Below are 57,671 nucleotides of genomic sequence, written 5' to 3'. Positions count from 1 at the left end.
GCCGGGACGCTCGGCAACGCCTGCGACATCGGCATCTTCGACCAGCGCGGCACGGACGTCGGCGGCGACGGCTTCCGCGGCTGGTCGGGCGGCGCGCGCACCGACTTCTCGATCAGCGCGGAGCAGGCCACCCCGGGGTACCTGCCCGGGCCGGTCGGGGCGGGGACCTGGCACGTGGCGCTCGGCCCCTACACCGTCGCGCCGCAGGGCCTCGACTACTCGGTGACCGTCACCCTCACCTTCGGCGACCGCGGCACCACCCCGCCCCCGGACTATCCGCCGGAGCAGGTGCGCGGCCGCGGCCGCGGCTGGTACCGCGGCGACTGCCACCTGCACACGGTGCACTCCGACGGCAAGCGGACCCTGGAGCAACTGGCCGCGCTGGCCCGGGCGGCCAAGCTGGACTTCATCAACTCCAGCGACCACAACACGACTTCGGCGCACCCGCTGCTCGGCCCGCTGGCCGGCGACGACCTGCTCATCCTCACCGGCGAGGAGGTCACCACCCGCAACGGCCACTACCTCGCGATCGGGCTGGACGGCGGCGAGTGGATCGACTGGCGCTACCGGGCCCGCGACGACGCGTTCGACCGCTTCGCCCGGCAGATCCGCCGCGCCGGCGGCATCGTGGTGCCCGCCCACCCGTACGGCAACAGCCTCGCCAGCCAGTGGAAGTTCGGCTACGACAACGTCGACGCCATCGAGGTCTGGAACGGCCCCTGGACCCCCGACGACGAGGCGTCCCTGCTCACCTGGGACAACCTGCTCACGAGCGCGGCCCGCCGCGGCGACGGCCACTGGCTGCCCGCGATGGGCAACTCCGACGCCCACCGCGACCCCGACGTCGTCGGCCTGCCGCAGACGGTGGTGCTCGCCGACGGCCTGGACCGCCACGCGCTCCAGACCGGCATCCGGGCCGGGAACTCATGGATCGCCGAGAACGCCGACGTCCGGCTCTCCTTCTCCGCCGCCGGCCCGCGCGGCGAGCACGCGGGCATCGGCGAGCGGCTGCCGGTCGCCCTGGACGCCGACGTGACCGTCCGCCTGGAGGTCGGGGGCGTGCCCGCGGACTGCGTGGTGCGGCTGCTGACCGACGAGGGCCAGGTCGTCGGCCAGGCGCTGCCCGCCTCCGGTGCCGTGGAGTGGACCACCACCGCGTCGCTCGCCTGCTACGTGCGCGCGGAGGTACGGCACCCGGCCGCGGACGGCGGTGCCTCCGGCCTGCCCGGCCCGGCCGTCGCGCTCACCAACCCGATCTGGCTCGGCCGCTCCTAGCGCGGGCGGGCCCCGCCCTCGGGTGCCGTGCCGCCCAGCCCCCATCACCGTGGGAAAGGCGAAGCGGTACCGGCACCACGGGGGCGGACCCGCGCCCGGCGCACCGCCACGCCGCCGTGGCCGTGCCTCCTCGACCCACCGTCCATCTGCCGCCCGCACCCGGGCACTTCACCGGCAGGCACCGCGCGCACCACACCCCGACCGCCCGTACCAGGACGCGGCCCATTCCCGCCGCGCCCGCGCCCGGCCACCCGCTCCGCACCTCTCAGGTACGGCCGCGCACCCCATGCCCGACCGCTACGCCGTGATGCGGATCGGCAGCAGGATGCGCCATACCGCGTCCTCCACGCCGTGCACCGCCGCGATCCAGCCCACGTTCTCCTCGTCGGTGCCGAGCCGGACCGCCTGGGCCAACTCGTCGGTCACCCCCGTGAGATCGCCGTGCGACATCGCCGGCTCCAGCCGGCCGCCGACCGCGCCGTCGTCGTGGTACCGGTGGTAGGCGGGCGCGCCGCGCAGCACACCCACCGGTCGCCAGTTCTGCGCCAGCCGCCACACCGGCTCGCCGGAGACGCGGACGCCGTCCGCCTCGACGACCTCGGTGCGCGTCCGGTCGACCGCGAGCGGCGTCCAGGTGTCACTGCCGGTGAGCACGACCGCCGGGTCGCAGTGCCGCACCGCACGGGTCACCGACCCCGCCGCCGCGTTCGAGGACAGCACGAGCGGGACCGCGGCCATCCCTGCGTAGAGGCAGCCGAGGAACGCGCCCGCGAGGTCGGGACCGTGCGGGTAGACGAGCATGACCCGGCTGCCCGGCTGCAGCACGCTGCCCAGCCGCGCGGCGACCGCCCGGGCCCGGCGGTCCAGCTCGGCGAAGCTGCACCCGGCGGTTCCGGTGGTCGGCGCGGCGTCGCCGTACGGCAGGACGGGAATGCCCTGCGGACGGTGCTCGGCCCGCTGACGCAGCAGGGGTCCGGGCAGGCGCCCGCCGTCACCCGGGGTCGGGTGGGAACCACCGCCGCGCCCCCGCCGAGGGCGGCTGTGCTTCCCGCCGCGGCGGGTCACCGTATCCGTCCCGGTGGGTGCGGGCGGTACGGGTCCCGTCCCCGGGGCCACAAGTGTCCGGTGCAGTGTCGGCCAGGAGACCACCGCGCCGGATACTTGTGATGTTTCCCGGCGAAATCCTCCCGAAACCGAAGAATCTTCCGAATCGTTTCTGCTCGGTACCCACACGGCTTGCCCGTCACCCGCCCATTCGCAGGACACACACGCGTGTGAACGTTCCCCACACAGCACAACCTCCGCGCACGCACAGAAAGAACCTCGGAATCGGCCCAACATTCGGCACTAGGCCGGATCGGGACCATGCACGGGGTGACCCGGGCCGCCCGACACGGCAAACTGGCACGGACGGGGCCGAACTCTCGGCTCCTCGTGTCATGCGGAGAACTGTTCCGTCCAGCGATGAACGATAGATATACGCGCGAAGAGCCGGGTTCGGGAAAGGGCCCGGCTCCTGGGCGATCCAGGGGGCAGACGATGGAAAGCAGCACGGAGCCGAGCGACCTGCGGTACGCGGTCCTGGGCCCGGTGCGTGCCTGGCGCGGCGACGAGTCGATCGTCACCGGCGCACCTCAACAGCGGGCCGTGCTGGCCATGCTGCTGATGCGCGGCGGCCGCACCGCCACGGCGTCCGAACTGCTCGACGCTGTCTGGGGCGAGACCCCGCCGAACACCGCGCTCGCGGCATTGCGTTCGTACGCCTTCCGGTTGCGCAAGGTACTCGGCACCAAGGCGCTGGTCACCGACTCCGGCGGCTACTCCCTCCGCTTCGAGCCCGACTCCCTGGACTACGCCGTCGCGGAACGGCTCGCCGCCGACGCGGAGAAGGTGCGGGCGACCGACCCCGAGCAGGCCCGGCAGCTGCTGAACTCGGCCCTGGACCTGTGGAACGGCGAACCGCTGGCCGGCCTGCCCGGGCCCTACGCCGAGGCGCAGCGGTCCCGGCTGACCGAGTGGCGGGTCGGGTTGATCGAGGCGTGCCTCCAACTCGACCTCGAAGTGGGCGCCCACACCGAGGCGGTCTCCGAACTCACCGCCGTCTCCGCCGAGTACCCGCTGCGCGAGCGGCTGCGCGCGTTGCTGATGCTCGCCCTGTACCGCAGCGGTCGGCAGGCCGAGGCACTCGGCGTCTACGCCGACACCCGCCGCCTGCTCGCCGAAGAGCTGGGCATCGACCCGTCCGCCGAACTCAACGACCTCCACCAGCGCATCCTGGAGGCCGATCCGGAGCTGGCGGTTCCGGCCGCCGCGGCCACCGGGGCCCCAGAGATCGTCCGCCCCGCACAACTCCCCGCGAGCGTGCCCGACTTCACCGGGCGAGGTGCCGCCGTCGAGGAGCTGGGCCGGCAACTCGCCCTGGCCACCGAGCAGGGCGACGAGGGCGGGGTGATGGCGGTCTCCGCGGTCGCCGGGATCGGCGGCGTCGGCAAGACCACGCTCGCCGTGCATGTCGCCCACGCCGTGCGGGATGCCTTCCCCGACGGGCAGTTGTACGTCGATCTGCAGGGTACCGAGCAGCGACCGGCCGATCCCGAGGCCGTGCTGGGCGCGTTCCTGCGGGCGTTGGGCGTGCCGAGTCCCGCCATCCCCGACTCGCTCGCCGAACGCGCCGCGCTCTACCGCTCGACCCTCGACGGCCGCCGCGTGCTCGCCCTCCTCGACAACGCCTACGACGCGGCGCAGATAAGGCAGTTGCTGCCCGGCACGCCCGGCTGCGCCGCCCTGGTCACCAGCCGGATGCGGATGGTCGACCTGGAGGGCGCGCACCTGGTCGACCTCGACGTGATGTCCCCCGAGGAGGCGTTGCAGCTCTTCAGCCGGATCGTGGGCGAGGAGCGGGTGGCCGGCGAGCGGCAGGCCGCGCTCTCCGTGGTGGGCGCCTGCGGCTTCCTGCCGCTGGCCATCCGCATCGCCGCCTCCCGGCTGGCCGCCCGCCGCACCTGGACCGTGTCCGTCCTGGCCCGCAAGCTGGCCGACCAGCGCCGCCGGCTGGACGAGCTCCGGGCCGGCGACCTCGCCGTCAAGGCCACCTTCGCCCTCGGCTACGGCCACCTGTCGCCCCAACAGGCCCGCGCCTTCCGGCTGCTGTCCCTGCTGGACGGCCCCGACATCTCGCTGGAGGCCGCCGCCGCGGTCCTGGACCTCGACCCTTACACGGCTGAGGAGTTGCTGGAGACGCTGGTCGACATAAGCCTCATCGAGTCGGCCGCGCCCGCCCGTTACCGCTTCCACGACCTGCTGCGGCTGTATGCCCGCGAGTGCGCCGAGCGCGACGAGACCCGGCAGGAGCGCTGCGCCGCGGTGTCCCGGCTGCTGGACTTCTACCTGGCCTCGGCGGCGACCGTCTACGCCCTGGAGAACCCCGGCGACCGGGTGCTCGACCACCTCGCCGGCACCTCCCGCCCCGGCCTGGACTTCGACTCCCGCGACGCCGCCCTGGAGTGGCTGTTCGCCGAGGCCCAGGGCCTGCTCGCGGCTGTCGAGCAGGCCGCCGGCGACGACTGCGACGACATGATGCGCCGCGCCGTCGACCTGCTGGTGGCCACCTGGGACCTGATGGAGTCCGGCGTGCACGCCTGGCAGTACGAACAGGCCGCCCGCGCCCTGGTCAACGCCTCGCACCACCGCTCGGACCCGCTGGTCGAAGGACGCGCCCGCGTCCTGGTCGCCCAACTGCTGCGAATGACAGGCAGGTTCGCGGAGGCGGACGACGAGGCCCGGCGGGCCATGATCGTCGGCATGTCCGTGGAGGACCCGCTGACGTGCAGCTACGCGCCGAACCTGCGCGGCCTGGTGGCGTACAAGAACCGCCGCTACGAGGACTGCGTCGCCCACCACACCGCCGCGCTGGAAGCCTTCCGCGCCGACGGCAACAACTACGGTGAGGCCGCCGCGCTCAGCAACATGTCCTGGGCGCAGCTCAGCCTCGGCGACACGGACGCGGCCGTGGCCAACTGCGAGCAGGCACTGGCCATCAACCGGGAGCTGGGCGCAGGTTTCCGGCTCGGCAACTCGCTGTACGCGATGAGCAACGCGCTGACCGCGACCGGCCGGCTGGACGAGGCCCTGGAGTACCTCACCGAGGCGCTGCAGATCTTCCGGGACGCCCGGCAGCAGTTCTGGGAGGGCATGACGCAGTACCGGCTCGCCGAGGTGCACCTGGCCGCCGATCGCTGGCGCCTTTCCGCCTCGCACGCCGAGCAGGCGCTGGTCATCCTCCGCACCATGGGCGGCGAGTGGCGTACGGCCAACGCGCTCATGGTCCTCGGACGCGCACTTGCAGCCATGAACCAGCCGGTCCGGGCACACGCGTGCTGGCACGACGCGCTGGTCATCTACACCGCGCTCGGCTCCCCCGAGATGCAGGAGGTCCGTCGGCTGCTCGACGACGGCCCGTCCTCGTCGGTCGGCGTGCGATCTGCGATCTAGCCACCCGAAGCCGGGTCAGGAACCGTTTATCGGTTGATTATCGTCACCTGTCACGATTCCATCGCTGAACATGAGCTGCCCACCCGGCGATGTACGGGGGTTGTTGCCGGGTGGGCTTCGCATCCAGCACGTCCCCACGCACATCGATGCACAGGAGCACTTCATGAGCACTGAGAACGCGCCGGCCGAGCCCACCGAGGCGGCTGCCGCGGCGCCGAAGGGCAAGACGGTCAAGCCGAACAACCAGTACCAGGACATCATCGCCGAGGGCGTGAGCGAGGCCTCCGACACCGCGGAGGAGACCGCCGCCAAGCCGATCAAGCCGGACAACCAGTACCAGGACTGACCCGGACCGGACCAGGACCGACCAAGGACTGACCAGGACTGACCCAAGGCTTCGAGCGCGCACCACGTTTGGGGACGTGGCGGGCCTCGAAGATCCCGGCTCTCAGGGGGAGCCGGGTGACAGGGGGAACGGGGGAACAACGGGGGGTGGGGAGTGTCCGGGCGGTCCCGTGGGGGCGGGCGCCAGGACGGTCCACACAGGAGGCACGGGGGAGTCAAGGAAGCCCGGGGGGCACGGCGAGCCGACTCAGGGGGTCGGCCCTCCGTCCGGGCGACCGGTCGGCCGCAGCGCGGAGGGGGCGCTGCGGCCGACTTTTTGCGTGCGGTCATGGGAACCTCTGTGGAACGGGGGTGCCGTGCGGCGCGGGCCGCGACGATCGCGGTTCCGCAGGGTCACGGCGCCTGCCCGGCCCGATGGCCGTACGGGGGTCGCCGGGCCGGGCGGTGCTTCGCGCCGAGGCGGCAGGGCGGCGGCGAGACGGATGGGCATGGGCGGACAAGGGCGAGCTGGACGGGCGCGGGCCGATGCACCGGAGTCAGGCTCCGGAACCCGCCCACCGAGGCGCGCGGATACCCGAAAGTGCTGGTCGCAGGACTGCTCACCCCGTCGATCACCTTCGCCTGGCAGCGCCGCGGCCCCGGGCGTAGCGTCGGCACCGTGGGGGCCGAGTGAGCGACACGAGGTGGTGGCACCCCGATGGTCCGCAACATCATGGGGTCACTGCTCGCGCTCGCCGGAGCGGCGGCCGCCGTCTGGAGCCCCTTCCGTGCCTGGTACGACGGCCGCCACGGCTCGAACATCCGGGTCGACGACCTCTTCACGGGTGTCGGCGTCACCGATCATGACGCGGCCCTGCTCGGCTCCCTCTTCCTGCCGATGGGGTTCGCCGCGCTGCTCACCCTGCTGGGCGTGCTCGCGCGGTCCTGGCAGGCGGTGGCCCTGGCCGGCTTCCTGGTGCTCGGCATCACGGTGCTGTGGATGGTCCGGCAGGCGCAGTTCTCCCACTCGCTGACCGCGGGGGGCGACGGGCTGGGCACGGGTGTGGGTCTGGCGTTCGCGGGCGGCCTGCTGCTCTTCGCGGGGGCGTTCCTGCTGTCGGGGCTGCGCCGCCCGCACTACGGCCAACCCGAACTCCCGCCGCCGGACGACGTCCCGCACGCGCCGCCGGAGATTCACGAGTTGCCGGAACGCCCGTCGGCGCCCCCGTCGGCGCCGGACCCGTACACGAAGCCGCTCTCGCCCGACCGCCCGCCGAAGCAGTGAGACGGCTCGACCTGACCGCCCGGGAGTGCGGCCCGGAGGGGGTTCGCCGCAGTCGGTTCAGGCCCGGCGCGCGGTCGAACCGGTGCCCTTCGCGGCATCCAGGGCGTACACGCAGCGATCCTTCGAGCACGCGTAGACCACACCTTCGGCGGCCACGGGTGACCCGGTGATCTCGCCGCCGGTCTCCAGTCGCCAGCGCAACTGGCCGCCCTGCGCGTCCACCGTGTACAGGCAGTGGTCCTTCGAACCGAAGTGCACGCGGCCGTCCGCCACCGCGGGCGACCCGACGATCTCGCCCTGCGCGGTGAAGCGCCAGCGCGGCGTCCCGCTCACCGCGTCCAGCGTGTACAGCGCGCCGCCCGCCCCGAGGTGCACCCCTCCCGCGGCCACCACCACCGGCTCCAGCGACTGCCGCGGCTCGGTGGCGACCCGCCACCGGTCATGGCCGTCCGCCGGATCGAGCGCGTACACGGTACCGAGGTGGTCGGTGACGTAGATCCCGCCGCCGGTGGGCCCGGGGCCGGGGACGTGTGCGGGCGGCGCGAACATCACGGCGGGCGCCTCGAAGTGCCACCGCTCCGCGCCGGTACGGGCGTCGAGGGCCAGCACCCGGGTACCGGCGGTCAGATGCACCACGCCGTCGGCCAGCACCGGCCGGGTGACCACCGAACCGGCCGCTCCGGGCTCCCCCACCGGGTACGACCACAACTCCGCGCCGTTGAGGGCGTCCACCGCGTGCAGCAGGCCGCCCCCCTGGTAGAACACCATCCGGCCCTCGACGCTCGGGCCGGCGTCCGGCGACTCGAACTCGGTCTGCACACCTGAGCGCTCCCAGCGCAGCGTCCCGCGCTCGGCGTCCCACGCCTGCACGATGCCGCCCCGGGTGCCCGTGACGACGGTGCCGGCGTCGGCCTGCACCGCGTACACCCAGCCGTCGATCGCGGTGCGCCACCGGTCCCCGCCGTCGGCCGCCCCGAGCGCGAACAGGCTGGGCCCGTCCGACGCATGGATACGGCCGCCTGCCACCGCCATCGTCCAGGCCACGTCCCGCGTCTTGAACTGCCTGCGCCCGCTGGCCACATCGAGCGCGTGCACCTCGAAGGACGTGACGTAGAGCAGGCCGCCGTCCACCACGGGGGTGCCCCACACGTCGTTGGACATCCGGAACCGCCACGGACGCCACTCCCCCGGCGGCCCCGGTGGGCCCGGCGGGCGGGGCATCGCCGCGGGTACGGACGGCGGGGCGGCCTGCGGGGCCCGGTGGGCGCCATGGCGGGTCCGCACCCACTCGGTGCCGGGCACCGGTGCGGCCACCGCCTTGAGCTCCGCCGCGTGCGCCACCCGCAGCCCCGGCCCGATCGGCGCGGACCCGGCCAGCTGTACGGACGCGGCCGCGTGCTGGTGCGGGCCGCCGGGGGGCGGCTGCTGGGGGCGGGGCGGCGACACGGGCTGCGGCGGCACCGGGCCGGAGGACTGCGCCGCGGAAGGCGACGGGGCGGGAACCTGCGGGGCTGAGGGCTGCTGCGGCGCGGGAACCTGGGGACCCGAGGGCTGCGGCGCGGGCGGGCGGGCGGTCCGGCCGCCGTTCGGCGGGACCCCGGGCCGGCGGTGCCGCTCCTCGATCAGGGCGACCGCCCCGGGCGGCAGCCAGGCCGAGGCGGTACCGGTGTCGTCGCCGCCGGAGGAGAAAAGGTGCGGGGCGAGCTGCGCCTGCAGGTCGGCGGGGGTGGGGCGCTCCTCGGCCTTCATCCGCATGCACGACTCGATCAGCGGGCGCAGCTCGTCGGGCAGCCCGGCCAGGTCGGGGCCCTCCCGCAGCAGCATGAAGACGGTCTCGACGGGGTTGGCGCCGTGGAACGGCGCGTGCCCGGTGGCGGCGAAGACCAGGGTGGAGCCGAGCGAGAAGATGTCGCTGGCGCCGCGCACGCTGCGGGAGTCGCGGGCCTGCTCGGGCGACATGTACGCGGGGGTGCCGACGGCCACGTTGGTCATCGTCAGCCGGGTGTTGGACACCCCGGAGGCGATACCAAAGTCGATCACCCGGGGCCCGTCCTCGACCACCAGTACGTTCGACGGCTTCATGTCCCGGTGCACCAGGCCCGCGGCATGGATCGACTGCAACGCCTCGGCGATGCCCGCCGCGAGCCAGCGCACTCCCTGGGCGGGCAGCGGGCCGGACTCGTTGACGATCTCTTCCAGGGACGGGGCGGGGACGTAGGCGGTGGCGAGCCAGGGGACCGCGGCACGCGGGTCGGCGTCAACGACGGCCGCGGTGTAGAAGCCCGACACCGCACGGGCGGCCTCCACCTCGCGGGTGAAGCGGACCCGGAAGAGTTGGTCCTCGGCCAGCTCTGCCCGTACGGTCTTGATCGCGACCCGTCGGCCGGAGGCCGAGCGGGCGAGATAGACCAGCCCCATGCCGCCGGCTCCGAGCCGCCCCAGCACCTCGAAAGGGCCGATCCGTCTCGGGTCATGCTGCGTCAGCTGCTCCACCACTGCCCTGCCACCTCCCCGTGCCCGCGTTGTTCGCGGCCGTTCCCCGTGCTGCGCGGCCCCGTCCGGCCGGTCGCTGGCTCCCGTGCCAGGGTACGGGTCCGATTCTTCCTGGGATGAGCGCCGGTTGCGAACCCGGGGCCGCCACGACACGCCCCGAAAGCGAACTCGTTATCATCCGCTCTCCGGCGCGCGAGGGCCAATCGCCGCGCCGAAGCGGGCGTCAGGAGGGGGTGAACCGGGCCTACTGCCCGGGTGTCGGCTCCGTCCGGCTCCGGAGGTCGATCACGGAGAACCGCGCCCCCTGGTCGTCGGTGACGACGGCGGTGCGGCCGTACGGCGAAGCGGCGGGCTCCACCAGCACCTGGCCGCCGAGCCGGCGGACGGTGGCGGCCGCGTCGTCGCAGTCCTCGACGCCGAAGTAGACCTGGTAGGCGGTGGGGGTGTCGTCGGGGGCGCCGCCGTGCTTCATCCGGCCCAGCGCGGGGTTCTCGGCCCCGGGCACCGACCACACCGCGTAGTCGAAGTGAACGCCGTCCCCGACCTGCTGGGAGTCGTAGCCGAACACCTCCTGGTAGAAGGTGTCGACGACCTCGGTGTCCCGCGTGTGGTTCTCCGCCCAGGCGAACGCACCCGGCTCGTTGACCAGGTCGAAGCCAGGGTGGCTGCCGGGCTGCCAGAGCCCGACGTACGAGCCGCCAGGGTCGATGATCGCGGTCATCACGCCGACGTCACCGACCGGGTCGGGGCCGAAGACCACCTGCCCGCCGGCCGTCCTGACCTTCGCGACGGTCCGGCCCGCGTCGGAGGCACGGAGGAACACCCCCCAGGCGGTCGCCATCGACGGGTTCACCTTCGGCAGCAGGGCCGCGACTCTTGCTCCGTCGCGCCGCGCCATCGTGTAGTGGCCGAACTCCTCCCCCTGGTCCTCGAAGGTCCAGCCGAGCAACTCACCGTAGAAGCGCCGGCCCGCTTCGAGGTCGGGCAACGTCACATCGGCCCAACATGGGGCCCCCTCACCGAATTCCGGCATGACTCCGTCCTCCCTATACGTTCGCGATGCTTCGCGGAGTGCCTTCGACACGCCGTCCCCGCCACCGTAACCAGTGATCTTCCCCACGGCACGAGCCTGAATTCGAACATATGGTCAATTCTTCGAGCCGGGCGCGCCGCGGGCCCGAATCACCCATTCGACACATTCCACCCGCACACCCGTGGGGCCCCTGAGACGGGGGAAAACACCGTTGAACTGGCGGTTCGCCAAGTGGAAGGAGGGCGTCCCCGTTTGCACGCCGCCAAATCGCGCGCCGATCACCCGCCGGTAAACTGACGGCATGACAGGACAAGTTCGCACCGTCGACGGCCGTGTTGCGGGCCGCCGCGGGCAGGCCACGCGGCAGAAGCTGCTGGACTGCCTCGGCGAGATGCTCAGCACGTCGCCGTACCGGGATGTCAAGGTGATTGACGTCGCCCGGATGGCGGGCACCTCCCCCGCAACGTTCTATCAGTACTTCCCCGACGTCGAGGGCGCCGTCCTTGAACTCGCCGACGAGATGGCGAAGGAGGCGGCGAGCCTGACCGAACTGGTCGCGGGTCGCTCGTGGGTCGGCAAGTCCGGCGCACTCGCCGCGGACCAACTCGTCGACGGCTTCCTGTCCTTCTGGCGCAGGAACGACGCCATCCTCCGCGTGATCGATCTCGGCGCCGCCGAGGGCGACAAGCGCTTCAACCGGATCCGCACCCGGATCCTCAACTCGGTGACGAGCTCGCTCACCGACTCCATCAAGGACCTGCAGAGCAAGGGCAAGGTCGACAAGCAGGTCAGCGCGCCGGCCGTGGCCGGCTCGCTGGTGGCCATGCTGGCCGCGGTCGCGGCACACCAGAAAGGTTTCACCGGGACCGGCGTCAAGCAGGCCGACCTGAAGCCGAACCTGGCGCTGCTCGTCCACCTCGGAGTCACCGGAAGGAAACCGCCGAAGTAGCGACGGCGCCCGACATCGGCCGTCCGCTTGGAAGTTCCGTCCCCGCGCGCCAGTCCTGCCGCAACAGCACGCCCCGACGCGGGCGCCACAAGGTCTCGGGGGAGACCGCCGGCGCCCGCGTCGTCGCGTTCCGGGACGGGGACAAGGAGCGCGCGGTGAACGGCCGTCGGCGCGGGGACGTCGCCGCGGGACACCGGTCGGCAATCGGCCCGCGAACGGCCGGCGCGCGACGGGCGAGCGGCAGGGACCGGGCAACTCAACGGCCCCTGCGGGGCGTCCGGTACGGGGGACTACGCTCGCACCCGCCGGGGCGGATACCTTCCGGTAGCACCGGCCGTGTTCGTATCAGACGCTTTTGGCTCCAGGAGTGCCTCCATGGTCGACCCCACGACCGCCACCGACCGGGTCCGCGCGACCGCCGCCGCACTCGACGCCGTTGTCATCGGTGCCGGCCCCGGCGGGTTGGCCGCCGCAGCGGCACTGCGGCAGCAGGGACTTCGAGCGCTCGTGGTGGAACGCGACGAGCAGTTGGGGGCGTCGTGGCGCGGCCACTACGACCGGTTGCACCTGCACACCACACGACGGCTGTCGGCGCTGCCCGGACTGCCGATCCCGCGCCGCTACGGCCGGTGGGTCGGCCGGGACGACGTGGTGCGCTACCTCGAGGAGTACGCCGACCACCACGAGCTCGAGATCACCACCGGGATCGAGGTGCGACGCGTCGAACGGAGCGGCGCGGGCTGGGAACTGCCCGCGACCGGCGGCCGGGTGCTGACCGCTCCGGCGATCGTGGTGGCGACCGGCCACAACCACAGTCCCCACATACCCGACTGGCCGGGGCGGGAGACCTTCCCCGGCGATCTTCTGCACGCCGCCCACTACCGCAACGCCGCCCCCTACACGGGGCGGGACGTCCTCGTGGTCGGTGTCGGCAACACCGGTGCGGAGATCGCCGTGGATCTCGCCGAGGGGGGCGCCGCCCGGGTCCGTCTCGCGGTGCGCACGCCCCCGCACATCCTGCGCCGTTCCACGCTGGGCTGGCCCGCGCAGGCCAGCGGGATCGTCTGCCGCCGGCTGCCGACCCGGCTGGTGGACCGCATCGCGCCGTACGTAGAACGGGCCGCTGTGCCGGACCTTTCCGAATTCGGGCTGCCGCGGCCCGGGACGGGGCTGTACTCGCGCGTGCTGGACGGCGCGATCCCGGTGCAGGACGTCGGCCTGGTCGCCGCGGTGCGCTCGCGGCGGGTCGAACCCGTCGCGGCCGTGGCCGGGTTCGACGGGGAGAAGGTGCGCCTCGCCGACGGCGAGGAGATCCGCCCTGAGGTGGTGATCGCCGCGACCGGCTACCGGCGCGGCCTCGAACCGCTCGTGGGCCACCTCGGGGTGCTCGACGGCCGCGGGCGCCCGGTGGTGCACGGCGCGAGAACACCGCCGGAGACGCCCGGCCTGTACTTCACCGGTTTCACCAATCCGATCAGCGGGATGTTCCGCGAGATGGCGATCGACGCGCGCCGGATCGCCCGCGCGGCGGCCCGCACCGCCGCCCGCGCGCGGTAGAGCGAACGCCGTTCCGCACGGTTCGGCCGGGCCGGGCGCCCGCCGCCTTCCGCCCGCCCTCGCTCAGCCCCGCCCTGCCGAGTTCCGGCCTGCCCCACCCGAGCCCGCACGGTCTGGCCCCGTCCAGCCCGGCCCCGCTCACTCGGGAGAGTGAACCCCACCCGAACCGGAACTCGCACGGACATTCGGGACGTTCATCCGGTAACTGCCATCACGGGCGCGGCGACCGGCCGGTGGCGGACGACCAGGGACATCAGCGCGGCCACCGCGCACAACGCACCGGAGGTGTACCAGACGACGTCGTAGGAACCGAGCGCGTCACGCGCCACCCCGCCGAGGTAGGCGACCAGGGCCGCACCGATCTGGTGGGCCGCGAGCACCCAGCCGAAGACGATCGCGCTGTTCTCGCCGTAGTGCTCACGGCACAGCGCGATGGTCGGCGGCACCGTCGCCACCCAGTCGAGGCCGTAGAAGACGATGAACAGCAGCATCGAGGGATGGATGCTGTCGGAGAACAGCATCGGGAGGAACATGAGCGAGAGTCCGCGCAATCCGTAGTAGATCGCGAGCAGCCGCCTCGGCGACAGGCGGTCGGTGAACCATCCGGAGGCCACCGTGCCCGCGATGTCGAACACCCCGATGACGGCGAGCAGGGACGCCGCGGTCGTCACCGGGAGCCCGTGGTCGTGCGCGGCGGGCACGAAGTGGGTCTTCACCAGACCGTTGGTCGACGCACCGCAGATCGCGAAGCTGCCGGCCAGCAGCCAGAAGGTACCGCCGCGTGCCGCCTGGCGAAGAGCCCGCAGCGCACGCCCGGCCGCCCCGGTGACGGGCGGGGGCTTGGGCACGAACTCCGTCGCCCCGAAGGGGGCCACCCCGACGTCCGCGGGGTGGTCGCGCAGCAGCAGCCAGACGAAGGGCACGACTGCGAGCGCCGCGAACGAGACCGTCACGGCGGCCGGGCGCCAGCCGTGGTGCTCGGTGATCCACGACAGGAGTGGGAGGAAGACCAACTGACCCGCCGCGCCGCCGGCGGTGAGGATGCCGGTGACCAGTCCCCGGCGGGCGACGAACCAGCGGTTGGCGACGGTCGCGGCGAACGCGAGCGCCATCGAACCGCTGCCCAGACCCACCAGCACGCCCCAGCACAGCACCAGTTGCCAGACCTGGGTCATGAAGACGGTGAGTCCGGCGCCGAGCGCGATCGTCAGCAGCGCGCAGGCGACCACCCGCCGGATGCCGAACCGGTCCATCAGCGCCGCGGCGAACGGTGCCGTCAGCCCGTACAGCGCCAGGTTGATGGAGACGGCGAATCCGATCATGGCGCGCGACCAGCCGAACTCGCTGTGCAGCGGGTCGATCAGGAGCCCGGGAAGGGAGGCGAAGGCAGCGGAACCGATGATCGTCACGAACGTGACGGCGGCGACCGCCCAGGCGCGGTGCGGCCGCAGGCGCGAGCCGGCGGGGACGGCGGCCTGGCCGTTGACGACGGGGGCGGCGGGCACCGCGGGGTGGTCGCCGGGCGCGGAGGTGCGGGATGTCTGCGTCACGTTGTTCAGTCTCCGAGGAGAGTTCCCTGGCGACGAGTGGCCCGAGGGCCATGGTATGAAAGAATCGGGCCATGGCGGACGGCGAGGGTTCCCCGCGGGCCCAGGAACGGGCACGGGCTCAAGAGCGGGCGCAGGGTCGGGTGTTCGGCGGCGGTGGCCGGCACCGGGTGGCGGTGTTCGCGCTGGACGGGGTGATCCCGTTCGAACTCGGCATCCCGTTGCGGATCTTCGGGGGCGCGCGGGCCCACGAGCGGGCGGAGGACGCCCCGACGCTGTACGAGGTGGTGACGTGCAGCCTGCGCCCGGGCCAGGTGCGGACGGACGCGGACTTCCCGATCGTGGTCGGGCACGGCGTGGAGGCGCTGGCCGAGGCCGACACGGTGGTGGTGCCCGCGTCGCACGAGATGGGCGCGGTGTACGAGGAGGGGCGGCTGAGCCCGGAGTTGGCGGCGGCGTTCGGCGCGATCCGGCCGGGTACGCGGGTGGTGTCGATCTGCACGGGGTCGTTCCTGCTGGCGGCGGCCGGCTTGCTGGACGGACGGCCCGCGACCACGCACTGGAGCAGCGCCGACCACTTCCAACGGCTCTTCCCGCGGGTGAGGGTGGACCCGGGCGTGCTGTACGTGGATGACGGCGACGTGCTGACCTCGGCGGGGGTGGCGGCCGGCATCGACGTGTGCCTGCACCTCGTACGCCGGGACTTCGGCACGGCGGTGGCGAACGGCGTGGCGCGGCGGACCGTGGTCCCGCCGCATCGGGAGGGCGGTCAGGCGCAGTTCATCCGGCGGCCGCTTCCGGAGCCGCAGCTGGCGGGCACCGTGCAGGCCAGGACATGGGCGTTGGAGCGGCTGGAGCAGCCGGTGACGCTGCGGCAACTCGCCGAGCGGGAGGCGATGAGCGTGCGGACGTTCACGCGGCGGTTCCGGGAGGAGGTGGGGATGAGTCCGGGCCGTTGGCTGACCCAGCAGCGGATCGAACGCGCGCGGCAGCTCCTGGAGTCGACCGATCTCGGGGTGGACCAGATCGCGCGGCAGGCGGGGTTCGGCACGGGTGCGTCGCTGCGGCAGCACATCCAGAGCGCGTTGGGTGTCTCGCCATCGGTGTACCGGCGGACGTTCCAGACCGCGGGACAGGGGTGAGCGACGGGACGCACCGCCAGCAGTCGGGTGCGGAGCGGTGGTGCGCTCAGGGCAGGGCGATGGTGGCGGCGGCGCGGTCGACCTCGCACCAGATCTGCTTGCCCGCGCCCTCCGGGTGCCAGCCCCAGCGGTCGGCGAGGCCGTCGACCAGTTCCAGGCCGCGGCCGCCGGTCTCGTCGCGGTCCGCGTGCCGCGGTGCGGGCGGCAGGACGCTGGTGTCGGCGACCTCCACGCGGACCGGGGCGGCGGGCGCGGCCGGGAAGAGCATGCGCAGCACTGCCGGACAGCCGGTGTGCACCACGGCGTTGGTGACGAGTTCGGAGATCAGCAGCAGCAGCGTCTCTGCGACCGGCTCGTCGGCTCCTATCCCGGAGCCCACCAGCCGTGAACGCGCCCAACTGCGCGCCCTACCGACCTCCGCGGGGTCGACACCGACCTCGAGCTGCATCTGAAGCATCTGCACTGCTCACACCACCCGAACCGGCTGACCCGACGCCGCATGTCCGCCCGCTGTCACCGTATGTGACATGGGCGTCACACAGCTTGGACGACCGACAGGTACTCCAGCAAGCGCTTCGGGCATATTCCCTCGCAACCCGGCGGGCGTACCGCATACTGTGCGCCGCACCCGGCCGGAGGCCGCGCAGCCAGGCACGGAACCGCTCCGGACCTGCCGGGCGGCATCCTGGGGAAGCCTCGAACGAGCGCGCACCTGATGGAGCGTACCCGAGGTCAACCCGGACTCCACCGCGTAACAAGTCACGCATCGGACACAACACGGTGCGGACGCTCCGTGACCGCGACTCCGCCCCCGACGACGGTCAGACATACGCCTCAAATGCCGCATAGGCGACATCATCGAAGAGCACGAAGCGGACTTCCGTGACCAAGGTCGGCGCGTCGCGCACCGTTTGCACCGCGATCCGGGCGCCGTCGTCCATCGGCCAGCCGTAGACGCCGGTGGAGATCGCGGGGAAGGCGACGGTGGCCGCGCCCAGTTCGTCGGCCACGCGCAGCGACGACCGGTAACAGGAAGCGAGCAGTGCGGAGCGGTCGTCGTCCGGTTGCCAGACCGGGCCCACGGTGTGGATCACCCAGCGCGCCGAAAGCCGTCCCGCGGTGGTGGCGACGGCCTGGCCGGTGGGCAGACCGCGCCCGTAGTGCGACGCGCGCAGGTCGCGGCAGGCGGACAGGATCTCGGGGCCGCCCTTGCGGTGGATGGCGCCGTCGACACCGCCCCCGCCCAGGAGCGAGGAGTTCGCCGCGTTGACGACCGCGTCGACGTGTTCCTCGGTGATGTCGCCGCGCACGAGGGAGATGAGAGTCATGCGCCCATCATCGGCCCACACCCACCGTCCGCGCGGGCCGGGCCGGACCCGACCGCACCGCACCGCACCGCACTGACGGTGCGACCTCCTCGGCGCTCAGGGCTCGCGGCTCCGCGCTCAGGCGGAAAGCGGCCTGGCCGTGTCGTCCGTGGCCGCGTCCAGGTCCGGGTAGACCTCGAACAGCCTGCGCACGCCGAGCGCCGCGAGCACCCGGTTCACGTGCGCCTCGCCACCGCGCACCGGAACGTCGGACGCCGAGGACGCCGCGGTCACAGAGGAGGCCGAGCCCTCCGAGCCGCTCCCCGCCCCGTCGTGCGGCAGCACGATCCGCAGCCGCCCCGCACAGGACCGCATCAGCCGGCGCGCCCCGATGAGCACGCCGACCCCGCTGGAGTCGCAGAACCGTACTCCGGCGAGGTCGAGCACCAGGCTGCGCCGCCCCTCGGCGACCGCGTCGTGCACCTTCTGCCGGACCGCCGGGGACGAGATCAGGTCCATCTCCCCCGCGACCGTGACCACCGCCCAGCCGTCCTGCTCGGCCCGGGTCACCAGCACCGGTACCCACCTCGCCTCGCCGTCGACTTGGATTCTCCCGTCCTACGACCCTATGCCCGCTCCCGGTCGCAACCCCGCAATCTTCCGGTCACACCCGCATAACAGACCGACAGAAGCGGTCGCGTACGGCGCCAGGTTGGTGCAAAGCCGCGTACACCCTCGCGTGCGCCCGGTAACGTCGTGACCGCAAGCGGTGGCACCGGGTCCAGTGGAGTACGGGCCGGGACGACGCAAAGGGGCCGGGTCATGGCGACACCCGCACCACCCCGCTGGGACCGCAAAATGCAGCAGCGGCTGGCGCGGGGCGAGGAAGCGGCTCTCGGCGAGCTGTACGACCGCTACGCCTCCCTCGTGCACGGTCTCGCCCACCGCGTCACGGACGACGACGACGCGGCGGACCAGATCACCCGCGAGGTGTTCGGGTACGTCTGGGAGAACCCGGACGCCTACGAGCCGAGGGACGGGTCGCTGCGGTCGTGGATCGCCGCGCTCACCCAGCGGCACGCGGTGCACCGGCTGCGCCAGTACGAGAACCGCGGCCGCACCAACCCCGACCTGCTGGAGGCCCGCGTGCGCGAGGCCAACACCGCGGCGCGGGCCGACTTCATCGTCACCTCGATGCCGGCCCCGCTGCGTGCCGCGCTCGAACTCGCCTACCGCGAGCGGCTCGACTACCGCGCGGCGGCGGCCGACCTCGGGGTGAGCGAGGACGAGGCGCGTCGCAGGCTGCGGTTGGGCCTGCAACTGCTGTCGACCGCGATGGAGCCCGACGACCCGTCCGGGGCACCCGGCGAGCGGCATCCGGAACGGGGCGCGCGGTGAACGGCCCGGTCCACGGCGACGAGGACGGCTCCCTGAGCGCGGGCCGCGGCGGTGACGGCGGGACCAACGGCCCCGCGGACCATCGGCGCAACGGGCCCGGCGGCGGCCGCCGTCCGCACATCCCCGCGCAACGCGAGCAGCACGGCTCGTCCGACGACCTCCCGCCCGTGCCGGGTGCGGGGGCCGGGTCGTCCGCGGGATCGGCCGCCGGGGCCGCCGAGGCCGCGCCCGTACGCCTCGACCCGCCCGAACCACCCACCCCACCCGACCCGCTGCGGCGTATCGATCCGGGAGCGTCCTCCGCCGTGACCTCCGACCGTGTGCCGCCGTACGACCACGGCACCCTCAAATCGCTGCTCGGCGCCTGGGCGCTGGCGGCCTGCTCCCGTGACGAGACCCTGGCCGTCGAGGTGCACCTGACGGACTGCGCCGGCTGCGCCGACGAGGCCCTTCGGCTGCGGGACGCGGTCGGCCTGCTGCACCACGAGGAGTCGCTCGACCTCGACCCGCTGCTGCGGGCGCGGGTGCTCGAAGGGTGCCTGGGCCGGCGCCCGGCGCGCATCCCGGTGCCGGAGTGGGCCGGGCCGTACGACGCGGAGGCCGCCCGGCTGGACGCGCTGCTGCGTGACCTGGGAGACGGTTACTGGACCGCGCCGGTGCGGTTGCAGTGGTTCGACGGCGCCCCGGTCTCACGGGAGTTCACCGTCGGCCAGGTCATCGCGCACCTGATCGCCGTCGACGGCCTGGTCGGCCGCGCGCTCGGGCTGCCGCAGCAGTCCATCGAGCCGCCCGCGGAGGACGCCACCGATCGCCTCGGGCTGGCCCCGATGCGGCCGGTACGGCTCGGCGAGACGACCGAGGAGGTCGAGTTGCCGCGCACCCCGGTGGCGCGTACGGCCGCGCACTGGGCCGTCCACCGGCATCTGCCGGGTGCGACGCTGCGGCTGCTGTGGCGCGAGCAGAGCCACCGGCTGGTGCGCACGGTCGCGTTCGCGGGCGAGGGCGTCGCCGGACTCCCGGTCGACTACGGCGACTTCGAGCTGGCGTTCCATGACGCCTTCGTGGACCGCGCCTTCGAGTGCTGGACGCACGCCACGGACATCGCCGAAGCCGTGGACTACCCGTACGAGAAGCCCGCGCTGGGTCACATGCGGCAGATCGTGGGCCTGGCCGCGGACAAGCTGCCCGGGGCGCTGGCCGCGCGGCGCAGGGCGGGCCTGACCACCTCGGCGTCGCGGCTGGTCGCGGCGGGCTCACCGGGGCGTTCGCTGCTGCTGGAGATCGAGGGCGACGGGGGCGGCGAGTGGTGGTTGCCGCTCGACTCGCCCGGTGCGATGGCCTCGCCCGACCACCAGGTCGCGCATGTCGCCATGGACAGCGTGGAGTTCTGCCAGCTCACCGCGGGCCACGTGGTGCCGGAACGCGCCGCGGCGGGCAAGAACGGCGACCGGGCGGCGATCCGGGACGTGCTGTACGCGGCCGCGTCGCTGTCCCGGTTGTGAGGGTCGTCCCCGCTACGCGAAGACCACCGTGCGCCGGCCGTTGATCAGCACCCGGTGCTCGCTGTGCCACTTCACGGCCCGCGCCAGGGCCTGGCACTCCACGTCGCGTCCGACGGCGACGAGTTGTTCCGGCGTGACCTCGTGGCCGACCCGCTCGACCTCCTGCTCGATGATCGGGCCCTCGTCGAGGTCGGCCGTCACGTAGTGCGCGGTCGCACCGATCAGCTTCACGCCGCGGTCGTGCGCCTGGTGGTAGGGCTTGGCGCCCTTGAAGCTCGGCAGGAAGGAGTGGTGGATGTTGATGATCCGGCCCGGCAGCTTGCGGCACAGGTCGTCCGAGAGCACCTGCATGTAGCGGGCGAGCACGACCAGTTCGACGCCCTCCGCGGCCACGATCTCCAGCAGCCGCTCCTCGGCGTCCGCCTTGGTGTCCCGGGTGACCGGAATGTGGTGGAACGGCACGTGATAGGAGTCGACCAGGTCCCGGAAGTCGGGGTGGTTGGAGACGACGGCGGCGACCTCGACCGGCAGCGCACCGGTGCCGGCGCGGAAGAGCAGGTCGTTGAGGCAGTGGCCGAACCTGCTGACCATCAGCACGATCCGCATCCGCTCCTCGGACGGGTGGAGGTGCCACTCCATGTGATAGGCGTCACCCACCGCGGCGAAGCTGGCCCGCAGCTTGTCGGCGGTCACCTCGGCGCCGGCCGAGAAGTGCACCCGCATGAAGAACAGGCCGGTGTCCTGGTCGCCGAACTGCTGGCTGTCGACGATGTTGCAGCCGGTCATGAAGAGGTAGCTGGACACCGCGTGCACGATGCCCTGCTTGTCGGGGCACGACAGCGTGAGGACGTACTGCGGCGGCGGCTGCTGCGGCTCGTTCACGTCGCCAGCCTGGCACAACCGCGCGGCCCGGGCCGCCCGCGTCCGTCAACCGGACGGCGTCACGCGGTCCGGTTGTAGATCGCCAGCACCTCCAGGGAGCGCGGCGGCGCGTCCGGGTCCTCGGCGTCGGACCCCGCCATCCGCACGTGCGCCTCGCGGGCGGCCTGCACCGCCTCCGGCCACGCCGGGTGGTCCAGGTAGGCCACGGCCGGGGCGTCGGCCCCCACCTGGTGCAGGATCTTCAGCACGCGGAGCACCGCGACGTCGACCAGCGCGGCCTCCTGCGCGTCGCGGAAGACGGTGCCGACGTACTTCTCGGCGGACCAGTTGTCGAGCCAGGTGTCCTCGACCAGGCGGTAAACGGCGTCGGTGACGTCGCCGTATCCCTCGCGCCCGGTCCGCCAGACCTCCATCTGGAAGACGGGGTCGCTGATCATGTGCAGCGCGGAACGCACGTTGCTGCGCCAGCGCCACCACGGCATGTCGTTGAGGGGCATGCCTCCCATCGTGGAGGAGGGGCGGCCGCGACGGGAAGACTTCTCCGAACCTTGCACAGCGCACGATCGTACGCACCCGATCGGCGACACCTGTAATTCACCCGAAAGTGACCCCGCGTTGGGGCACGGTCATCCGGGCGTTGGGCCGGAAGCGGAATCTTCCGTTGACATGACTCACCGACGCATGGGCGCGCTCAGGCGTGCCGTCGTCCCGCTGCTCGCCGTATCCGCCCTGGTCAGTGGGTGCGGCGTCATTCCAGGAAGCGGAGGCGGTTCCTCGGGGCCGATCGTGGTGATGACGTGGGCGCCGGTGGGCACCAGCGCCACCAACATGCCAGGCATGCTCGGCATGGCCAAGGCGGTCGAGAGCTACGTCAACGACCAGGGCGGGCTGGACGGCCGCAAGCTGAAGGTCCTCACCTGCAACGAGCGCAACGACGCCGTCACCGTCACGAACTGTGCCAAACAGGCCGCGGACGCGGGCGCGGTCGCGGTCATCGGCTCCTACAGCGAGGAGGGCAGCAGCTTCATCTCCGCGCTGGAGGGCGACGGCATCCCGTACATCGGCGGCTACGGGATCACCGAGGACGAGTACCAGAGCCTGATGTCGTTCCCGATCAACGGCGGGCTGCCCGCGCTGCTGGCCGGCAGCGGGCTGCAACTCGCGCAGACCTGCAAGAAGGTCACGCTGGTCCGGCCGGACTCGATCACCGGCGACCAGTTCCCGATCTTCCTCGACCAGGGGCTGCAGGCGGCGGACAAGAAGCCGGTCGACGACCTGCTCACCCAGGACAACTCCACCGACTACACGGCCATCGCCACCAAGGCGGTCGGCGCCGACAAGGCGTCGTCCTGCGTGTCGGCGGTGCTCGGCGACAAAACCAGCACCTTCTTCGACGCGCTGCGCCGGGTCGGCGACACCCGGCCGAAGGTGCAGCTGTCCTCGGTGATCGGCAGCGTGCAGCAGTCCGTGATCGACGCGAGCGGCGGCGCGAAGAGCCCGCTGGAGGGCGCGAAGATCGCCGACTGGTATCCGCCGGCGTCCGACCCGAGGTGGAGCGAGATGAAGTCGGTGATCAGCAAGTACGCCTTCGGTGACGACTCGATCGACGTCGCCGACCCCGGGGTGCAGACCACGTGGATCGCGTACACCGTCTTCACCAAGGTGGTGCGCGCGATGGGTGACAAGACGAAGATCGACGCCGACAGCGTCCGGCGGGCGATGGACTCGACCACGAAACTGTCGACCGGCGGCCTCACCCCCGACCTGGGCTGGACCGACTCCGACCTGCTGGGCATCCCCGATCACCCGCGGATGGTCAACTCGAAGATCGTCTACCAGGAGGTACGGGACGGCCGCCTGGTCCAGGCGCAGCCGGGCTTCGTGGACCTCACCAAGACGCTCAAGCCGACGTCGTACGCGCCGCTCAAGCGGAACGACGGCTGAGCGGTCCCCCGCTTCCTCGTTCGCTCCCCCGCTCCCCCGCCGGGCCGCCCGACCGGGCTCAGCGGTCCGGGCCGGCCCGGCGGGAGGGCGGCGGGAGGGCGGCGGGTCAGAGCTGGGTGTACTGGCGCTGGGTGAGGCCGTACTTCTTGGCGATCGTGTTCCACAACTTGACCGCCTTCTTCTTCTCGGTGGTCGCGGTGCCGCTCTCACGGTCGCCGGCCTGCGTCTCCGTGGTGTTCTTGGCGTGGCCGCCGTGGCAGACCTTGTGGTTGTTCTGCGCCTGGCCGGCCCAGTTCGCGTAGTGGGTGTCGGCGGAGGAGGACGCCTGCCACGCCTTGGTGAGCGCGGCGCTGAGGGCGTCGTGGTCGGGCAGCTTGTCCAGCGGCAGCTTCGCGAGCTGGGTGACCAGCGACTTGCGCTGGTTCGCCGCGGTGTGCAGGTCGCCGGCGGCGCCCGCCAGGTTGTCGCAGGTCTTGATCGACGCGACCGCGCTCACCACCGAACTGCGGCTGGTGTCACTGGTGTTGAGCAGCGAGTTCAGCGCGGTGGCCTGCTGCTTGGCGACGTCGTCCGTGCCGCCGGCCGCGCCGGTCTTCGTGCCGCCGGACGAGCCCTGCGTGGGCGTGGCGCTCTGCGAGTCGGCCACGGTGTGGGTGCCGCCACCCCCGCCGCCCGAGTTGAGCAGCGCGCCGACCACGAGGCCGCACACCACACAACCGGCGACCACGATGCCGATCACCGCCTTCGGCGACATCCGCCGGCGGCCGCCGTCGTCGTAACCCTGCTCGGGGCTGTAGCCGGGCTCCTGGCCGCTGTAGGGCGGGTATCCGCCGCCGGGGCCCTGCGGGTACTGCTGGCCGGGCTGCTGGCGGTCCGGCGGCTGGATGATGCGCGGCCGGATCTGCGCCGGGCTCGGCACGTCATGCCGGAAGAGGTGGTCGTAGTCGCTGTCGTGCCCGGGGCCGGACTGCTGCGGCTGCTCCTCCTCGAACCCGCCGAACTGGTGGGCGTACTGCTCCTGGCCGCCGTACGACGGGCCGCCGGGCGCGGGGTAGGGGTCGAAGCCGCCGGGCTGCTGGTCGTACGCCTGCCCGTCGTACCCCTGCTGCTCGTAGCCGCCCTGCTGGTCGTACCCGCCGGGCTGGTCGTAGCCGCCGGGCCGGCCCGGCTGGTCCTGGAAGAAGGGCAGCGCCTGGGTGGCCTCGGCCGCGGAGGGCTCGGGTATGTGCGGCGACTGCGGCGGTACCGGAGGCATCGCGGGTACGGGGTCGCCGCCGGGGTAGGGCGGCAGCATCTGCGTGGCGTCGGCGACCGGGATCTGCGCGGGGGCCGGGGGGACCGGAGGAGCAGGCGGCCCGCCGAATCCCTGGCCGTGGCCCGGGACGGGACTCTGCCCGCGGCTTTCCACGTGGCCCTGGATGAGGTTCTGCCCGGGCGCCGGGGCGTGCCCTCCGGGCGGGCCCATCGGGTCGCCGCCCGGATACGGCGGGAGCATCTGCGTGGCGTCGGCCGGCTCGGCCGCCGGGGCGCCGTCGGGCGCTCCCCACGGGGTGCCGCCGGCCGGCTGGACGTGCTCGCCGTACTGCAGCGGGGGCTGCTGCTGGGCCGAGGGCAGCACGACGCCCCGGTACGCTTCGGGCGAATCCTCGCCGCGTCCGCTGCTGTGCATCGCCGCCCACTCCTGACTCTGGCCTACCGTGCAAACCGTCGGCCAACGCTACCGGGTCCCGTCGACCGCCGCCCAGGCGCCCGAACAGGTGAGCATCTCCTCACACTTGGGCATGGGGCGCGCCACGGGTGGGCGGGCCCGGCCCGGTGGGTCTGCGCAGCACTTTGACCGCAATGTGCGGGTGTGGTGTCGGTCCGGTAACGATTCGGTGGGTGGGCGCCGGCGGCACCCCTGGTTCACTCTCAGGCGGCCTCCTGTTCGTCCAGCCGGGCGTGGAAGGCGCGCACCACGGGCTCGGCGGCGAAGGGCTCCAGGCTGCGGCGGAAGTCGTCCAGATACTCCGCGCCCCGGTTGGAGCGCAGCCCCGACAGCAGCGTGACGGCCTCGCCGCCGGTGTGGCAGGCCGCGTCCAGCTCGCGCTGCTGCACCTGGGTGTCGGCGAGCAGCAGCAGGTCGATCGCGCGGCGGCGGGCCCGGGTGACCGGGTGTGCCGCGAGGGCCTCCTTGGCACGGCGGGCGGCGGGCTCGGCCTGGCCGAGGTCGCGGTGGCAGTGCGCCAACTCGTCGGCCAGGTAGGCGTGGTCGAAGTGGGCGATCCAGGGCGGGTCCTGGTCGGGCTGCGAACGGTCCATGGCGTCCAGGGCCATTCCGGCGACGGTGGCGAACGTGCGGGCGTCGCCGAGCAGCGCGTGGCCGCGCGCCTCGGCGGCGTGGAACATCGCCTCGACGGTGGGCGTGACCTGGCCGCGGGCGCCTTCCTGGGCGGCGCGGGCGAGTTGGGCGATCTCGCGGGGATTGCCGAGCGAGGCGGCGAGGTGGCTCATGCTCGCAGCCAGGATGTATCCGCCGTAGGCGCGGTCTCCCGCCGCCTGGGCCAGCCGCAGCGCCTGGATGTAATACCGCTGGGCGAGGCCGGGTTGGCCGGTGTCGACCGCCATGTAACCGGCCAGCTCGGTCAACCGGGCGACGGCGGAGAAGAGTTCGCGGCCGACCGACTCGCGGTAGCTTCCCGCGAGCAGCCCGGAGACCACGCTGTTGAGGTAGTGCACCACGACCGGGCGGACGTGGCCGCTGCCGAAGCGGTGGTCGAGGTCGGTGAGCGCCTGGGTGGTGGCCTTGACCGCCTCGACGTCGGACATGCCCACGCGGGCCCCGCCGTTGCGCGCCACGCCCGGGTCGGGGCGGGTGATCAGCCAGTCGCGGCTGGGCTCGACGAGCGCGGAGGCGGCGACGGTGGAGCCGGTGAGGAAGTCGCGCCGGCCGACGTCGCTGCGCCACAACTCGCAGACCTGCTCGATCGCGCCGAGCACGGTGGGCGCGAAGTGCAGGCCGATGCCGGTGGCGAGGTTCCGCCCGTTGGCCATGCCGATCTCGTCGATGGACACGGCGCGGCCGAGCTTGCGGCCCAGTGCCTCGGCGACGATGCCCGGCGCGCGCCCGCGCGGCTGCTGTCCGCGCAGCCAGCGGGCGACGGATGTCTTGTCGTACCGCAGGTCGAGGCCGTGCTCCGTCCCGCACATGTTGACCCTGCGGGCGAGTCCGGCGTTGGAGCAGCCGGCCTCCTGGATCAGTGCCTGGAGCCTTTCGTTCGGCTGCCGCGCCACGAGTGGTCGTGCGGCCATCGATCCCCCCTTGTCGTCCTTCGACACTCGTCATTCCCCGGCACGGACGGATAAACCCCGTAATGGCGGCAATTCACCCTTGCCGGGCGGCTCATGGCGCCGGTCCGGCTCTGCGGACGGCGCACGTCCGGTACTTACCCGTTTCCGGGCCGGGGCGCTCGTACGCGCCCCCGGACGTGCATCCGTGCGCCCGCAGGTGAGCCGCGCGAGCTGCCCCGTAACCCCGGCCGACGACGACAGTTGTGCAGCGCGTGGAAGACACCCTCGTAGTGCCGCGCCAGCTCAGCGGCTTGCACCTGCTCGACACGGCGGTCTCGTACGCGCAGGAGCGGCACTGGGAGGTGCTGCCCGGCGCGTGGCTGGAGATGAGGCCCGGGGGCGCACCGCTGTGTTCGTGCGCCTCGGCCGACTGCCCGGCTCCCGGCGCCCATCCCACCAGGCCGGACTGGGCGAACCACGCGAGCGGCAGCGGCTCGGAGGTGCGGCGGATGTGGACGAAGCAGCCCCGCTCGTCGGTCCTGCTGCCCACGGGGCGCACGTTCGACGCTCTGGAGGTTCCGGAGAGCGCCGGCTTCCACGCCCTGGCCAGGACCGAGCGCATGGAGGTGCCGCTCGGCCCGGTGATCTCCACGGGCGCGCGGCGGATGGCGTTCTTCGTGCTGCCCGGCGCCCTCGCGAAGGTGCCGCGGCTGCTGGCCGCACTGGGCTGGCCGCAGGACGCGCTGGACCTCACGGTGCGCGGGGAGGGCGACTGGGTGGTGGCCCCGCCGACCCGGATGGGCGCGGGAGGCTGCGCGCAGTGGGCCCGGCGTCCCACCGCGGCGAACCGGTGGCTGCCGGACGTCGAGGAAGTGCTGAGCCCGCTGGCGTACGCGTGCGGGCGCGAGGCGGCGGCCCGCTCCGCCCGCTGAACTCCACCTGGCGGCCGGTGACTTTGTGTTACCCATCCCGGCTCGTCGCCAAACTCCACGATCCCCGGTGGACCGGTGTTTCCGGGGTTCCCTCGGAACCCACCCACCTTTCCAGTCACTGTCAGTGGCCGCACATAGAGTTGGCGCTGCGTGGGAAGCGCGTCGGTGGGCGCGGACGGGGACTGCGGACCCGGGGACTCGGGGAGAGGTGCGGTGCGATGGGTGAGGCGCACGGGACGGAGCGGAACACGGGCGGCCGGCCGCTGCCGTCCTACTACGGGGACCGGGCCGGTCCGGCCGGACGCGGCGCGGGGCAGCAGCCGGGAGAGGCCTCGGGAGCTCCGCCCGCGCTGCGGGTGCGCGGCCTGCGCAAGCGGTTCGGCGAGCAGGAGGCCGTGGCGGGCATCGACCTGGAGCTGCCGGCCGGCCACTTCGCCGGCCTGGTCGGGCCCAACGGCGCGGGGAAGACCACAACGCTGTCGATGGTGACCGGCCTGCTGCGTCCCGACGAGGGCCTGGTCGAGATCGTGGGCCGCGACGTGTGGAGCGACCCGGTCGGCGTGAAGTCACGGATCGGCGTCCTGCCGGAAGGACTGCGGCTGTTCGAGCGCCTGTCGGGCCGCGAGCTGCTCACCTTCACCGGCCGGCTGCGCGGCCTCCCGGTGCGGGACGTCGACCTGCGCGCCACCCAACTGCTGGACGTGCTGGACCTGTCGGCCGCGCAGCACAAGCTCGTCGTCGACTACTCCACCGGCATGCGCAAGAAGATCGGCCTCGCCGCGGCCTTGCTGCACAACCCCGAAGTTCTCTTCCTCGACGAACCGTTCGAGGGCGTCGACCCGGTGTCCGCGCAGGTCATCCGCGGCGTGCTGGAGCGGTACACGGCCACCGGCGGCACCGTGGTGTTCTCCTCCCACGTGATGGAGCTGGTGGAGAGCCTGTGCGACTGGGTCGCGGTGATGGCCGCGGGCCGGATCGTGGCGCACGGGCCGCTGGCCGAGGTGCGCGGCGAGGCGGGCACCCTCCAGGACGCCTTCCTCTCCCTCGTGGGGGCCGACCGGCGCTCCGCGGGAGACCTGGACTGGCTCGGCGGGGGCCCCAAGTGACGGTCTCCGGGCCGCTCGCCACCGGCTCACCGCTGCCGCCCGGCCCGGCCGCTCCGGCACCTGGGGAGCGTGCCGCGCCGGTCACGGCGACCTTCGTCCGCCTCAAGCTGGCCGTGCTGCGCAACGGGGTGCGGCAGTCCCGCGGCCGCACCGTGAGCTGGTGCATCGGCGTCGGCCTGGCGATGCTCTACGCGCTGGGCAACGGCGCGGGGATGATCGCCCTGCGGGGAAGCGTGTACGCACCCGCAGCCGCCGTCACCATGGCGGCGGTCCTGGCGATCGGCTGGTCGGTGATGCCGCTGTTCTTCTTCGGCGGCGACGACACGCTGGACCCGACCCGGCTGGCGATGCTGCCGCTGCGCCCGCGGCCGCTCATCGTCGCCCTCCTGACCTCGTCGATGATCGGCGCCGGCCCGTTGTTCACGCTGCTGGTGGGCACCGGTGCGGTCGTCGCGGTCGCGCACGGCGTCGCGGGCACGGTCGTCGCGGTGCCCGCGGTGATCCTGCTGCTGGCGATCTGCGCGGCCCTGTCCCGGGGTGTCGCGGCGGCCAACACCCGTCTGCTGACCAGCCGCAAGGGCCGCGACCTGGCCCTGCTCAGCGGGCTGATCGTGGCGGTCGGCGCCCAGCTGGTCAACCTCGCGCTCAGCTCCCTGTCCTCCCACCACGACCTGCACCGGGTCACTTCGGTGACCTCCGTGCTGCGCTGGATCCCCCCGGCCTCCGCGGTCGACGCCGTGCAGTCGGTCTCCGACGGGGCGTACGGCCGGGCGGCGGCCCAACTGGCGCTCGCCGTAATCGTGCTGGCCGTGGTGCTGCGCTGGTGGTACACCACGCTGCACCGGCTGATGATGTCGCCGGACTCCTCCACCCTCCAGCCCGCGCCCGACAGCACCGAGCGCAAGGGCAGCAGCCGCCCGCCGCTGCTCGCGCGACTGCTCCCCGCGCGGTGGGCGGCGAGCCGGACCGCCACCGTGACGGAGCGCCAGTTCCGCTACGTCGCCCGCGATCCGCGGCTGCGCGCGTCCTGGGCGACCGGGCTCGCGGTGGGGCTGCTGCTGCCGCTCGTCGCCGTGGTGCAGCACGGCTCGGTCTACCAGTGCCTCTGGACGGCGGGCCTGCTGGGCCTGCAGATGTACAACCAGTTCGGGATGGACAACTCCGCCTTCTGGACGATCGCCGCGACCATCACCAGCCGGCAGGACGCGGAGGCGGAGCTGCGCGGCCGCGCCCTCATGCTCAGCGCGGTCGCCCTCCCCTACGTCACCGTGGTCACGTGCGCGACCGCACTGCTGCTGGGGAAGACCGGGGCGCTGCCCGAAGTACTGGGGATGGGCCTGGCGTTCCTCGGCGCGCTGATCTCCACCGGCGCCTACGCGAGCGTCCGGTTCCCCTACACGGTCGCGCAGGACAACGCGTTCGGGAACGCCGCGCCGGGGAACGGCTCGCTCGTGGCGTTCAACGCCCTGGGCGGGAGCGTCGTCGCGTCCGCGTTCTGCCTGCCGGTGCTCGGCCTGGACCTCGCGCTGCACCTGACCGGCCACCACGCCCTGCTGTGGACGGTGCTGCCGATCGGCGCGGTGTACGCGCTGGCGCTGTCGGTGGTGGGGCTGCGGTTCACCGCGCCCCGGATGTTCGAGCGACTGCCGGAGATCCTCAGCGCGGTGTCGGGGCCCTGAAGGTTCGCGGGGCGGTCCGCGGTTGACGCTGTCCACGGGGCTCTTGCGGTCCGCGTCCGGCCGGCGCGTCCCTGGCGCCTCCCGGGCGCCGCGCGGAAAGAGCGGGGCACCTCCGCCCCGACCCGCCCCGGCCCAAACATGAGGACCGGGCGGCCCGCCTGTGAAGTCCGGGCGGCCCACCCGTCGTTCCGGCCGAGCCGCCCGAAAGCACGAAGCCGCCCCCGGCTCCTCCCGCGGCATGCCGAGCGGAAGAACCAGGGGCGACCAAGCAGCACCCTTCAGTTCGCGATGCTGCCCCGCCAGGTGGGAAGCAGGTCGTCGAGCAGCGCCTCGACCCGCGGCGGGAGGCCGCGGGAGGGGCCGTTGGCGTGCGCGCGGGCGAAGAGCGACGAGGCGGCGGCCTCCAGCCGGCCGGGATCACCGGTGGCCTCCGCGGCGCGCAGGTAGGCCAGCCACAGCCGCTCGTCGTCGGGCGAGACCGCCATACCGGTCTCGATCGCGGCGACGGCCGCCTTCGGCTTGCCCGCCTCGAGGTGGAGCTGGGCCAGCGCGAGCGCGATCTCCGCGACGAGCACGGGGTGCTGGGCGTCCACGATCTCGTGGCCGAGCCAGCCGTAGCGGCCCGGCGCCCGGTCCTCGAAGAGCCGGCCGCGGGCGAGCGAGAGCGCGTCGGTGAGCAGCCGGCGGCGGGCGGCGGGATCGCCGGCCGCGCGCCCCTCGGTGGCCTCGTGGTGGAGCGTCTGCAGCACGTCCCAGTCCGAGACGACCGACGTGCTGAGCACGATCCGCCCCGTGCCGTCCAGACGCAGTCGCTCCCCGCCGTCGGGGTCGGTGCCGAGCCAGTCGCGCAGCCGGGCGATGAGCGCGTCCCGCACGTCCTCGGTCACCCCGCGCGGCCACAGCGCGGACGCCAGCACCCGCGGGTGGACGCCCTCGCGGTGGAGCAGCAGCAGCGCCAGCGCCTCGTGCAGCAGGCCGCTGCGCTCGCGGTCGGGCGCGTCGATGCCGACGACCTCGAACGGGCCGAGCAGCCGCGCGTACACGCCCGGCCGGCCCTGGTCGCTGAGGTCCACCAGGAAGGGCGGGGCATCCGGGCCGGGGTCGTCCCCGCCCGCTTCGGCGAACAGCCGCAGCACCGACTCGTACTGCGCCTTGGGCAGCAACTGCGCCTCCATGTCCAGGCCGAGCAGCGGCGCGAGCAGCCGTCCGGACGCGGTGACCTCCAACTCCCAAGCGGCGCCCGGCAGATCGGCGCGGCCGGCGCCAACCAGGTAACCGATGCCCAACCGACCGGCGTCCGACGCGAGGTCGGCCAGCCGCTGGGCCTCCTCCTCGCTCGGCTCGGTGGCCAGCAGCACCAGGTGCGGCGCCCACTGCGTGTGCTGGGCACGGCCGGTGCGGCCGGTGAGCACGCTGTCCTGGCCCGCGGTGCGCAGCGCGCCGGAGCGCTGCACCGTCTCCGCGGCCATGATCTCCACGACCTCCGCGACCGTACCGATGTGCCGCACCCGCGCGGGCGCCAGCGCGGTCAGGTCCTGCGCGAAGCCGACCAGGGTGACCGTCATCCGGTCCGACCACCCGTTGGTCGCCAACTCGGCGGCGACCGAGGCGAGTACGGCCTCGCGGTCGGCCTTCGCGCCGCTGAGCGAGACGATCCCTGGTACCGCTTCGAGGTTGAGCAGCAGCCGGGCGCTGTCCAGGGTGCCCAGCACCACCAGGCCCGGGTACGGAGCCGCCACCGACGTGTCGACGTCCTCGACCAGTTGGGCGCGCTCCAGCTGCCAGAAGGTCTCGTCCTGCCCGGTCCGCCAGGGGGCCGGGGGCTGCCCGTCCGGCCAGGCGAGTTGCAGGTGCAGGGAGTCCTCGGTGAGCCAGGCCGCGTACACCGTGGGCAGCTTGCGCCCGTCCGCGTCGAGGTGGGCCGACAGCGAGCGCAGCGCCCGGTCGAGGAAGGAGACGGCCTGCTGGTCGGCGCCGATCCGCAGCGCGTCGGCGACGTCGGCCTCGGGGCCGGTGGGGGTACGCGGGGTGCGCAGCGCGCCCGCGGTCAGCGACTGCCACAGCGCGGTGCGGCGCCGCCGCCCCAGCGCGGCGAGCAGGCCCGCGGCCAGCAGCGGCGCGCCGATCAGCGCGTCGGACAGGTCGAAGCCGTGCGAGGCGGACAGGCCGGTGACGGCCTCGCTCGCGCCGCCCGCGACGCTCTCGTGCGCCCCTCCGCCCGCGTGCCGGCCGCCGCCCCCGCCACCGGAACCGCCCTGGTCGCCGGCCTGGTGCTGGGTGGCGGCGTGCGCGCCCTCGGCGGTCGTGTCCTTGGCGCCGCCGTGCTGGGCGTAGTGCTCGATGTCGGGCGCGGTGTGCGGGGCCGCGACGGGCATCTCGACCAGGTCGCCGCCGTGCGCGTCGGCGGGCATCTCCAGCACCCACCCGGGCCGGATCAGGCTGGCCTGCGACAGCTTCGAACCGTCGGGCTGCACCCGGTCCTTGTTGAGCTGGTAGACCTCCTTGTACCGGCGGCCGTCGCCGAGGTGCCGCTGCGCTATCTCCCACAGCGAGTCGTGGTGCCGGCCCTCGGGCGGGTTGATCCGGTAGAACTTCGTCGCCTGCTGGCCGGCCTGACCGCTACCCTGCGCGGTGGCCGCGCTCGGCCCGGTCTGGTGCTGGACGGCGGCCTGGTGGGCAGCCACCTGCTGGCCGGGGGTGGCCTGGGCGGTCGCGGCCACGCCCGGACGGGCCTGGCTCTCCATCGAGTGCTGCTGGCCGAGTTGGGCCAGGCCCGGAACGAGGCCGGCGGTGCTCACCCCGAGCAGCAGCAGCGCCGCGATCAGCTGCCGGGCCAGGATCTGGCTCGGGCCGCTGCCGGGCACCCGGGTCGGCATGCCGACCCCGGACACCGCGGCCTTCGCCTCCACCAGCACGCACGCCGTGAACTGCGCCCACGCCACCCACACCAGGATGGCCAGCGTGTTGACGAACGTCTCCGAGGTGATCGGCTGCTGCAGCACGTCGGAGTTGAAGTGGTGCGGGAACGGCGACCCGATGTACAGCAGCAGTGCCGCCGGCACCGCCACTACCAGCAGGAGGAGCGCGAGGAACGCCCCGAACGCCCGTACCAGGTCGCCGAACGTGCGGCGTCTGCGCGGCGGGCCGACCGCCCGCCCGCCCTGCTGCACGGGGTTCCGTCCCGTGGCGGTGGTGCGTGCCATGGCTGCTTCCTCTGCCTTCGGTGGTACGGGTCCTTGTCGTACGGTCTGGTGCTCTGCGGTCCGCCGCCGGCGGTCAGTTGCCGGGGCCGGTGATCGACACCGCGTCCGCCTTGCCTTCCACGGTGATCGACTTGCCGTAGAAGAAGCCACTGAGGATCGGTTGGTAGGTCACGTACACCACCACCTCGACCCGGTCGGGGCCGGTCGGCGGTGTCGGGCAGCCCGCGCGGCGCCAGTCGCTGGCCGGGAGGTGAACGTCCCGGGCGAACTGCTGGACCCGCGCGGTGCACTGCTGGTAGTCGATCACCGGCTGCGCGCCCGGCTGGGCGTTGCGCAGGGCGTCGACGTCGATGTCCTGCGCGGCGTAGCGGGCGGCCTGCTCGGCGATGTCGGCGGCGCGTTCGCGCTTGGCGATGGACAGGCCGCCGTCCACCACGAAGGCGGCCAGCGCCATGAACACCAGCGCGAAGATCACGACCGCGGCGGCGCCGGAACCGCGGTCGTCCTCGCGCAGCGCCCGCAGCCGCGCCGCCAGCGTGCGCCCCGCCGGTACGGTCCGGTCCTCCGTCGCCGCCGTCATGTCGCCGACCTGCGGAACGGGTCGAGCGGCGAGGCCGACGTGGAGGTCACGGTCTTCCTGATCGGCAGCCCGAGAAAGCTCAACCCGCGCACCGTGCAGGTGACCTGGATCGTGAAGAGGGTGTCGGGCTGGAAGCTGGTGTCGCCGATCGGGGTGACCGTCGCCGGGCTGGTGCAGGTCCCCTTCAGGTCGCTCTGCGCCGCGCTGACCGCCTGCTGGATCGCCTCCGAGCGGCTGTGCTCGATGGAGCCGGCCCGGGCCGCGTCGCGCGCCGCGCCGTCCACCGCGCCCCGGCCGTCGACGAGTTGGCCGAAGGCGACCAGGATCAGCACCATCAGGATGATCACCGGCGCGAGGATGACCACCTCGATGGTGGACAACCCCCGGTCGCCGCAAGCGGGTTGCGGACAGACCTCCGCCCGGCGGGGCGGCCGCCACCGCGCCCGCAGGCGGTCGTACCTCGCGAACTCCATGTCTCTCATCCCCCGTTGTCCGGCACGAACCGCTCGACCGGACCCTCCGACGTCTCGTCCACCTTGAAGGAGAACCCCGGCAGCGGGAAGACCGCGGGCACCTTCGCCGTCACCTGGACCCTGACGGTGTTGGGGTCCTGCGGGTCCCTGCTCGGGTCGACGTGCGGGTTGATCAGCAGGTCCGGCCCGAGCTGCCGGATGTAGTCGCTCGCGGCCTGGCTGGCGTCACCGGACCAGTTCTGGCCGGTCGCCGCCTCGTCCCTCGCCTTGCGGGCGCCGGCCCGCGCGGCCGCCTGGGCCACGTGGTCGGCGAAGTAGTACATCCCGAACTGCACCGTCGCGAAGATCATGAAGAACAGCACCGGGGTGAGGAAGACGAACTCGATGGCGGTCATGCCCCGGTCGCCGCCGGGGCATGCCGGAGCACGTCCCGGCGACGCAGTCGCGCGGCTGCCCACGCCGCTGTCGCCGTGCGCCGCGTCGAGTCTGCGGCGTACGGCTCGGCGCACTGTACGGGTCGTCCGTCCCATGGCTGCTCTCCCCCGACCGGCCGGTCAGCAGTTGCTGTTGCTGCCGTCCGTGCTACCGATGCAGTTGCCGACCTTGGTGGCCTTGTCGTTGAGGGCGTTCTTGATGATGAAGCCGACCGCGGCGACGATGGCCACCACGATCGCCGAGATCACCACCCACTCGACGGCGGAGGCCCCTCGGGACATGTCCTCGTCGTTGCGGACGCGGTCGATCCGCCCCCGCAGGTAGGTGTGGAGGAAGGCGATGGTCGGATTGAAGGCTGACAGTCGGTCCATGCGGTTCATGGCTCGGTCCTCTCGTGGACGGTCGTCGTTCGGGCGGCGCGGTGGTGATCAGACCTGGAAGACCCGCATCGCTGCGGGGAAGATCAGGAAGACCAGGAAGCCGGCGGCGAGCAGCATCTGCGCGACGAGCATCGACTGGGACTGCTCACCCGCCTCGCCCTCGATCTCGGACAGCTCCCGGTGGCGCATCGTCTCGGCACGCGAGGCCAGCGACTCGCGGATCTTCGCGCCGTCATCGGCGACCAGCGCGAGGGTGACGCCGAGGTCCTGCAACTCCTCGATGCCCAGCTCGTCGCCGAGCCGGCCGAGCGCGACCCACTGGCTGGTGCCGGTGATCCGCGCGTCGGCCAGGCAGTTGCGGATGCGCATCAGCGCCCAGCCGTCGCTGATCTCGGCTGCCGCCATCAGCGCCTCGGGCAGGCCGCGCCCGCCGGCGAGGTTCATGGAGACCAGGTCGAGGTAGGCGCCGATCACCCGCCGCAGGTCCTTGCGCTTGACCGCGGCGTCCCGCCGTACCTCGACGTCGGGCAGCAGGAAGAACACGACCCCGAACAGCACCGCCAGCCAGACCGGGATGATCGGGCTGATGCCGAAGCCGACCTCGGCTCCCACCGCGAAGAGCGCCGGGCCGAAGACCACACCGGCCGCGGCCAGCACCGTCTTGGTGGCGAGGAAGGCTTCCCAACTGCGGTCGAGGACCGCGAGGTCGGCGCGCAGCGAGCGCTGCTCCCACCCCTGCTGGAGGTAGAACGCGGCGACCCGCTGGCCGATCTGGGCGCGCCAGCCCTCGGCCTTGACGACGGTCTCGGACCCGGTGGTGGCACCGGTGGCGCGCAGCGCGTCGATCTGCGCGATGGTCGACACCGCGCTGCGCCGGCTGGGCGTCAGCGCCCGGATCAGGGCGAAGATGCCCAGGCCGAGGACCCCGCCGACCAGACACGCGAAGACGATGGTGTTCATCGGCCGGCCCCCTGTCCCGGCACGGCCGGACGGCCCTGCGCTCCGTAGCCCGGCAGGCCCTGGGCCTGACCCGGCGGCTGCTGCGCCGCGGCACCGTACGGCGAGGCGGCCTGCGCCCCGGCCGCGTTCTGGCCCGCCGGCGGGAACTGCCCCACCATCTGCGGCTGTTGTGCGGTGCGTTCCGGCCCGTGCACGAGGAAGCGGTCCGGCGTCTCGATCTTCGACAGCTTCCGCAGCCACCAGAACCCGGCCGCGAACAGCAGGCACACGACGGCGAGCACGAGCTGGCCGACCGCGGTGTTGTACGGCTTGACGAAGCCCCGGTTGAAGATGGACAGGCCCAGCACGAACACCACGGAGACCACGACGACGATCTGCACGCTGCGCCGGGTGCTGGCCCGCTGTGCCATCACGCGCTGCCGCATGTCCACTTCCTCGCGGGAGGACTTGGCCAGCGCGCCCAGCACGTCGCGCAGACCCGGGCCGCGCAGGCGGGCGTTGAGGATCAGGGCGGCGATGATGATGTCGGCCGACGCGTCGTTGATCTCGTCGGCGAGCACCTGGAGCGCGTCGGGCAGCGGCCAGCGGGCCCGCAACCGGTCGACGAGGGAGTCGAGATGGATCCGCAGCGCCGGTGCGGCGGCCCGGGCGGACGCCGGGATTGCCTGCTCCAGGCCGACGGCGCCGGCGATGGTGTCGCGCAGCGACTCGGTCCAGCCTGCCAGTGCCTCCACCCGCTTCATCGCGGCCCGCTCCTCGGAGGCACCGCCGAACAGCCGGTCCCACGCGAAGACGAGCAGCGCGGTGGCCAGGCCGAGCACCAGCCAGCGGGTGAGGCCCAGCACCGCCAGCCCGATCAGGATGGCGATGGAGCCGCGCTGGGTCAGGAAGCGGCCGAACTCCGAGGCGCGTTCGGCCCCGGACTGACCCGCGGCCACCGGTTTGGGCGCCCAGCCACGCATGGCGGCCAGGAAGAGCGCGACGCCGCCGCCGACGACTGCTCCGGCCAGGAGTCCGTAGAACGCGGTCAGCGAGAAGATCCCCATTACCGCCACACCCCCGTGGGCTGGTAGCCGTTGGCGAGCAGCTCGTCGAGGCAGGAGATGGGGGCGTGCGGCAGGGCCACGGCCGCCTCCGGGTGCTCGGCGAAGATCTCGCTGGAAAGGACGCGTCCGTCCACGCCGTTCACCTCGCGGATCGAGGTGACGACACGGCGCAGCGTGCCACCGCGCTGGAAGTCGTTGCGGCGCTGGATGAACACCACGAAGTCGATGGCGCCGGCCACCAGCATCTGCGACGCCTCCACCGGCAGCCGCTCCCGCGCCTGCAGCGCGTAGGTGGAGATGCGGTTGAAGACCTCGGCGGAACCGTTGGCGTGGATGGTCGACAGGGAACCGTCGTTGCCCTGCGACATGGCGTTCAGCATGGTCACGATCTCGTCGCCGAGCACCTCGCCGACGATCACCCGGGAGGGGTTCATACGCAGCGAGCGGCGGACGAGCTCGGCCATCGAGATGGCGCCCAGACCCTCGGAGTTGGGCAGCCGTTCCTCGAACGCCACCACGTTGGGGTGGAGTTCGGGGAACTGGTCCAACCCGAGTTCCAGGGCGCGCTCGACGGTGATGAGGCGTTCGTGGGTCGGGATGACGTTGGCCATCGCTCGCAGCAGCGTGGTCTTCCCGGCGTTGGTGGCCCCGGCGATCATCAGGTTCTTGCGAGCGAGCACCGCCGAGGACAGGAACGAGCCGACCTCGGGGGTGATCGTGTGGTTGCCGACCAGGTCGGCGAGGAAAACCTTGCCCAGGCGCGCGCGCCGGATGGACAGCGCGGGGCGGCGGGTGACGTCCATGACGGCCGAGAGCCGGGAGCCGTCCGGGAGCCGCAGGTCGAGCTGCGGGTTGGCGGAGTCGAACGGCCGGGAGGACAGGCCGGAGTAGGCGCCGAGCACCTGGATCAGCTCGATCAGTTCCTCGTCGGTCTCGGCGACCGGCTCGGACTGGAGCTCGCGCCCGTCGGAGTAGCCGACGAAGACCTGGTCGCAGCCGTTGATGTCGATGTTCTCGACCTCGGGGTCGTCCAGCAGCGGCTGGAGCCGGCCGACGCCGAAGAGCGCGGCGTGCACCGCGGCGGCGTACGCCTCCTCCGCCCCGGCGTCCGGCGGGGTGCGGCCGATGGCGATCTCGGCCCGCGCGTAGTCCTCCAGTATCTGGGCGATGATCGCCCGGGCGAAGTGCCGCTCGTCCTCGGGCGACATCGCCATGCGGGACTCGACCTGGTCCACCCGGCGCTGCTCGGCGATGCGGTCGCCCGCCTCCTGCCGGAAGCGCTTGACGAGCGAGTGGTCGACCTCGCTCATCGCAGGACCCCGTACCTCTGCGGTACGTCGGCGGTGACCTGGCGGGCGGAGCGGATCAGCAGGGACTTGTCGAGGCGGCCGCGGCGCCGGCCGCTGAGCATCTCGGCGCCGGCCGGGTCGTGGGCGAGGGTGCCGACCACCCGGGCGGAGATTTGCGACGCCACCAGCATCTCGTTGACCTGCGCGGCGAGCCGGCCGCTCTGGCTGCTGTCGGCGATCAGCAGGACGCCGATCGGCGGGTAGCCGAGCGCGGCCGCACCGCGCTGCGAGCCGTGCAGCTTCGCCGACAGCGCGCCGGCCCGGTCCCTGACCCGGGCCAGGCTCTCCGGCGCGGCGCCCGCGACCAGCAGCACCAGGGCCGCGTGCGGCAGCAGTTCGAGGGTCGGGGAGTCGGGGCCGATCCGGCCGCAGTCGGCGATCACGTCGGCGGCGCCGTTCGGTGACTCCGCGAGCGTGGCGAACGCCTGGCCGAGCATCGGCCACAATCCGGCCAGGCCGGCGGCCTGTTCGGCGGAGGCCAGTCCAACCAGGACGTCAAGTCCACCCACCAGCGGTTGCGAGTGGTCCCACAACTGCTCGGCGGCCAGGCCGTGCCGGGCGGTCGCGGCCAGCGAGAGCAGGCCGGAGTTGGGGTTGAGCACGCCGCCGTGCGCACCGGCCGAGCGGTACACGAGGTCCCCGCCGGCCGGGTCGGCCTCGGCGAGCAGGACGCGGCGCGGCCATACGGCCGCGAGCGCGACCGCGGTCGTGGTGACGCCGGGGGAACCCTTGTCCGCGGCGATTGCGATCAGTGCCATCTCGTCCGCGCCGGCTCAGTGCTTGCTGGGGAGGAGCACGAGGGAGACGTCGCCCGAGGCGGAGGCGGCCGTCAGCGCGCCGGCGTCGGCGGCGTCCGCGATGACCGTGATGGTCGTGGTGCCGTCCCCCAGCCCGTTCTGGCCGCTGGACTCGATCTTCTTGATGATCAGGTCGTCGCTGATCGGAGGGTTGCCGCCGGAGGCGCTGCTCCCGGCCGAGTCGCCGGAGTCGCTCGACGTCTTGGCGTTGTCACCGACCAGGTACGCGGCAACGGTGAGCCCGTTGCTCAGGCCGCTGGGGAACTGGCCCTCCTTCAGCGACAGGCCGACCAGGGCCTTGCCGGCCGGGAGGAGGTCGCTCTTGTTGGTGATCATCGACTCGACCAGCACGGAACCGGACGTGATGTTGGTCGACGCGCGGAACCGGGTGAGCAGGTCGTCGCGCTGACTCCACCTGATGTAGTGGACGTCGGTGCCGTCGGCCACCATCACCTCGGTGATGGCAGACTGCGGGATCGGGTCGCCCACCGAGACCGCCTGCGTGACCTCGACGACCGACACCTTGTTGCCCGCGCGCAGCACCATCACGGTGGCACCGAGCGCGCCCACCAGGATGAGCAGGACGGCCAGCGCGGCCAGTGCGGGCTTGCGCTCGCGCGGTGCGACCGGCAGCCGGCTGCCGACCCCCGGTCCGTTCAACGTCGGTGCGGGAACGGACTGGCGGCCACCGCCACCGCCCGCGGACGATCGTTCCCTGGTCTTCACTTCACTGCCCCCGAGCCGGCGCATCGCATCAGCTGATCGGCCCCGTGAGGGGTGTCCGTCGCGCTCCTGTCCGGCGACGACCCACAGGCCGATGTCAAGTCACCGCACGCTATCAGCGCCAAACAAACGCCCTCAAGGCATGGCCAGTGACAACCCGCCCACAGCATTGCAACAGAACGACACCGGCCCGTCCACAGTAGTGACGGTCGCTTCGATCCCACCGCAGCCGGCCGTAGCCGGGGCGACGGACCGGGCGGAGGGCGGTGCGACGCCTGTTGGCGCTCCGGTCGGCTACCGGTATCTGTCCATGTTGTAGAGCTTGGCCTCGCCCGGGGTGACCTTCTCCGGGAGCTTGGCGATCTCGGCGTCGATCACGGGAACGAGCCTGCCGAGCAGCGTCTGGATGGTGCCGTGCCGGCCCTTGACGTCGGCGGTCCAGTCGTCGGCGGCCTTGCCGACCCAGACCTTGCCACCGGTCATGTCCGAAGTCGTGGTCTTCAGAGGCTCCTTGAGCGTGCCGAGATCCTGGGTGAGCCGGCGCTTGAGGGCGTTCAGATCCTCGATCGCCGGATTCGGCACCGTCGCCTGTGGTGTCGTGCTGCTACTGCTACCGCCCATCGAACTGTCCCCCGTCGTCGAAACTGCCGCGCGCCACCGGGCGCCGCCGGACCTGGCCGAGAGGAACGCCTGCGGGCCTGCCACGCAACCGCCGTGGACGGGCGGCCCGGTGCCGAAGCGAATCCCTCGGCCCCCGCACGCCCCGGACGGACCCTGTGTGCCCATGGCGCTCCAGCCTCTATGGTATCTGCTAGCCCCCGCAGGAGGACTACGTGACGAACAACGCCGCCGACAACGACAACGGGATCGCCCTCACCCCGATCTCCGTACCTGACTCCGCCACGCGCGACCGCGCGAAGCGCCGCAGGAAGATCCTGGCCGGCGTGGTCGCGGCGGTGGTCGTCGTCGGCGGCATCACCGCGTGGGTGGTGAGCGCCAACAGCGGTGACTCCAAGCCGACGAAGCACACCGCCGTGATTCCGAAGGCGTTCGGCGCGTACACGGAGGCGAAGGACGGCGACACGGAGTGGACGGCGCTGTCGAGCGTGAACACCGACATCTCCAAAGGCGAGGTCAACCTGACCTATCGGGCCGCGGGTGGCCGGGCCGCGATGGTCGTCGTCTCCCTCGACCCGCCGAACTTCACCACCGATGAAGGGACCAACGAAGGACCGGGCTCGGACTCGATGACCTCGTCACTCCTCGGGACCGACGGCTCGGAGAAGATCACCGGCTATCCCGCCGGCAAGCTGGGCGGCACGATCCAGTGCGCCGATGTCACCGGGGCCGGTCGCACCATCACGCGCTGCGCGTGGCAGAGCAAGGCCGCCACGGTCACGCTCGCACCCGTACTGAACCACCACACGCTCGTGGATCACAACGCCGCCGGAGTCCTGCGCGACTTCCTCAACACCCTGAAGATCGAGCCGAAGAGCAAGTGAGCCGGGACAGGGCCGGTGACCGGATCAGCCGACCGGAGCGGCTGATCCACTCACCCCACTCCGCTGCTCCTACAGGTGCTGGAACTGCTGGCCCTGCGTGAAGCCCCTCGAGTCGACGTGGTTGATGATCGCGGGATCCATGAGCCAGTTGCTGTAGGCGGTCCGCTCGCGAGGAGTCAAGGTGTCCTTGACCGTTCCGTCAGGGTTGAGGAAGTTGTCGTCCGGGCTCTTGATGTACTGCTTGGGGTCACCGGTGAAGTGCTGCGCGTCTCCGGTCCGGGGATGCACGGTGACCGTCGCGGTCACGTCGGAGGAGAAACCGCCGTTGGTGAGCTGTCCGTTGGCCTCACGCCGGTACTCGTCCTGCCAGGTGAGCGAGAGTTTCTTGGCGTCGATGGCCTTGTACTTCGCCGCGAGTCCAGGCGCGTCCTCCGGGCTCACGGACACCTTGCTGGCGATGTAGTCGGTGAGCAGGTCGGTCGCGGACCCGCCGAGTTCCTTGGCCTTGTCGGTGCCGATGTCGGTGATGGCGGACGCCCCGTCGGTGGCGACACCCTTCACGAGCTCGGCCGACGTCTTGATCAGGGCGGTCCGGGCGCTGTTGACACTGTTCGCCCACTCGTTGGCGTCTTCCTCGATCGACCCCTCGGCGTAGTCGAAGGCCTGGCTGTACGCGTTCATCATCATGCCGCGCTGCATCATCCGGTAGTCCTGCGCGTGGTCGTCGGTGTCCTTCTTGGCACTGTCGACCTGGTTGTCGATCGTCGTCCGGAAGGAGTCGAAGAGGGCGCTCTCCTCGCCGGCCGTCTTCGGGTCCCGGGCGGACTCGTTGAGGAGCGCCTGCCACATGGGGGCGCCCATTTCGAGACCGGGGCGGTTCGGGTCCTGGCTGGCAAGGAAGTCCTTCTGATCCCACTGCGCCAGCTTCGTGGTGAATCCCTTCTTGCTGGGGTCTCCTCCGTACAGCTGGTCACCGACTGGTGACGTGATCCCGTAGACCATGTCGCTCCAGTTGGCCGTGACGAGTTGGCCGTAGAACGCGTCGATGGGGTCGTACGGGTGAATGCCCTTCTCGTCGCCCTGCTGGTGGCGCCAGTTGTCCATCATGATGCGGGCGGTGAGCTTCTCGGCGAGCGGCCGGTCGGTCGACTTCAAGTCGATCGTGCCGGCATGCATCATCGCCACGAAGGCGTCCGCCCGCGACTGCGGCTCGTTCAGCGACGTGACCAGACCCGGGTAGATCATCTTCTGCATCTGGTCGTAGTTGTCGTCCATCCACTCGCCCGATGCCTCGGGGTTCTTGCTGATCGCCTGGAACAGCTGGGTGAGATGGTCGTTGGCGAACTGGCCGTGGTCGATGCCGCCCGCACGGAGGTAGTTCGAACCGCTCTTCTGCGGGTCCTTGTCGTAGACACGGTTGCCGAGCGCGACGAGGAAGTCCTTGTCCTGCGAACCGCCCGGCAGCAATGACGTCATGTAGTCGGACCGGAAGGTGCCGTTGGGGTCCTTGAAGCCGTCGAACCACTTGTCCCAGCTCGCCTGCTTCTGCTGGGCCGTCTGGCCCTCGAAGGCGACCTTGGTGAAGGTGCCGAAGGTCTTGGCGAGCACGTCGCGGTCGTGCAGGGCCTGGTCCGGATGGTCCCCGTAGCGGCCGTACATGTTGTCGTCGGCCATGTCGTTCGTCATGACCTGCAGGTTCTGCTGCCCCAACTCGTTGTAGAACGACTTGAGGTAGTCCGGGTCGTCGGAGTGGGCGTCCAGGTCGGCGAAGAGGTCCTCGGAGGGGTCGTCGCCGTTCTCCAGCGCGTCCTTGTACTTGTCCGCGAGGGCCTTGCCGTCCTTCTGCGACTGCGCGGTGGTGCCCACCATGCTGTCGTCGACCGAGACCATGCCTTTGTGCCCCGGGTACGGCTTCTGCGCCGCGATGGCCAGGTGGTAGCGGCGGGTGAGCATCGGCATCTGGTCGTCCAGCCAGCCGCAGATACCGATCAGCTGGGTCAGGGAAGAGGTGTCCAGACCCTGCTGGTCGAACTGGGACTTGTACGACGTGGCCGTGGAGCGCAAGTGGTCCTTGTCGCCCTTGAACGAACTCGTCATCTGCTGCAGCCCATCCGGATCTATTCCGGAGAACTCACCCATCTGCTACCTCCCGTTGGCGACTCATCCTTTTGCCGGGTTCGTCACACGCTGAGGGCATTGTCCGCCGCATCTGGGAGAACCCGACTGGGACCTGGCGTTACCCACGAGGATTGCACAGGGGATGGAAACGGTTCCGCGCCCACCGCAATGCGCCGGCCGAGAGCCGCTCGGCCGGGGCTGGACCCGGTCGGGGCCGGGGCGTGCGGGGGCTTACCCCGGGTTTCCGCGGGCCGATAGCCTCGTAAGCCTCGTAGTGACGCTGCGATAGTGGAGACAGCACAGTGGATGCGGGGCCTGGTGCGGGCCCACGGGGAGGGACACAGCCATGCGCGTGACCGTGACGGTCGTCCAGCAGGGTGTCGACGCGCAGGACGTGTTGCTGACGGCCGACGACTCCGCGAGCGCGGGCGACGTCGCGCTGGCGCTGGGACGGGCGGTGGGGGCGGTCGCAGCCGCGCCGGAACCGGTCGGGCACGGCGGCGGCGTGGTCGTCCAGTTCCCCGGGCAGCACCAGGGCGGTGGGTATCAGGAACAACAGGCCGCGCCGCAGGGCCAGTTCGGCGGTCAGACGGCGTGGGCGGCGCAACAGGCGCCCGCCGTACCCGTGCTGTGGGCCGACGGGGTGCCCTGCGACCCGCAGGCGCAGGCGTCGACGCTGCTGCGCGACGGCATGCGGGTCACCGTCGACGACTCCATCGGGCCGTTCATGCGGACCGGCGAGCCGTCGGGGCGCTACGAACTGCGGGTGTGCGCGGGCCCGGGCGCGGGCCGGGTGGCGCGGCTCGGCGTCGGCACCGCGACGATCGGCTCGGCGGTCGGCTGCACCATCACCGTGCAGGACCCGGCAATCCCGCCCACGGCCGCGCGGGTCTCGGTCGCCATGGACGGGACGGTGACGCTGATCGGCGCGCCCGGTTCCGGCGTGACCCTGGAGGGCGAGCCGGTGGAGTCGGAGCGGCCGTGGCCGCTGCGCGCCCAGATGAAGGCCGGCGAGTCGGTGCTCGTCCTGGACGAGCCGAGCGTGCCCGACGCCCACCTGTCGCCGATGGGCGAGGGCGGCCTCGCCTACAACCGCCCGCCGCGGCTGTCGGTCCTCCCGCCGCGGATACGGCTGTTCGTGCCGCAGAAAGGGGAGAAGGGCGACCGCGCCCGCTTCCAGACCCTCACCCTCATCGTGCCGCTGATCTTCGGCCTGATGATGTATTTCATGGTCCATCAGGTCTACATGCTGCTGTTCTGCGTGATGAGCCCGGTGATGATGGTCGGCCAGTGGATCAGCGAGAACCGCGAGGGCAAGCGCAAGAACCGCGACCAGGCGAAGAGTTACAAGGTCGCCCTCGCCGAGCACCATGAGGAGTTGGAGGCAGCGCGGCTGTCCGACCAGCGCGAGCGGCGCGCCAGTTACCCCGACGCCGCCGAGATCCTGCTCTTCGCGACCGGCCCGCGCCGCCGGCTGTGGGAACGCCGGCTCACCGACCCCGACGCGATGCGGCTGCGGATCGGCGTCGCCGACATGCCGGCGGACATCGAACTCCAACCCAAGGGCCACCGCGACGAAGGCGCACCCCCGTTGGAGCCCCCGCTGGTGAACGACGTGCCGCTGCCGCTGCCGATCCCGGAGATCGGCGTGGTCGGCGTGGCGGGCGAACGCCCGCGCGCCCTTGCCACGGCACGCTGGCTGGTCTCGCAGGCCGCGGTGCTGCACAGCCCGCGCGACCTGTCGATCGTGGTGCTGTCCTCCGCCCACGACGCCGAACCGTCCTGGAGCTGGGCGCACTGGCTGCCGCACCTGACGCCCCAACAGGGCCAGGACTGCATGGCGTTGATCGGCACCGACCAGGAGGCGGCCGGCAAGCGGATCAACGAACTCCTCCAGGAGCTCGCCCGGCGCAAGGCGGACACCATCGCCACCCAGGGCGGCCGGCTGCGTCCCGACCCCTTCGTCCTGATCGTGCTGGACGGTGCGCGCCTGCTCCGTCGCATGCCCGGTGTGCCGCAACTCCTTCAGGAGGGACCGAACTTCGGGATGTTCGCGCTGTGCGTCGACGAGGACGAGCGGCTGCTGCCCGAAGAGGTACGGCTCGCGGTGTGCTGGTCCCAGCAGTCCGCCAGCAGGCTGCACCTGCGCGGCGGCGGCCTGGAACGCCTCGGTGACGTCCTCGCCGACCAGGTCGGCCCGGACTGGTGCGAGCTGGTGGCCCGTTCGATGGCGCCGGTCCGCGACGTCAGCCGCGACGACGCGGACAGCGCGCTGCCGACCTCCGCGCGGCTGCTGGACCTGCTCGGACTGCCGGACCCGGTCGGCGAGCAGGTGGCCGGCATATGGCAGCACGGCGGCTCCACCACGGCGGCCCCGATCGGTGTCGGCGCGGACGGCACCTTCGTCCTGGACATCCGCAAGGACGGCCCACACGCCCTGGTCGCCGGTACCACCGGCGCCGGCAAGTCGGAACTCCTCCAGACGATCATCGCCTCGCTGGCCGTGGCCAACCGCCCCGACGCGCTCAACTTCGTGCTCATCGACTACAAGGGCGGCAGCGCCTTCCAGGACTGCGCCCGGCTGCCGCACACCGTCGGCATGGTCAGCGACCTGGACGCGCACCTCACCGAGCGCGCCCTGGCCTCGCTCGCCGCGGAGTTGCACCACCGCGAGACCATCCTGTTCAACGCCGGCACCAAGGACATCGAGGACTACAACGACGCGCGCCGGCTGCGGCCGGAGCTGGAGCCGATGCCCCGACTCGTCCTGATCATCGACGAGTTCGCTTCCCTGGTCGCCGAACTGCCCGACTTCATCGCCGGCCTGGTCGACATCGCCCGCCGTGGCCGTTCGCTCGGCGTCCACCTGATCCTGGCCACGCAGCGCCCCGCGGGCGTGGTCAGCGCCGACATCCGCGCCAACACCAACCTGCGCATCGCGCTGCGGGTCACCGACGCCGACGAGTCCCGCGACGTCATCGACGCGCCCGACTCCGGTGCGATCGCCAAGTCCACGCCCGGCCGGGCCTATGTCCGCTCCGGCGCGCAGTCGCTGATCGGCGTGCAGTCCGCGCGCATCGGTGGCCGCCGCCCTGCCGTCGGCCAGGAGCGCGCCAAGGCCGAGGTGGTCGCGCTGGGTTGGTCGTCCCTGGGCCGTCCGATACCGCGCGGCGCGCAGGGTGACGCCGACGACGGCACCATGGTCACCGACCTCGCCGTCCTCGTGGACGCGATCAGGGACGCCTCCGACCTGCTCAACTTCCCCGCGCCGCGCAAGCCGTGGCTGGACCCCCTGCCGGAGCAGATCACCGCGGACCAGCTGCCGCCGACCGCCGCCGCGGGCACGGACGTGCCGCCCATCGCCTACGGCCTGACCGACCTTCCCGCGCGGCAGGCCCGCGCCCCGCTCGCGGTCGACCTGGTGCACGGCGAACACGTGCTGATCGTCGGCGGTCCCCGCTCGGGCCGCTCCACCGCGCTGCGTACGATCGCGGGTGCCCTCGCCCGCGACACCGCGCCGAACGACGTGCACGTCTACGCCATCGACTGCGGCGCCAACGCGCTGCTGCCGCTCGTGGCGCTGCCGCACTGCGGCGCCGTCGTCACCCGCGACCAGCCCGAGCGGCTCCAGCGCCTGCTGGACCGGCTGACGGGCGAGGTCTCGCGACGGCAGCAACTCCTCGCCGTCAAGGGGGCGTCCAGCGCGGCCGAGCAGCGCGCGATGGCGTCCACCCCGGAGGAGCGGCTGCCGTGGATGGTGCTGCTGCTCGACAACTGGGAGGGCTACACCTCGACTTTCGAGTCGTACAACTACGGGAAGCTGATCGAGGGTGCCCAAAGGCTCTTCCGCGAGGGCGGTTCGGCGGGGCTGAAGGTCATCATGACGTCGGACCGCTCCGGTTTCCTCGGAGCGATCTCATCGGTCTTCGCGGACAAGCTGATCCTGCGGATGGCCGACCCGAACGAGTACACCACCGGCGGACTCAGCCCGCGCGAGGTGCCCAAGAACATGCCGTCCGGGCGGGCACTGCGCCCCACCGACCACGGCGTGCAGGAGAACCAGGTGGCCCTGCTGGCCGCTGACCCGGCCGGCCAGGCGCAGGTGGAGGTCCTCCAGCGGATCGGGCGGCAGGCCACCGAGCAGATCGGACGGGTCGGGCGACTGCCCAAGCCGCAACGGCCGATGCGGGTGGACGCGCTGCCGCCGCGCGTCACGGTGCGCGAAGCGATGGAGTTCGACCCGGACTTCAGGCCGCCGTCGCCGCTGTGGGCGCTGATCGGCGTGGGCGGCGACGAGTTGACCCCCGTCGGCATCGATCTCCAGGACGCCGGGCCGGGATTCGTGGTCGCCGGGCCGCCGAAGTCGGGCCGCTCGACGACGCTGATCACGGCTACGCGGTCGCTGCTCGGCAACGGCGTGCCGGTGGTCCTGGTCACCCCGCGCCGCTCGCCGCTGCGCGCGCTGGCCGACGAACCCGGCGTGCTGGGCGTGCTGGTGGGCACCGACGCGAGCCCGGACGACCTGTCGGAGCTGACCGCCAAGGCGGACGGGAAGCAGTACGCCGTCGTCGTGGACGACAGCGAACTGCTCTACGACAGCCCGCTGGAGACCGCACTGGAAGAGGTCGTCAAGAGCGGTATGGACGGCGACCACGCGCTGATCGCGGCCGGTTCGGCGGACTCGATGGGCTCGCAGTACCGCGGCTTCGTGGTCGAGGCGCGCAAGTCGCGCAACGGCCTGCTGCTGTCGCCGCAAGGCGCATCGGAAGGCGATCTGTTCAACGTCCGGCTGCCGCGGGACTCGGGCGGCGGCCCGACCGGGCGCGGGCTGCTGATCCGCGGCGGGACGGTGCTCCAGATCCAGGCGGCGGAGTCCGTGTAACCGCCGCCGTTCCCGGGCTCCTCGGCTCCAGAGCCCGGGAACACCGGGGCCTCGGAGGTCATCGCGGCGGGACCCTACGGTCCTCTGCCGGCCGCGAGCCGCGGCGAGTTGCCCGGGACGCGCCGATCTGGCCGCGGGCACGCAAAAGGGCCGGGTTCTCGGAGCGCGTGCTCCGGGCCCGGCCCTTCTGGTACCCCACGGTGCGTCGACCGTGCCGGGTACCCAGGCTCAGCTGGTGGCGTTCTGGATGTTCGTCGCGTTCTGCTTCGCCGAGTTCTGCGCCTCGTGCAGCGTCGTCACGAACTTCTCGAAAGTCGGCTTGAGCTGCGCCCACTCGTCACGGAACTTGTCCGCGCGCGGACCCTTCCAGTAGTCCGAGCTGCTGTTGGTCGCCGTGTGAAGGTGGTTGATCAGCGTCGAAAGGTTACCGGCTTCGGTGCCGAACTTCCCCGACAAGGTCGTGAGCTGGCTGATATCGGCGCCCTGCATACCCGACATGGTGCGTCCCTCCCCGTTGTAGGAAAACGTGGCGGACACCGCGTCCGCCGTACGGGACGCTAGCAAACGAGGGCCATGAATGCAGCCCCTCCCCCTGGCGCCCTGATGGTTTGTTGCCGAAAACGGACATCGACACGAGACCGTCACGCGCGGGGCACAAGCGACTCACCCGCTCTGCCCCCGCGGCGCGAAATCAGCTACTGGGCAAGCCGGTTCGGGTGAACGTGTCGCTGGGCCCGCCGGTCCACCGCACGGTGAGCGTCTTGCCGTCCGGCGCCATCACGCCGTGCCCGGACGTCCGCTCCTTGTCACCGTCCATACACGTCAGCACCACGTCGAGACCGCTGCCCTGCTCGGTGAAGGTGCCCCCGCAGAGATGGGTGCTGGTCAGCCCGGCCTTGCCCTTGCCGAGGACGAGTTGGACCTTGACGCCGCCGACGGTGGCCAGCCAGACGCCCTCGACGCTCTGCGTGGAGTCCGTCGAGGCGCCGCCGCTGTCTCCGCCGTCCGCGGTGGCGGTCGCCGAACCGGTCGCGGTGGGCGTGCCCGTACCGCTGCTGGATGGGGCGGTGGACGGCGCCGGCGGAAGGGTGACGGTCCGGCTCGCGCTCGGCTCCTTCGTGGCGTCGTCCGCGCTTCCGCCACCGCTGCATCCGGTCAGCGCCAGCGCGGCGACGGCCACCATCGCGGCGGTGACCGCGCCCGCGTACCGGGTCGCAGCACCCGGCCGGCCGCGGCCGTCCCGAGGGCCTTGACCCCGACTACGACTTCGACGGCTCAAACGACTCCGACAGCGCATCCGCACTCCCCCATGTCGCGATGTGGAACCCAGCGGACACGCAAGTTATCAGCAGCCGAACAGCCATGCGTGCCCCGAGGCCCGTCCCGTTCCCACCGGGCCCCGCTCAGCGCTCAGGGTCCACATCTGCGACACACAGACACCACCACCATCCACTTCGGCGACACATCGGCAACACACCGGTGAGCGCGCTGACGGACACCGGGCAACCCGGGTGCGCGGGACCGAACGGACGGACTCAACCGGGGCTCGCACCTGCCCGTTCGGCGAGGGCGTCACCGACGAAGCACTCCAACGTCTCGGCCCAGGCGTCGGGTTGGTCCCACGGGACGAGGTGGCCTGCGTCCGCGATCTCGGCGTAGCGGCCGCGCGGCAGCACCCGGACCATCTCCTGCGCCTCGGCACGGCCCAGCTCACCGCCCGGCCCGCGCACGACCAGCGCCGGGCAGCGGACCCGGGCCAACTCGTCCCAGTGCGCGTCGCGTATCCAGGGCTCGCGGGAGCGGAGCAGGTGCGCGGGTGCGTACGACGGGCGCCAGCCGTCCTCGTGCTCGCTCATGACCTCGGCGAAGAAGTCCCCGCGGACCGGGTCGGGCGGATCGGCGCGCGGGTCGTCGACCCCGAACCACTGACGTACGTCGCCGAGCGTGGCGAAGGGCAGCGGCCACGACGCCAGCCAGTCCGCCCACTCCCGCTGGCCCTTCTCGCCCAGGGCCGAGGCGCGCATGTCGCAGAGGACGACGGCCGCCACCAGGTCGGGCCGCCGCACCGCGCACTGCCAGGCGGTCAGCGCGCCCATGGAGTGGCCGACGAGGGTCACCGGGCCGAGGTCGAGCTGCTCGACGGCGGCGAGGGCGTCCCGCACGTACGCCTCCGGCGTGTAGGGACCGGCCGGCTTGCCGCTGCGGCCGTGGCCGCGCTGGTCGAGGGCGAGCGCGCGGTAGCTCGGCGAGAGCCGGCGCGCGGTGGCGGCCCAGTGCGAGGCGCGGCCGAGCAGGCCGTGCAGCAGGAGCATTCCGGGACGGGGCTCGGGATCCCCGCCCGGGAGTGGGCGCCTGGCGGTCCCGGCCGCTCCGGTCGCCGCACGCAGATCCGCCGCGGCGGCCGCCGGGCTCGCGGTCACCCCCGAGCCCGCAGTCGCGTCCGCCCCCGTCGCGGTCGCCGTGCCGTAGTCCCACGCCGCGAGCCGCAGGCCGCCCGCTCCCGTCACGTCGTATCGCGTGGCCATCCCCGCACCTCCTTCCGGTTCTCGCCGGCCCGCCCGCGGTTCTTCCGCGCCCGTGCCGTCCTTGCATCGCAACGCTATCGAACTTCTATTCGAACAAGGGGCTCACGCGCCCAACACCGCTCGTTCGAGTGACAGCGCTCAAGGATTGGCCGCGCGGGCCGAGGGGAGGACTTGGACGGGACGCGGCGCGCAGGGGAAGCGGGTCGCGGGAAGGGTCCCGGGAAGCTCGGGGTCCCGGGTCCTTCGAGGGGACAACAGGGGAGGGGCGAGGGGTGGGAAGTGCCCCGGTGCCGCGATGCGGCACCGGGGCCTCGCACGGCCGTCGGCGCGTGCTCCTGCTCGGCGGTCCCCACTCGCTGACCGCCTGCTGCTTGCTGCTTACCGCTTGGCGACGAAGACGTGCGAGGCGATCTCCGCGTCCAGCTCGGCGGCCTCGCCGCCGCTGCCGACCATGACACCGCCCGCGGAGCCCGTCACGCTCACCACCGCGCCCGGCTGGACCCCGGCCCGCCGCAGTGTGTACATGACCTGCGCGTCGGTCTGGATCGGCTCGCCGATCCTGCGGACCACCACGCTGGCGCCCGCGCTGCCGGGCTGGAGCTCGTTGAGACTGACCATGCCCTCCTCCAGGAAGGGGTCGGCCTCAGCGGTCTCGCCCAGCTCTTCCAGGCCGGGGATCGGGTTGCCGTACGGCGACTCGGTCGGGTGCCGCAGCATCTCCAGCACCCGCCGCTCCACCGCCTCGCTCATCACGTGCTCCCAGCGGCACGCCTCCGCGTGCACCTGCTCCCACTCCAGGCCGATCACGTCGACCAGCAGGCATTCGGCGATGCGGTGCTTGCGCATCACCCGGGTCGCGGTGCGGCGCCCTTCGTCGGTCAGTTCCAGGTGACGGTCCCCCGCGACGTGCAGCAGCCCGTCGCGCTCCATGCGGGCGACGGTCTGGGAGACCGTGGGCCCGCTCTGGTCGAGTCGCTCGGCGATTCGAGCGCGCATCGGGACCACACCCTCCTCCTCCAGCTCCAGGATGGTGCGGAGATACATCTCCGTCGTGTCGATCAGTCCGGACATGCGCGCCCCTCGTTCACTCGTGCGTGGCCCTGACACAATTCTGACGCATCCCACGGACAACGGACTCCGCGCCGGACGGACGGGCATCGTCGACCGCCTTTTTCTTGACACCGCCCACGGCCTGGCAGCACGGTGATCCGCATGACCGACCCCCGCCGGGAACCGGCAGAGCGCTATTTCGACGCCGCCATCGCACTGCTGTCCCGGGCCAGGGACGAGGAGAGGGACTCGGTCCGCCGGGCCGCCACCGCCGTCTCCGACGCGATCGCCGCCGGCGGGAGGATCTTCGCCTTCGGCGCGGGCCATTCCTCGCTGCCCGCCCAGGACGTGGTCTACCGCGCCGGGGGCCTGGCCGTGGTCAATCTGCTCAGCGTGCCGGGTGTCATCGGCGTCGACGTGGTCCCCGCGACCCTGGGAAGCGCCCTGGAGCGGGTCGAGGGCCTGGCGGGCGCCGCACTGGACACCAGCCCGGCCCGCGAGGGCGACGTGCTCTTCGTGATCTCGCTGTCCGGCCGCAACGTCCTGCCGATCGAGATGGCGCAGAACGCCCGCGCCCTCGGCATGACCGTCATCGCCGTGACGTCGCTCGCGTACGCCCGGGAGACCGGGTCCCGGCACGCGACCGGCACCTTCCTGAAGGACCATTGCGACGTCGTGATCGACTCCAAGATCCCGGTGGGCGACGCCGAGCTGACCGACGACGCGATCCCCGCACCGTTCGCACCCGCCTCCACGGTCGTCACCAGCGCCCTGATGCAGGCCGTGATGGCCACGGCCGCCTCCGACCTCGCCGAGCGCGGCATCGTCCCCCCGATGCTCCGCTCGGGGAACGTGGACGGCGGCCTCGACTGGAACAGCCGTGTCTTCGAGGAGTACCGCGACCGCATCTTCTTCCGGCACTGAAGTCCGGGCCGAGCGCGCGCCGGAGGGGTTGGCACCTGAGAGTCCGACGGCGCTCAACCCCCGTCGTCCGCCAGGCCCGCCAGGTCCAGGGCCATCGCCACCCGGGCCGCGACGTCCTCGGCGTACGCGGCGTCAGCCCGGTCGAACAGCCGGCGGCCGGCTCCCCGCAGGAAGGTCAGCGTGCCGACCGTGCGGCCCCTGCTGCGCATCACGGTGACCAGTCCGTGCACGGTGCCCGCGGGCCACTGCCGCGCCTCGGCCCACTCGTCGGTACGCGTCCGGGGCGCGGCCCGCTCGTCGTCCGGCGAGCCGAAACTGGTGCGTACGGTGCCCAGGCGCTCGACGGCCTGGAGCGCGGGGTGATCGGGCCGGTAGCCGACCGGAACGACGCCGCCCGGCGCGGGACGGCCGGAACCCGGCTCTCCCTCGGGCGTGGCGATGATCCGTACCAGCCGCCCGTCGCCGTCGGCGCGGTCCACCAGGGCGTGATCGGCGAAGCCGGCGAGCGCGAAGTCGAGGTGGAGCAGGGCCCCCTCCAAGGCGCCCTCGCACTCGGCGGCGGCCCTGTCGGCACGATGCAGCTGCTGGTAGCGGAAGCGGATCCTGGAGCTCTCGTGCTCGGTGGTCTTCTCCGTGGTGACATCGGCGAACAACCACCCGACACCCAACGGCACGGGCTCCTCCCCGAGCGGCGAACCCAGCCGAACGAACCCGCTGCGCCAGCAGCGGCGGGCGCCGCTTCCGGCACCGCGCGGGCTCACCCACAGGTCGGTCGCGCCGGGCGGCGCGCCCTCGGCGAGCACGTGCTGGAGGATGCTCTCCAGTTCCTCGGCGCCCTGGCCGAGCAGGTCGCCCAGCGGGCGACCGAGCAGGACCTCGCGGCCCGCGTGCATCATCCGGGCGGCGTGGGCGTTGACCTGGGCGGGGCGCAGGTCGGCGTCGATGAGCACCACACCCCAGGAAGCGTCCTCGAAGAGCGACTCGCTCAGCGCGAGGGAGCGTTCCAGATCGATCTGGGCGTGCACCTCGGAGAAGGCGCAGTACACGCCGCTGGGGTGCCCGTCGGGTCCCTGGACGGCCGCGGACTGGGTGCGGACCAGGACCCGCCTGCCGTCCTTGGTGAGCAGGGCGAACTCGTTCACCCGGCGGCCCTCGGCGTCCATGGTGGCCAGCAGCCGCTGCTCCGCCTGGCGCGCGTCGGAGGCTCGCGCCGCCCAACCGTCGAATCCGCGGCGCCCTATGGCCTCTGCCGCGCTCCAGCCGAGAATGCGGGTGGCCTCGGCGTTCCAGTGGGTGACGACTCCCTCCCGATCGAAGGCGCACAAGCCCGCCTCCATGCCGTCCAGCAGCGCCGCGAGCAGCTGCTCGTCACCCTTGGATTGCGCATCGAAAGGCTGCACGTCACGACATTCAACCCTTGTGTGGGCCGCGTCACACGCTCTTTACATAAATGGCTTGTGTCCGGCGGCCCGATGTTCTTACTGTGGCGGCACACACGAAGGGAGGTGGTCTGAAGCATGAGTTGCACTCGGACACGTGAGGTGACTGCGGGCTAGCTCCGCGCACTTGGGCGTGCGTGATGCTCGCCAATCCCACGCAGTTCACCCGACCCGCGGGCTCGTCGGACTTGTCCGGCCGGTGCCCGGAGCCACCTGGCTCCGGGGAGCAGCCCGCGGGTCGTTCGTTTTTCCACGGCGCCCCTGACGCCTAGGGCGCCAGGCGCTCCACCGACCACGCGCCGTCGGCGCCGGTCACGTACCGCAGCCGGTCGTGCAGGCGGTTCTGCCGTCCCTGCCAGAACTCGACGGCCCGGGCGCGTACGCGGTAGCCGCCCCAGTCAGGTGGCACCGGCACCTCGGTCCCCTCCGGCCAGCGCGCCGCCAGTTGCGCGTACTCCTCCTCCAAGGCGGCGCGTGAGGCGACGACGGAGGACTGCTCGCTGGCGTGGGCACCCAGCTGGGAGCCGTGAGGGCGGGTGTGGAAGTAAGCCTCGGTCTCCCGGGCTGAGGTCCTTACCGCGGTACCGGTGACGATCACTTGCCGCGCGATGGGATGCCAGGGGAAGAGCAGCGACACCTGCGGGTTGGCGGCCAGCTCGCGCCCCTTGCGGGAGCCGTAGTTGCTGAAGAAGACGAATCCGTCCTCGTCGTAGCCCTTGAGCAGCACCGTGCGGGAACTGGGCGCCCCCTCGGGACCGACGGTCGAGACGACCATGGCGTTGGGTTCCGTGAGCAGCCCGCGCTCCGTGGCCCGCACGGCGTCGGCGAACCAGCGCTCGAACTGCCGGTACGGATCGGCGGCCAGGTCGGCTTCGGTCGGCCCTGCCGCGCCGTACTGCTTGCGCATCGCCGCGAGGTCCTCGTCGCCCTGGAGCCAGGCGGACTGATGGTCTTGCCGGAGTGGTTCGTGCACGCGGACATCTTGCATGACCGCGGCCCCGGCGTTCCCATGGTGACCCCGTGTGCCGGATGTCACGGCCCGGGAGCCGCCGGGCCGGGGTGACCCGGTGACGCACGGGGCATGACCGGGAGACAAGCACAGCGACGTGATCGTGAAGGAGCCGCCCCATGTCCGACTTCGTACCGGGACTCGAAGGAGTCGTCGCGTTCGAGACGGAGATCGCCGAACCGGACAAGGAAGGCGGCTCGCTGCGCTATCGCGGGGTCGACATCGAGGAGCTGGTCGGCCACGTCTCGTTCGGCAACGTGTGGGGCCTGCTGGTGGACGGCCGGTTCAACCCCGGACTGCCGCCCGCGGAGCCGTTCCCGATCCCCGTGCACTCCGGCGACATCCGCGTCGACGTGCAGTCGGCCCTGGCGATGCTCGCCCCGGTGTGGGGGCTCAAACCGCTGCTCGACATCGATGCCGAGGCGGCGCGGGACAACCTCGCGCGCGCGGCGGTGATGGCGCTGTCGTACGTCGCGCAGTCCGCCCGCGGCCAGGGCCTGCCCATGGTGCCGCAGCGGGAGATCGACAAGGCGCAGTCGATCACCGAGCGGTTCATGATCCGCTGGCGCGGGGAGCCGGACCCGAAGCACGTCGCCGCCGTGGACGCGTACTGGACGTCGGCGGCCGAGCACGGAATGAACGCCTCGACGTTCACCGCGCGGGTGATCGCCTCGACCGGCGCCGACGTCGCGGCCGCGCTGTCGGGAGCGGTGGGCGCGATGTCCGGGCCACTGCACGGCGGTGCTCCCTCCCGCGTGCTCGGCATGATCGAGGAGATCGAGCGCACAGGCGACGCCGAGGGCTACGTGAAGGCCGCACTGGACCGCGGCGAGCGGCTGATGGGCTTCGGCCACCGCGTCTACCGCGCGGAGGACCCGCGCGCCCGGGTGCTGCGCCGCACCGCCCGCGAGCTGGGCGCGCCGCGCTACGAGGTCGCGGAGGCCCTGGAGAAGGCGGCGCTCGCCGAGCTGCACGCCAGGCGGCCCGACCGGGTGCTGGCCACGAACGTCGAGTTCTGGGCCGCGATCATGCTGGACTTCGCCGAGGTGCCCGCGCACATGTTCACCTCGATGTTCACCTGCGCGCGCACCGCCGGCTGGTCGGCGCACATCCTCGAGCAGAAGCGCACCGGGCGTCTGGTCCGGCCCTCCGCACGCTACATCGGCCCCGGCACACGCAGCGTCAAGGACATCGACGGATTCCCTGACGTCGCCCACTGAGTTCCCGGCCGAACGCGACCCCACCCGGTCCGCTGCTCCCGTCCGGGCGCGGGGTCCCGTATGGCACGCCGGACGGCCCGGTCCGGTACGTACCGCCGGGTCGCCCGGTGCGGTACGGGTCCGGGTCGCCCGGCTGCCGGAGCTTTCCCGCGGGGCGTCGGGGCGGCCTCGCGAGGCCGGATGCCCCGTCGGCCGGTCCGTTCCTTAGCCCGTCCGTGGCAGATCGGTGCCACCATCGAGTGAATATCCCGGACGTGCGTTCGGGTGCTCTCGGCTCGGCGGCGACGTCCGCGGAGCGGTCGTAGGTTTGAGCGGTTGACCGCGATCCGCCAAGGACGGTCGGCGACGCCGCGAGTGTCGCAGCCCCGCCCGGAGCGGGCGTCCCGCAGGGCGGGAGCGCGGCCGCGGCGGCCTTCGGAAGTGGTGGCGGGAGAACTCCCCCTTGTCCGTGGGCATGTCGACTTCGACCGCGTGGCCGCCGCGATGATCCCTTGCCGGACAAGGGAGTTCGAGCCCGTCGCGCACTTCGGCCAAGCATCGGCAGTCCTCGATCCGCTCGCCGGCCGAGCCCGGTCACTGCATGCGATGCCGTTCCTCTTCCCTGGCCGGAAATGACGGGCACATGATCTCCGAACTCCCGTCCGGAGGTATCACCGTGGTCTGTTTTTCGACCTCCGGCACCGCACTCGATCGGGGTCCGAAAATCATCTTGATCACCGTCGCGAGTGAATTCTCCGAGGCCGTTCTCGCCGTCCGCGGAGGGTGGCGCCGAGCGCCGCGGATTGCCGACACTTTTCTCGGGACGCACGAACGTCCCCGGATCGATCCCGGCGTCCGGATCCCGGAGATCCTTGAAAACTGCAAAGAGAGCGATCAACTCCGGGCCGAGCATCCTCGGCGGGAATTCGGCGCGCGCCCACCGTCGCCGCGTTCGCCGGAG

Annotated in this window: 46 protein-coding genes (1 of these 46 only partly in view); 17 read left to right on the top strand and 29 right to left on the bottom strand. The window is 72.3% G+C overall.

Annotated elements, in window-relative coordinates; all coding sequences use genetic code 11:
- A protein-coding gene (locus tag C4U44_RS11845; protein WP_103885833.1) for a CehA/McbA family metallohydrolase crosses the window boundary here: on the top strand, nucleotides 1–1,275 show its 3' portion. It extends 285 nt beyond the left edge of the window; only the last 1,275 of its 1,560 coding nucleotides appear in the window; the start codon falls outside the window, past its left edge; it ends in the stop codon at nucleotides 1,273–1,275.
- A 297-nt stretch (nucleotides 1,276–1,572) separates the two neighbouring features.
- On the opposite strand, the gene C4U44_RS11840 is transcribed toward C4U44_RS11845, so the two are convergent.
- Nucleotides 1,573–2,340: an AMP-binding protein gene (locus C4U44_RS11840; protein ID WP_235031995.1), complete on the bottom strand. Its 768-nt coding sequence runs from the start codon at nucleotides 2,338–2,340 to the stop codon at nucleotides 1,573–1,575.
- Between the two features lie 474 nt (nucleotides 2,341–2,814).
- Between C4U44_RS11840 and C4U44_RS11835 the strand changes: the two genes are divergently transcribed.
- The 3 genes from C4U44_RS11835 to C4U44_RS11825 all read left to right on the top strand — a co-directional run bounded on the left by C4U44_RS11835 (nucleotide 2,815) and on the right by C4U44_RS11825 (nucleotide 7,375).
- Nucleotides 2,815–5,766, top strand: coding sequence for an AfsR/SARP family transcriptional regulator (locus tag C4U44_RS11835; RefSeq protein ID WP_103885655.1), 2,952 nt, complete (start codon nucleotides 2,815–2,817; stop codon nucleotides 5,764–5,766).
- 163 nt (nucleotides 5,767–5,929) lie between these two features.
- Nucleotides 5,930–6,112 carry a hypothetical protein gene (locus C4U44_RS11830; RefSeq protein WP_103885654.1) on the top strand — a complete coding sequence of 61 codons (183 nt, stop codon included), beginning with the start codon at nucleotides 5,930–5,932 and terminating at the stop codon, nucleotides 6,110–6,112.
- 696 nt (nucleotides 6,113–6,808) lie between these two features.
- On the top strand, nucleotides 6,809–7,375 hold the full coding sequence (locus C4U44_RS11825) for a hypothetical protein (RefSeq protein ID WP_103885653.1): 567 nt from the start codon (nucleotides 6,809–6,811) through the stop codon (nucleotides 7,373–7,375).
- Between the two features lie 57 nt (nucleotides 7,376–7,432).
- Here the strand turns inward: C4U44_RS11825 and C4U44_RS11820 are convergent, their stop codons facing one another.
- On the bottom strand, nucleotides 7,433–9,871 hold the full coding sequence (locus tag C4U44_RS11820; RefSeq protein WP_103885652.1) for a serine/threonine-protein kinase: 2,439 nt from the start codon (nucleotides 9,869–9,871) through the stop codon (nucleotides 7,433–7,435).
- A 241-nt stretch (nucleotides 9,872–10,112) separates the two neighbouring features.
- The gene (locus C4U44_RS11815; RefSeq protein WP_322973592.1) at nucleotides 10,113–10,862 is read right to left on the bottom strand and encodes a VOC family protein; all 750 of its coding nucleotides are present in this window, start codon (nucleotides 10,860–10,862) and stop codon (nucleotides 10,113–10,115) included.
- Nucleotides 10,863–11,202: 340 nt separating this feature from the next.
- Here C4U44_RS11815 and C4U44_RS11810 point away from each other — a divergent pair, with 340 nt between their 5' ends.
- Both C4U44_RS11810 and C4U44_RS11805 read left to right on the top strand, forming a co-directional pair.
- Nucleotides 11,203–11,850 (top strand): TetR family transcriptional regulator, encoded by a 648-nt coding sequence (locus C4U44_RS11810; protein WP_103885650.1) that lies wholly within the window; start codon nucleotides 11,203–11,205, stop codon nucleotides 11,848–11,850.
- Between the two features lie 375 nt (nucleotides 11,851–12,225).
- Nucleotides 12,226–13,407: a flavin-containing monooxygenase gene (locus tag C4U44_RS11805; RefSeq protein WP_103885649.1), complete on the top strand. Its 1,182-nt coding sequence runs from the start codon at nucleotides 12,226–12,228 to the stop codon at nucleotides 13,405–13,407.
- 194 nt (nucleotides 13,408–13,601) lie between these two features.
- Here C4U44_RS11805 and C4U44_RS11800 read toward each other — a convergent pair whose 3' ends face one another.
- Nucleotides 13,602–14,957 carry an MFS transporter gene (locus C4U44_RS11800; protein WP_200823218.1) on the bottom strand — a complete coding sequence of 452 codons (1,356 nt, stop codon included), beginning with the start codon at nucleotides 14,955–14,957 and terminating at the stop codon, nucleotides 13,602–13,604.
- Between the two features lie 71 nt (nucleotides 14,958–15,028).
- On the opposite strand from C4U44_RS11800, the gene C4U44_RS11795 reads away from it, so the two are divergent.
- Nucleotides 15,029–16,096 carry a GlxA family transcriptional regulator gene (locus C4U44_RS11795; RefSeq protein ID WP_103885648.1) on the top strand — a complete coding sequence of 356 codons (1,068 nt, stop codon included), beginning with the start codon at nucleotides 15,029–15,031 and terminating at the stop codon, nucleotides 16,094–16,096.
- 46 nt (nucleotides 16,097–16,142) lie between these two features.
- On the opposite strand, the gene C4U44_RS11790 is transcribed toward C4U44_RS11795, so the two are convergent.
- The 3 genes from C4U44_RS11790 to C4U44_RS11780 form a co-directional block, all read right to left on the bottom strand.
- Nucleotides 16,143–16,559, bottom strand: coding sequence for an ATP-binding protein (locus C4U44_RS11790; protein WP_103885647.1), 417 nt, complete (start codon nucleotides 16,557–16,559; stop codon nucleotides 16,143–16,145).
- Nucleotides 16,560–16,917: 358 nt separating this feature from the next.
- On the bottom strand, nucleotides 16,918–17,424 hold the full coding sequence (locus tag C4U44_RS11785) for an O-acetyl-ADP-ribose deacetylase (protein ID WP_103885646.1): 507 nt from the start codon (nucleotides 17,422–17,424) through the stop codon (nucleotides 16,918–16,920).
- A gap of 117 nt (nucleotides 17,425–17,541) precedes the next feature.
- Nucleotides 17,542–17,973 carry an STAS domain-containing protein gene (locus C4U44_RS11780; protein ID WP_103885831.1) on the bottom strand — a complete coding sequence of 144 codons (432 nt, stop codon included), beginning with the start codon at nucleotides 17,971–17,973 and terminating at the stop codon, nucleotides 17,542–17,544.
- A gap of 252 nt (nucleotides 17,974–18,225) precedes the next feature.
- On the opposite strand from C4U44_RS11780, the gene C4U44_RS11775 reads away from it, so the two are divergent.
- Nucleotides 18,226–18,801: a sigma-70 family RNA polymerase sigma factor gene (locus C4U44_RS11775; RefSeq protein ID WP_103885645.1), complete on the top strand. Its 576-nt coding sequence runs from the start codon at nucleotides 18,226–18,228 to the stop codon at nucleotides 18,799–18,801.
- 119 nt (nucleotides 18,802–18,920) lie between these two features.
- Complete coding sequence (locus tag C4U44_RS11770; RefSeq protein ID WP_200823230.1) at nucleotides 18,921–20,303, top strand: maleylpyruvate isomerase N-terminal domain-containing protein; 1,383 nt, start codon at nucleotides 18,921–18,923, stop codon at nucleotides 20,301–20,303.
- A 12-nt stretch (nucleotides 20,304–20,315) separates the two neighbouring features.
- Here C4U44_RS11770 and purU read toward each other — a convergent pair whose 3' ends face one another.
- Both purU and C4U44_RS11760 read right to left on the bottom strand, forming a co-directional pair.
- Complete coding sequence (purU, locus tag C4U44_RS11765; protein ID WP_103885644.1) at nucleotides 20,316–21,185, bottom strand: formyltetrahydrofolate deformylase; 870 nt, start codon at nucleotides 21,183–21,185, stop codon at nucleotides 20,316–20,318.
- Nucleotides 21,186–21,244: 59 nt separating this feature from the next.
- Nucleotides 21,245–21,691: an SCO4402 family protein gene (locus C4U44_RS11760; protein WP_200823217.1), complete on the bottom strand. Its 447-nt coding sequence runs from the start codon at nucleotides 21,689–21,691 to the stop codon at nucleotides 21,245–21,247.
- Between the two features lie 160 nt (nucleotides 21,692–21,851).
- On the opposite strand from C4U44_RS11760, the gene C4U44_RS11755 reads away from it, so the two are divergent.
- Nucleotides 21,852–23,129: an ABC transporter substrate-binding protein gene (locus C4U44_RS11755; protein WP_103885642.1), complete on the top strand. Its 1,278-nt coding sequence runs from the start codon at nucleotides 21,852–21,854 to the stop codon at nucleotides 23,127–23,129.
- Between the two features lie 106 nt (nucleotides 23,130–23,235).
- Here C4U44_RS11755 and C4U44_RS11750 read toward each other — a convergent pair whose 3' ends face one another.
- Complete coding sequence (locus C4U44_RS11750; protein ID WP_103885641.1) at nucleotides 23,236–24,798, bottom strand: hypothetical protein; 1,563 nt, start codon at nucleotides 24,796–24,798, stop codon at nucleotides 23,236–23,238.
- A gap of 242 nt (nucleotides 24,799–25,040) precedes the next feature.
- Nucleotides 25,041–26,420, bottom strand: a complete 1,380-nt coding sequence (locus C4U44_RS11745) for a transcriptional regulator (RefSeq protein ID WP_103885830.1) — start codon at nucleotides 26,418–26,420, stop codon at nucleotides 25,041–25,043.
- 251 nt (nucleotides 26,421–26,671) lie between these two features.
- Between C4U44_RS11745 and C4U44_RS11740 the strand changes: the two genes are divergently transcribed.
- The 3 genes from C4U44_RS11740 (at nucleotide 26,672) to C4U44_RS11730 (ending at nucleotide 30,116) form a co-directional block, all read left to right on the top strand.
- Nucleotides 26,672–27,331 (top strand): bifunctional DNA primase/polymerase, encoded by a 660-nt coding sequence (locus C4U44_RS11740; RefSeq protein WP_235031993.1) that lies wholly within the window; start codon nucleotides 26,672–26,674, stop codon nucleotides 27,329–27,331.
- A 218-nt stretch (nucleotides 27,332–27,549) separates the two neighbouring features.
- Nucleotides 27,550–28,437: an ABC transporter ATP-binding protein gene (locus C4U44_RS11735; RefSeq protein ID WP_103885639.1), complete on the top strand. Its 888-nt coding sequence runs from the start codon at nucleotides 27,550–27,552 to the stop codon at nucleotides 28,435–28,437.
- Entirely contained in the window at nucleotides 28,434–30,116 is a 1,683-nt protein-coding gene (locus C4U44_RS11730) for a transporter (RefSeq protein ID WP_235031992.1), read from the top strand. The genes C4U44_RS11735 and C4U44_RS11730 overlap by 4 nt, the downstream gene beginning before the upstream one ends.
- Nucleotides 30,117–30,394: 278 nt before the next feature.
- On the opposite strand, the gene C4U44_RS11725 is transcribed toward C4U44_RS11730, so the two are convergent.
- From C4U44_RS11725 to C4U44_RS11675, 11 genes are all read right to left on the bottom strand, one after another.
- Complete coding sequence (locus tag C4U44_RS11725) at nucleotides 30,395–33,319, bottom strand: BTAD domain-containing putative transcriptional regulator (RefSeq protein WP_103885638.1); 2,925 nt, start codon at nucleotides 33,317–33,319, stop codon at nucleotides 30,395–30,397.
- 73 nt (nucleotides 33,320–33,392) lie between these two features.
- A complete protein-coding gene (locus C4U44_RS11720; RefSeq protein ID WP_103885637.1) occupies nucleotides 33,393–33,899 on the bottom strand; it encodes a TadE/TadG family type IV pilus assembly protein in 507 nt (168 codons plus the stop codon).
- Nucleotides 33,896–34,372: a TadE/TadG family type IV pilus assembly protein gene (locus tag C4U44_RS11715; RefSeq protein ID WP_103885636.1), complete on the bottom strand. Its 477-nt coding sequence runs from the start codon at nucleotides 34,370–34,372 to the stop codon at nucleotides 33,896–33,898. Before C4U44_RS11715 ends, C4U44_RS11720 begins: the two co-directional genes overlap by 4 nt.
- Nucleotides 34,373–34,377: 5 nt before the next feature.
- Entirely contained in the window at nucleotides 34,378–34,767 is a 390-nt protein-coding gene (locus tag C4U44_RS11710; RefSeq protein ID WP_235031991.1) for a TadE family protein, read from the bottom strand.
- Nucleotides 34,768–34,926: 159 nt separating this feature from the next.
- Nucleotides 34,927–35,187 carry a hypothetical protein gene (locus C4U44_RS11705; RefSeq protein WP_235031990.1) on the bottom strand — a complete coding sequence of 87 codons (261 nt, stop codon included), beginning with the start codon at nucleotides 35,185–35,187 and terminating at the stop codon, nucleotides 34,927–34,929.
- A 48-nt stretch (nucleotides 35,188–35,235) separates the two neighbouring features.
- Entirely contained in the window at nucleotides 35,236–36,147 is a 912-nt protein-coding gene (locus C4U44_RS11700) for a type II secretion system F family protein (RefSeq protein ID WP_103885634.1), read from the bottom strand.
- Nucleotides 36,144–37,193: a type II secretion system F family protein gene (locus C4U44_RS11695; protein WP_103885633.1), complete on the bottom strand. Its 1,050-nt coding sequence runs from the start codon at nucleotides 37,191–37,193 to the stop codon at nucleotides 36,144–36,146. The genes C4U44_RS11700 and C4U44_RS11695 overlap by 4 nt, the downstream gene beginning before the upstream one ends.
- Nucleotides 37,193–38,503: a CpaF family protein gene (locus C4U44_RS11690; protein WP_103885632.1), complete on the bottom strand. Its 1,311-nt coding sequence runs from the start codon at nucleotides 38,501–38,503 to the stop codon at nucleotides 37,193–37,195. The genes C4U44_RS11695 and C4U44_RS11690 overlap by 1 nt, the downstream gene beginning before the upstream one ends.
- On the bottom strand, nucleotides 38,500–39,300 hold the full coding sequence (locus C4U44_RS11685; protein WP_103885631.1) for a hypothetical protein: 801 nt from the start codon (nucleotides 39,298–39,300) through the stop codon (nucleotides 38,500–38,502). Before C4U44_RS11685 ends, C4U44_RS11690 begins: the two co-directional genes overlap by 4 nt.
- 15 nt (nucleotides 39,301–39,315) lie before the next feature.
- Nucleotides 39,316–39,999 carry a hypothetical protein gene (locus C4U44_RS11680; RefSeq protein WP_235031989.1) on the bottom strand — a complete coding sequence of 228 codons (684 nt, stop codon included), beginning with the start codon at nucleotides 39,997–39,999 and terminating at the stop codon, nucleotides 39,316–39,318.
- A gap of 357 nt (nucleotides 40,000–40,356) precedes the next feature.
- Nucleotides 40,357–40,683 (bottom strand): hypothetical protein, encoded by a 327-nt coding sequence (locus tag C4U44_RS11675; RefSeq protein WP_146088247.1) that lies wholly within the window; start codon nucleotides 40,681–40,683, stop codon nucleotides 40,357–40,359.
- A 212-nt stretch (nucleotides 40,684–40,895) separates the two neighbouring features.
- On the opposite strand from C4U44_RS11675, the gene C4U44_RS41100 reads away from it, so the two are divergent.
- Complete coding sequence (locus C4U44_RS41100) at nucleotides 40,896–41,564, top strand: hypothetical protein (RefSeq protein ID WP_146088246.1); 669 nt, start codon at nucleotides 40,896–40,898, stop codon at nucleotides 41,562–41,564.
- 69 nt (nucleotides 41,565–41,633) lie between these two features.
- On the opposite strand, the gene C4U44_RS11665 is transcribed toward C4U44_RS41100, so the two are convergent.
- Nucleotides 41,634–43,703 carry a hypothetical protein gene (locus tag C4U44_RS11665; protein ID WP_146088245.1) on the bottom strand — a complete coding sequence of 690 codons (2,070 nt, stop codon included), beginning with the start codon at nucleotides 43,701–43,703 and terminating at the stop codon, nucleotides 41,634–41,636.
- Nucleotides 43,704–44,028: 325 nt separating this feature from the next.
- Between C4U44_RS11665 and C4U44_RS11660 the strand changes: the two genes are divergently transcribed.
- Nucleotides 44,029–48,564, top strand: a complete 4,536-nt coding sequence (locus tag C4U44_RS11660) for an FtsK/SpoIIIE domain-containing protein (protein ID WP_103885627.1) — start codon at nucleotides 44,029–44,031, stop codon at nucleotides 48,562–48,564.
- 228 nt (nucleotides 48,565–48,792) lie between these two features.
- Here C4U44_RS11660 and C4U44_RS11655 read toward each other — a convergent pair whose 3' ends face one another.
- From C4U44_RS11655 to C4U44_RS11640, 4 genes are all read right to left on the bottom strand, one after another.
- Nucleotides 48,793–49,101: a WXG100 family type VII secretion target gene (locus C4U44_RS11655; protein ID WP_235031988.1), complete on the bottom strand. Its 309-nt coding sequence runs from the start codon at nucleotides 49,099–49,101 to the stop codon at nucleotides 48,793–48,795.
- Between the two features lie 154 nt (nucleotides 49,102–49,255).
- Nucleotides 49,256–49,747 (bottom strand): hypothetical protein, encoded by a 492-nt coding sequence (locus C4U44_RS11650; RefSeq protein WP_103885625.1) that lies wholly within the window; start codon nucleotides 49,745–49,747, stop codon nucleotides 49,256–49,258.
- 352 nt (nucleotides 49,748–50,099) lie between these two features.
- Nucleotides 50,100–51,089, bottom strand: a complete 990-nt coding sequence (locus tag C4U44_RS11645) for an alpha/beta fold hydrolase (RefSeq protein WP_103885624.1) — start codon at nucleotides 51,087–51,089, stop codon at nucleotides 50,100–50,102.
- A 378-nt stretch (nucleotides 51,090–51,467) separates the two neighbouring features.
- A complete protein-coding gene (locus C4U44_RS11640) occupies nucleotides 51,468–52,160 on the bottom strand; it encodes a metal-dependent transcriptional regulator (protein WP_103885623.1) in 693 nt (230 codons plus the stop codon).
- Between the two features lie 141 nt (nucleotides 52,161–52,301).
- Between C4U44_RS11640 and C4U44_RS11635 the strand changes: the two genes are divergently transcribed.
- Nucleotides 52,302–53,063, top strand: a complete 762-nt coding sequence (locus C4U44_RS11635; protein ID WP_103885622.1) for an SIS domain-containing protein — start codon at nucleotides 52,302–52,304, stop codon at nucleotides 53,061–53,063.
- Between the two features lie 53 nt (nucleotides 53,064–53,116).
- On the opposite strand, the gene C4U44_RS11630 is transcribed toward C4U44_RS11635, so the two are convergent.
- A complete protein-coding gene (locus tag C4U44_RS11630; RefSeq protein WP_265737320.1) occupies nucleotides 53,117–54,463 on the bottom strand; it encodes a PAS domain-containing protein in 1,347 nt (448 codons plus the stop codon).
- A gap of 307 nt (nucleotides 54,464–54,770) precedes the next feature.
- Nucleotides 54,771–55,475 (bottom strand): pyridoxamine 5'-phosphate oxidase, encoded by a 705-nt coding sequence (gene pdxH / locus C4U44_RS11625; protein WP_265737319.1) that lies wholly within the window; start codon nucleotides 55,473–55,475, stop codon nucleotides 54,771–54,773.
- A gap of 155 nt (nucleotides 55,476–55,630) precedes the next feature.
- Here pdxH and C4U44_RS11620 point away from each other — a divergent pair, with 155 nt between their 5' ends.
- Nucleotides 55,631–56,731, top strand: a complete 1,101-nt coding sequence (locus C4U44_RS11620; RefSeq protein WP_103885620.1) for a citrate synthase 2 — start codon at nucleotides 55,631–55,633, stop codon at nucleotides 56,729–56,731.
- The last annotated feature ends 940 nt before the right edge of the window (nucleotides 56,732–57,671 follow it).

The organism is Actinacidiphila yanglinensis, from assembly GCF_900107965.1.
GTDB lineage: Bacteria > Actinomycetota > Actinomycetes > Streptomycetales > Streptomycetaceae > Actinacidiphila > Actinacidiphila yanglinensis.
The sequence above is the reverse complement of the archived record's forward strand: the minus strand, read 5'-3'. Positions and strand labels throughout refer to the sequence as shown.

Bases quoted from the DNA above. Each gene is read 5' to 3' on its own strand.
- C4U44_RS11685 (WP_103885631.1), bottom strand. From the start codon at position 39,300: ATGGCACTGATCGCAATCGCCGCGGACAAGGGTTCCCCCGGCGTCACC.
- C4U44_RS11715 (WP_103885636.1), bottom strand. From the start codon at position 34,372: ATGGAGTTCGCGAGGTACGACCGCCTGCGGGCGCGGTGGCGGCCGCCC.
- C4U44_RS11830 (WP_103885654.1), top strand. From the start codon at position 5,930: ATGAGCACTGAGAACGCGCCGGCCGAGCCCACCGAGGCGGCTGCCGCG.
- C4U44_RS11735 (WP_103885639.1), top strand. From the start codon at position 27,550: ATGGGTGAGGCGCACGGGACGGAGCGGAACACGGGCGGCCGGCCGCTG.
- C4U44_RS11675 (WP_146088247.1), bottom strand. From the start codon at position 40,683: ATGGGCGGTAGCAGTAGCAGCACGACACCACAGGCGACGGTGCCGAAT.
- C4U44_RS11760 (WP_200823217.1), bottom strand. From the start codon at position 21,691: ATGGGAGGCATGCCCCTCAACGACATGCCGTGGTGGCGCTGGCGCAGC.
- C4U44_RS11705 (WP_235031990.1), bottom strand. From the start codon at position 35,187: ATGAACCGCATGGACCGACTGTCAGCCTTCAATCCGACCATCGCCTTC.
- C4U44_RS11690 (WP_103885632.1), bottom strand. From the start codon at position 38,503: ATGAGCGAGGTCGACCACTCGCTCGTCAAGCGCTTCCGGCAGGAGGCG.
- C4U44_RS11645 (WP_103885624.1), bottom strand. From the start codon at position 51,089: ATGGCCACGCGATACGACGTGACGGGAGCGGGCGGCCTGCGGCTCGCG.
- C4U44_RS11640 (WP_103885623.1), bottom strand. From the start codon at position 52,160: ATGTCCGGACTGATCGACACGACGGAGATGTATCTCCGCACCATCCTG.
- C4U44_RS11745 (WP_103885830.1), bottom strand. From the start codon at position 26,420: ATGGCCGCACGACCACTCGTGGCGCGGCAGCCGAACGAAAGGCTCCAG.
- C4U44_RS11825 (WP_103885653.1), top strand. From the start codon at position 6,809: ATGGTCCGCAACATCATGGGGTCACTGCTCGCGCTCGCCGGAGCGGCG.
- C4U44_RS11720 (WP_103885637.1), bottom strand. From the start codon at position 33,899: ATGACGGCGGCGACGGAGGACCGGACCGTACCGGCGGGGCGCACGCTG.
- C4U44_RS11795 (WP_103885648.1), top strand. From the start codon at position 15,029: ATGGCGGACGGCGAGGGTTCCCCGCGGGCCCAGGAACGGGCACGGGCT.
- C4U44_RS11775 (WP_103885645.1), top strand. From the start codon at position 18,226: ATGGCGACACCCGCACCACCCCGCTGGGACCGCAAAATGCAGCAGCGG.
- C4U44_RS11650 (WP_103885625.1), bottom strand. From the start codon at position 49,747: ATGGTGGCCGTCGCCGCGCTGGCGCTGACCGGATGCAGCGGTGGCGGA.
- C4U44_RS11810 (WP_103885650.1), top strand. From the start codon at position 11,203: ATGACAGGACAAGTTCGCACCGTCGACGGCCGTGTTGCGGGCCGCCGC.
- C4U44_RS11700 (WP_103885634.1), bottom strand. From the start codon at position 36,147: ATGAACACCATCGTCTTCGCGTGTCTGGTCGGCGGGGTCCTCGGCCTG.
- C4U44_RS11710 (WP_235031991.1), bottom strand. From the start codon at position 34,767: ATGACCGCCATCGAGTTCGTCTTCCTCACCCCGGTGCTGTTCTTCATG.
- C4U44_RS11695 (WP_103885633.1), bottom strand. From the start codon at position 37,193: ATGGGGATCTTCTCGCTGACCGCGTTCTACGGACTCCTGGCCGGAGCA.
- C4U44_RS11665 (WP_146088245.1), bottom strand. From the start codon at position 43,703: ATGGGTGAGTTCTCCGGAATAGATCCGGATGGGCTGCAGCAGATGACG.
- C4U44_RS11635 (WP_103885622.1), top strand. From the start codon at position 52,302: ATGACCGACCCCCGCCGGGAACCGGCAGAGCGCTATTTCGACGCCGCC.
- C4U44_RS11750 (WP_103885641.1), bottom strand. From the start codon at position 24,798: ATGCACAGCAGCGGACGCGGCGAGGATTCGCCCGAAGCGTACCGGGGC.
- C4U44_RS11660 (WP_103885627.1), top strand. From the start codon at position 44,029: ATGCGCGTGACCGTGACGGTCGTCCAGCAGGGTGTCGACGCGCAGGAC.
- C4U44_RS11755 (WP_103885642.1), top strand. From the start codon at position 21,852: ATGACTCACCGACGCATGGGCGCGCTCAGGCGTGCCGTCGTCCCGCTG.
- C4U44_RS11785 (WP_103885646.1), bottom strand. From the start codon at position 17,424: ATGACTCTCATCTCCCTCGTGCGCGGCGACATCACCGAGGAACACGTC.
- C4U44_RS11620 (WP_103885620.1), top strand. From the start codon at position 55,631: ATGTCCGACTTCGTACCGGGACTCGAAGGAGTCGTCGCGTTCGAGACG.
- C4U44_RS11835 (WP_103885655.1), top strand. From the start codon at position 2,815: ATGGAAAGCAGCACGGAGCCGAGCGACCTGCGGTACGCGGTCCTGGGC.
- C4U44_RS11725 (WP_103885638.1), bottom strand. From the start codon at position 33,319: ATGGCACGCACCACCGCCACGGGACGGAACCCCGTGCAGCAGGGCGGG.
- C4U44_RS11805 (WP_103885649.1), top strand. From the start codon at position 12,226: ATGGTCGACCCCACGACCGCCACCGACCGGGTCCGCGCGACCGCCGCC.